Source organism: Streptomyces goshikiensis (assembly GCF_014650555.1).
GTDB lineage: Bacteria > Actinomycetota > Actinomycetes > Streptomycetales > Streptomycetaceae > Streptomyces > Streptomyces goshikiensis.
In genome coordinates this window covers 1-57,400 of sequence record NZ_BMVE01000002.1, presented here as the reverse complement: position 1 = coordinate 57,400, position 57,400 = coordinate 1, and the positions used below count along the sequence as shown (strand labels likewise).

General features: G+C 72.7%; 47 protein-coding genes and 1 tRNA gene (1 of these 48 cut by a window edge). 21 read left to right on the top strand and 27 right to left on the bottom strand.

What is annotated here, in order from left to right; genetic code table 11:
- The 5 genes from IE248_RS05765 to miaA form a co-directional block, all read right to left on the bottom strand.
- Positions 1-949: the 5' portion of a M1 family metallopeptidase gene (locus tag IE248_RS05765; RefSeq protein WP_008742940.1), read on the bottom strand. 497 nt of this gene lie to the left of the window's left edge; only the first 949 of its 1,446 coding nucleotides appear in the window; it begins with the start codon at positions 947-949; its stop codon lies beyond the left edge, outside the window.
- Between the two features lie 182 nt (positions 950-1,131).
- On the bottom strand, positions 1,132-3,270 hold the full coding sequence (locus IE248_RS05760; RefSeq protein ID WP_190030100.1) for a RelA/SpoT family protein: 2,139 nt from the start codon (positions 3,268-3,270) through the stop codon (positions 1,132-1,134).
- A 140-nt stretch (positions 3,271-3,410) separates the two neighbouring features.
- Complete coding sequence (dapF, locus tag IE248_RS05755) at positions 3,411-4,286, bottom strand: diaminopimelate epimerase (RefSeq protein ID WP_073796344.1); 876 nt, start codon at positions 4,284-4,286, stop codon at positions 3,411-3,413.
- 78 nt (positions 4,287-4,364) lie between these two features.
- Positions 4,365-4,916 (bottom strand): hypothetical protein, encoded by a 552-nt coding sequence (locus tag IE248_RS05750; RefSeq protein WP_190030457.1) that lies wholly within the window; start codon positions 4,914-4,916, stop codon positions 4,365-4,367.
- Positions 4,917-5,027: 111 nt separating this feature from the next.
- Positions 5,028-5,966 carry a tRNA (adenosine(37)-N6)-dimethylallyltransferase MiaA gene (gene miaA, locus IE248_RS05745; protein WP_073796342.1) on the bottom strand — a complete coding sequence of 313 codons (939 nt, stop codon included), beginning with the start codon at positions 5,964-5,966 and terminating at the stop codon, positions 5,028-5,030.
- Positions 5,967-6,174: 208 nt separating this feature from the next.
- Between miaA and IE248_RS05740 the strand changes: the two genes are divergently transcribed.
- Positions 6,175-6,381: a hypothetical protein gene (locus IE248_RS05740; RefSeq protein WP_073796341.1), complete on the top strand. Its 207-nt coding sequence runs from the start codon at positions 6,175-6,177 to the stop codon at positions 6,379-6,381.
- Between the two features lie 23 nt (positions 6,382-6,404).
- Positions 6,405-6,650 (top strand): antitoxin, encoded by a 246-nt coding sequence (locus IE248_RS05735; protein WP_008742934.1) that lies wholly within the window; start codon positions 6,405-6,407, stop codon positions 6,648-6,650.
- A gap of 121 nt (positions 6,651-6,771) precedes the next feature.
- On the opposite strand, the gene IE248_RS05730 is transcribed toward IE248_RS05735, so the two are convergent.
- The gene (locus IE248_RS05730; RefSeq protein ID WP_190030099.1) at positions 6,772-7,479 is read right to left on the bottom strand and encodes a class III extradiol dioxygenase subunit B-like domain-containing protein; all 708 of its coding nucleotides are present in this window, start codon (positions 7,477-7,479) and stop codon (positions 6,772-6,774) included.
- 224 nt (positions 7,480-7,703) lie between these two features.
- Positions 7,704-9,224 carry a tRNA (N6-isopentenyl adenosine(37)-C2)-methylthiotransferase MiaB gene (gene miaB, locus IE248_RS05725; RefSeq protein ID WP_190030098.1) on the bottom strand — a complete coding sequence of 507 codons (1,521 nt, stop codon included), beginning with the start codon at positions 9,222-9,224 and terminating at the stop codon, positions 7,704-7,706.
- Between the two features lie 82 nt (positions 9,225-9,306).
- On the opposite strand from miaB, the gene IE248_RS05720 reads away from it, so the two are divergent.
- Positions 9,307-10,305, top strand: a complete 999-nt coding sequence (locus IE248_RS05720; RefSeq protein ID WP_008742932.1) for a TAXI family TRAP transporter solute-binding subunit — start codon at positions 9,307-9,309, stop codon at positions 10,303-10,305.
- Between the two features lie 43 nt (positions 10,306-10,348).
- Here IE248_RS05720 and IE248_RS05715 read toward each other — a convergent pair whose 3' ends face one another.
- Positions 10,349-11,335 carry an ROK family protein gene (locus tag IE248_RS05715; RefSeq protein WP_229895143.1) on the bottom strand — a complete coding sequence of 329 codons (987 nt, stop codon included), beginning with the start codon at positions 11,333-11,335 and terminating at the stop codon, positions 10,349-10,351.
- Positions 11,336-11,362: 27 nt separating this feature from the next.
- A complete protein-coding gene (locus IE248_RS05710; protein ID WP_190030097.1) occupies positions 11,363-12,391 on the bottom strand; it encodes a LacI family DNA-binding transcriptional regulator in 1,029 nt (342 codons plus the stop codon).
- A gap of 384 nt (positions 12,392-12,775) precedes the next feature.
- Here IE248_RS05710 and IE248_RS05705 point away from each other — a divergent pair, with 384 nt between their 5' ends.
- A complete protein-coding gene (locus tag IE248_RS05705) occupies positions 12,776-14,041 on the top strand; it encodes a glycoside hydrolase 5 family protein (protein ID WP_190030096.1) in 1,266 nt (421 codons plus the stop codon).
- 81 nt (positions 14,042-14,122) lie between these two features.
- The gene (locus IE248_RS05700) at positions 14,123-16,273 is read left to right on the top strand and encodes an endo-beta-N-acetylglucosaminidase (protein ID WP_190030455.1); all 2,151 of its coding nucleotides are present in this window, start codon (positions 14,123-14,125) and stop codon (positions 16,271-16,273) included.
- A gap of 33 nt (positions 16,274-16,306) precedes the next feature.
- Here the strand turns inward: IE248_RS05700 and IE248_RS05695 are convergent, their stop codons facing one another.
- Both IE248_RS05695 and IE248_RS05690 read right to left on the bottom strand, forming a co-directional pair.
- Positions 16,307-17,719, bottom strand: a complete 1,413-nt coding sequence (locus IE248_RS05695; protein WP_037798240.1) for a sensor histidine kinase — start codon at positions 17,717-17,719, stop codon at positions 16,307-16,309.
- An 11-nt stretch (positions 17,720-17,730) separates the two neighbouring features.
- Entirely contained in the window at positions 17,731-18,453 is a 723-nt protein-coding gene (locus tag IE248_RS05690; RefSeq protein ID WP_073796336.1) for a response regulator transcription factor, read from the bottom strand.
- A gap of 340 nt (positions 18,454-18,793) precedes the next feature.
- Here IE248_RS05690 and IE248_RS05685 point away from each other — a divergent pair, with 340 nt between their 5' ends.
- The 8 genes from IE248_RS05685 (at position 18,794) to IE248_RS05655 (ending at position 25,146) form a co-directional block, all read left to right on the top strand.
- Entirely contained in the window at positions 18,794-19,579 is a 786-nt protein-coding gene (locus IE248_RS05685; protein ID WP_100583310.1) for an amino acid ABC transporter ATP-binding protein, read from the top strand.
- Between the two features lie 118 nt (positions 19,580-19,697).
- Positions 19,698-20,549 (top strand): glutamate ABC transporter substrate-binding protein, encoded by an 852-nt coding sequence (locus IE248_RS05680; RefSeq protein WP_100583309.1) that lies wholly within the window; start codon positions 19,698-19,700, stop codon positions 20,547-20,549.
- 83 nt (positions 20,550-20,632) lie between these two features.
- Entirely contained in the window at positions 20,633-21,307 is a 675-nt protein-coding gene (locus IE248_RS05675; RefSeq protein ID WP_073777271.1) for an amino acid ABC transporter permease, read from the top strand.
- Complete coding sequence (locus tag IE248_RS05670; RefSeq protein ID WP_100583308.1) at positions 21,304-22,197, top strand: amino acid ABC transporter permease; 894 nt, start codon at positions 21,304-21,306, stop codon at positions 22,195-22,197. Before IE248_RS05675 ends, IE248_RS05670 begins: the two co-directional genes overlap by 4 nt.
- Positions 22,198-22,361: 164 nt before the next feature.
- Positions 22,362-24,011, top strand: a complete 1,650-nt coding sequence (locus IE248_RS05665; protein ID WP_190030095.1) for an FAD-dependent oxidoreductase — start codon at positions 22,362-22,364, stop codon at positions 24,009-24,011.
- A gap of 40 nt (positions 24,012-24,051) precedes the next feature.
- A complete protein-coding gene (locus IE248_RS38540; RefSeq protein WP_311318651.1) occupies positions 24,052-24,138 on the top strand; it encodes a putative leader peptide in 87 nt (28 codons plus the stop codon).
- A gap of 88 nt (positions 24,139-24,226) precedes the next feature.
- Positions 24,227-24,754 carry a cupin domain-containing protein gene (locus IE248_RS05660; protein WP_124290164.1) on the top strand — a complete coding sequence of 176 codons (528 nt, stop codon included), beginning with the start codon at positions 24,227-24,229 and terminating at the stop codon, positions 24,752-24,754.
- Entirely contained in the window at positions 24,751-25,146 is a 396-nt protein-coding gene (locus tag IE248_RS05655) for a rhodanese-like domain-containing protein (RefSeq protein WP_107419462.1), read from the top strand. Before IE248_RS05660 ends, IE248_RS05655 begins: the two co-directional genes overlap by 4 nt.
- Before the next feature lie 42 nt (positions 25,147-25,188).
- Here IE248_RS05655 and recX read toward each other — a convergent pair whose 3' ends face one another.
- The gene (recX, locus tag IE248_RS05650; RefSeq protein ID WP_100583304.1) at positions 25,189-25,800 is read right to left on the bottom strand and encodes a recombination regulator RecX; all 612 of its coding nucleotides are present in this window, start codon (positions 25,798-25,800) and stop codon (positions 25,189-25,191) included.
- Positions 25,801-25,803: 3 nt separating this feature from the next.
- Entirely contained in the window at positions 25,804-26,913 is a 1,110-nt protein-coding gene (recA, locus tag IE248_RS05645) for a recombinase RecA (RefSeq protein WP_037798238.1), read from the bottom strand.
- A 261-nt stretch (positions 26,914-27,174) separates the two neighbouring features.
- Here recA and IE248_RS05640 point away from each other — a divergent pair, with 261 nt between their 5' ends.
- Positions 27,175-27,936, top strand: coding sequence for a Clp protease N-terminal domain-containing protein (locus tag IE248_RS05640; protein WP_037798237.1), 762 nt, complete (start codon positions 27,175-27,177; stop codon positions 27,934-27,936).
- Here the strand turns inward: IE248_RS05640 and IE248_RS05635 are convergent.
- A complete protein-coding gene (locus IE248_RS05635) occupies positions 27,887-28,987 on the bottom strand; it encodes an AI-2E family transporter (protein ID WP_100583360.1) in 1,101 nt (366 codons plus the stop codon). The two genes, IE248_RS05640 and IE248_RS05635, sit on opposite strands and share 50 nt — an antisense overlap.
- A 234-nt stretch (positions 28,988-29,221) precedes the next feature.
- Positions 29,222-29,416 (bottom strand): DUF3046 domain-containing protein, encoded by a 195-nt coding sequence (locus tag IE248_RS05630; RefSeq protein WP_033217375.1) that lies wholly within the window; start codon positions 29,414-29,416, stop codon positions 29,222-29,224.
- Between the two features lie 81 nt (positions 29,417-29,497).
- On the opposite strand from IE248_RS05630, the gene IE248_RS05625 reads away from it, so the two are divergent.
- On the top strand, positions 29,498-30,451 hold the full coding sequence (locus IE248_RS05625) for a hypothetical protein (RefSeq protein ID WP_047960717.1): 954 nt from the start codon (positions 29,498-29,500) through the stop codon (positions 30,449-30,451).
- Here the strand turns inward: IE248_RS05625 and IE248_RS05620 are convergent.
- The 3 genes from IE248_RS05620 to IE248_RS05610 form a co-directional block, all read right to left on the bottom strand.
- Positions 30,420-30,728 carry an AzlD domain-containing protein gene (locus IE248_RS05620; RefSeq protein WP_100583303.1) on the bottom strand — a complete coding sequence of 103 codons (309 nt, stop codon included), beginning with the start codon at positions 30,726-30,728 and terminating at the stop codon, positions 30,420-30,422. The genes IE248_RS05625 and IE248_RS05620 overlap by 32 nt on opposite strands.
- On the bottom strand, positions 30,725-31,423 hold the full coding sequence (locus IE248_RS05615) for an AzlC family ABC transporter permease (RefSeq protein ID WP_079196050.1): 699 nt from the start codon (positions 31,421-31,423) through the stop codon (positions 30,725-30,727). The genes IE248_RS05620 and IE248_RS05615 overlap by 4 nt, the downstream gene beginning before the upstream one ends.
- Before the next feature lie 105 nt (positions 31,424-31,528).
- Positions 31,529-32,362 (bottom strand): AraC family transcriptional regulator, encoded by an 834-nt coding sequence (locus IE248_RS05610; protein WP_190030094.1) that lies wholly within the window; start codon positions 32,360-32,362, stop codon positions 31,529-31,531.
- Positions 32,363-32,442: 80 nt separating this feature from the next.
- On the opposite strand from IE248_RS05610, the gene IE248_RS05605 reads away from it, so the two are divergent.
- The 4 genes from IE248_RS05605 (at position 32,443) to IE248_RS05590 (ending at position 39,650) form a co-directional block, all read left to right on the top strand.
- A complete protein-coding gene (locus IE248_RS05605; protein ID WP_100583301.1) occupies positions 32,443-37,032 on the top strand; it encodes an ATP-dependent helicase in 4,590 nt (1,529 codons plus the stop codon).
- A gap of 180 nt (positions 37,033-37,212) precedes the next feature.
- Positions 37,213-37,911 carry a hypothetical protein gene (locus IE248_RS05600; RefSeq protein ID WP_190030093.1) on the top strand — a complete coding sequence of 233 codons (699 nt, stop codon included), beginning with the start codon at positions 37,213-37,215 and terminating at the stop codon, positions 37,909-37,911.
- A gap of 120 nt (positions 37,912-38,031) precedes the next feature.
- Complete coding sequence (locus IE248_RS05595; RefSeq protein WP_073796322.1) at positions 38,032-38,817, top strand: DNA-formamidopyrimidine glycosylase family protein; 786 nt, start codon at positions 38,032-38,034, stop codon at positions 38,815-38,817.
- 68 nt (positions 38,818-38,885) lie between these two features.
- Positions 38,886-39,650, top strand: a complete 765-nt coding sequence (locus IE248_RS05590; RefSeq protein ID WP_190030092.1) for an SDR family NAD(P)-dependent oxidoreductase — start codon at positions 38,886-38,888, stop codon at positions 39,648-39,650.
- 346 nt (positions 39,651-39,996) lie between these two features.
- Here IE248_RS05590 and IE248_RS05585 read toward each other — a convergent pair whose 3' ends face one another.
- The 8 genes from IE248_RS05585 to IE248_RS05550 all read right to left on the bottom strand — a co-directional run bounded on the left by IE248_RS05585 (position 39,997) and on the right by IE248_RS05550 (position 53,878).
- A complete protein-coding gene (locus IE248_RS05585; RefSeq protein WP_037791103.1) occupies positions 39,997-40,380 on the bottom strand; it encodes a helix-turn-helix domain-containing protein in 384 nt (127 codons plus the stop codon).
- Positions 40,381-40,489: 109 nt separating this feature from the next.
- The gene (locus tag IE248_RS05580; protein WP_190030091.1) at positions 40,490-40,990 is read right to left on the bottom strand and encodes a CinA family protein; all 501 of its coding nucleotides are present in this window, start codon (positions 40,988-40,990) and stop codon (positions 40,490-40,492) included.
- A gap of 65 nt (positions 40,991-41,055) precedes the next feature.
- Complete coding sequence (gene pgsA / locus IE248_RS05575; RefSeq protein WP_008737758.1) at positions 41,056-41,712, bottom strand: CDP-diacylglycerol--glycerol-3-phosphate 3-phosphatidyltransferase; 657 nt, start codon at positions 41,710-41,712, stop codon at positions 41,056-41,058.
- Positions 41,709-43,196, bottom strand: coding sequence for a 30S ribosomal protein S12 methylthiotransferase RimO (rimO, locus tag IE248_RS05570; RefSeq protein WP_073777297.1), 1,488 nt, complete (start codon positions 43,194-43,196; stop codon positions 41,709-41,711). The genes pgsA and rimO overlap by 4 nt, the downstream gene beginning before the upstream one ends.
- Positions 43,197-43,322: 126 nt before the next feature.
- Positions 43,323-44,213 (bottom strand): helix-turn-helix domain-containing protein, encoded by an 891-nt coding sequence (locus IE248_RS05565; protein ID WP_073796319.1) that lies wholly within the window; start codon positions 44,211-44,213, stop codon positions 43,323-43,325.
- A 217-nt stretch (positions 44,214-44,430) separates the two neighbouring features.
- The gene (locus IE248_RS05560) at positions 44,431-47,274 is read right to left on the bottom strand and encodes an FtsK/SpoIIIE family DNA translocase (protein ID WP_190030090.1); all 2,844 of its coding nucleotides are present in this window, start codon (positions 47,272-47,274) and stop codon (positions 44,431-44,433) included.
- 111 nt (positions 47,275-47,385) lie between these two features.
- Positions 47,386-48,069, bottom strand: coding sequence for a response regulator (locus IE248_RS05555; RefSeq protein ID WP_037791097.1), 684 nt, complete (start codon positions 48,067-48,069; stop codon positions 47,386-47,388).
- A 274-nt stretch (positions 48,070-48,343) separates the two neighbouring features.
- A complete protein-coding gene (locus tag IE248_RS05550) occupies positions 48,344-53,878 on the bottom strand; it encodes a HAMP domain-containing hybrid sensor histidine kinase/response regulator (RefSeq protein ID WP_190030089.1) in 5,535 nt (1,844 codons plus the stop codon).
- 224 nt (positions 53,879-54,102) lie between these two features.
- On the opposite strand from IE248_RS05550, the gene IE248_RS05545 reads away from it, so the two are divergent.
- Positions 54,103-56,658: a SpoIIE family protein phosphatase gene (locus IE248_RS05545; protein ID WP_063781032.1), complete on the top strand. Its 2,556-nt coding sequence runs from the start codon at positions 54,103-54,105 to the stop codon at positions 56,656-56,658.
- A gap of 51 nt (positions 56,659-56,709) precedes the next feature.
- On the top strand, positions 56,710-57,222 hold the full coding sequence (locus IE248_RS05540) for a DinB family protein (protein WP_073796317.1): 513 nt from the start codon (positions 56,710-56,712) through the stop codon (positions 57,220-57,222).
- Between the two features lie 43 nt (positions 57,223-57,265).
- Here the strand turns inward: IE248_RS05540 and IE248_RS05535 are convergent.
- A tRNA-Thr gene (locus IE248_RS05535) sits at positions 57,266-57,341 on the bottom strand.
- Between the last annotated feature and the right edge of the window lie 59 nt (positions 57,342-57,400).

The following is a 57,400-nucleotide window of genomic DNA, read 5'->3' as shown; positions in this document are numbered from 1 at the left end:
CCATGACGGACTCCACGTACCACTCCGGATAGCCCTCCTCCGTGAACAGTCCGTGTTCGAAGAGGGAGAGGGTCTGCGTCTCCAGCTCGAAGCCCGTCTTGGCCCGGGCGATCAGCACCCCGTAGTTCTCGAAGGGGTACCGGCCGACCCGCTGCTCCATCCACTCGATGTGCCCCGGGGTCTTCTTCAGCCAGCGCTCCAGCTTCTGTCGGTCGGCGGCCGGCACCACGTCACGCAGCGGCAGCCCGTGCGGTCCGGTGCCCCGCACCACGGCCGAGTCGCCGACGGAGACCTGTGCCAGCTCGGTGGCCATCGGGTGCACGGTCCGGTACGTCCAGGTCGTGGGGGCCGCCGCGCGGCGGGCGGGGAGGGCGCCCGGCACCCCGTTGGCGACGGCCGTGAGCCCGGCGGGGGCAGTGATCCGGAAGGTGAAGTACGCCTTGTCGGAGGGGTGGTCGTTGCAGGGGAACACCCGGTGCGCGGCGTCCGCCTGGTTGGCCATGGCCAGGCCGTCGTCGGTGACCACCCAGCCGCCGTCGCTGCGGCCCCGCGGATCGCTCGTGTGCCGGATCACGATGTGGAGCGGCATGTGCGCCGCCACCGGCCGGGCCGGCGTCAGTACGAGGTCCTCCGCCACGCTCTCGAACCGCGCGGGCTCCCCGTTGACCTCGGCCTCCGCGACCGTCCCGTTCGTGAAGTCCAGGTTGATCCGCTCCAGCGGCTCCTGGGCGCGGGCGTCGATGACGGTGACGGCGTCGAGCGGGCTCCGGTTGTCCTTGTACGTGAAGGAGAGGTCGTACGCGAGCACGTCGTACCCGGGGTTCCCGAGCTCCGGGAAGAGCGGGTCGCCGATGCCGAGCGCCTTCGGCGGGGGCAGCACCGCGGCGACGAGGGTGAGGGAGGCCGCGGCGAGCAGGGCGGCGCGCAGGCGTGGGGAGGTGAGCTGCATCCACCACGGGTTACCAGCGCCCGTGGCGCGGCCGCACACGACGCGCGACGAGTCCACCCGAACGGGATCCTCCGGCAGGGCCGCGGGCCCGACAGCGCGCGTGGAGGGGCCTTGCCCGGCGCCACGGCTCCCCACCGCGCGGCGGCCCCCCGCCACCCCCTGTCACCCCCGTCACGGCACCCTCAGGCGCGGCTCACGTCGTAGACCCCCGGGACGTCCCGCATGGCCCGCATCAGCGCCGGCAGGCCGGTCGCGTCGGGCAGCTGGAGCGTGTAGGAGTGCCGGACCCGCTGCTCGACCGGCGGTTCGACGGTCGCGGAGACGACCTCGACGCCCTCGCGGGCGATCGCCTCGGTCAGGTCGGCCAGCAGGTGCGGGCGGCCGAACGATTCGGCGAGCAGTGTGACGCGGCAGTCGGCGGTGGCCCGCCAGTGCACGGCGACGGAGGTGCGGCCCAGGGAGCGCATCTGCGCGACGGCCGCGCACTGGACCCGGTGCACGGTGACGGCCCCGCCCCGTACGACGAATCCCGCGACCGCGTCCGGCGGCACCGGGGTGCAGCAGCCCGCCAGCCGTACGGTCGCGTCCGGCAGGTCGGCGACCGCGTTGCCGCCGCCGCCTCGGGCCCCGACGACCGACAGCGGCGCCCGCGCGGCCGTGGTGGTGGCGGCGGCGCCGTCCGGGTGGGCCTTGAGCCAGCTGCTGATGGCGATCCGGGCGGCCGGGGTGTGCGCGTGCTCCAGCCAGTCGGCGGACGGCCCGGAGGACGCGTCGTGGGCGAGCAGCAGCTGGACGGTGTCCCCGTCGGAGAGCCGGGAGGTCAGGGAGGTGAGGCGCCCGTTGACCCGGGCGCCGATACAGCCGTGGGCCGCCTCGCCGTACTGCGCGTAGGCGGCGTCGATACAGCTGGCCCCGCCCGGCAGGCTGATCGTGGCGGGGGCCCCGCCGTCCGCCCGGAACACGGTGATCTCCCGGTCCTGGGCCAGCTCGGCGCGCAGCACGCTCCAGAAGGTGTCGGGGTCGGGCGCGGACTGCTGCCAGTCGAGCAGGCGCGAGAGCCAGCCGGGCCGCGTGGGGTCCACCCGCTCCTCGTACGGGTCCGCGCAGGCCTCGGCGGACCCGGCCGTGCCGCCCGAGGCGGCGGCCGCGGTTGCTGCGGTGGCCGCCGCCGTGGCGTACGGATTGCCGAGCGCGACGACCCCGGCCTCCGCGACCCGGTGCATCTGCCGGGTCCGGACGATGACCTCGGCCACGTGCCCGTCGGAGGTGGCGAAGGCGGTGTGCAGCGACTGGTAGAGGTTGAACTTCGGGACGGCGATGAAGTCCTTGAACTCCGAGACCACCGGGGTGAAGCAGGTGTGCAGCTCCCCCAGTACGCCGTAGCAGTCGGCGTTCTCCCCGACCAGGATCAGCAGCCGACCGAAGTCGGAGCCGCGCAGCTCCCCGCGCTTGCGGGAGATCCGGTGGACGGAGACGAAGTGCCGGGGGCGTACGAGGACTTCGGCGTGGATGCCGGCCTCGCGCAGGACGACCCGGACGGACTCCGCGATGGCGGGCAGCGGGTCGCGCTCGCCGGCGTGGGCGGCGATCAGCGCGCGGGTGTGCTCGTACTCCTCGGGGTGCAGGATCGCGAAGACGAGGTCTTCCAGCTCGGTCTTGAGCGCCTGGACGCCGAGGCGTTCGGCGAGCGGGATGAGGACGTCACGGGTGACCTTGGCGATGCGCGCCTGTTTGTCGGGGCGCATGACGCCGAGGGTGCGCATGTTGTGGAGGCGGTCGGCGAGCTTGATGGACATGACGCGGACGTCGTTGCCGGTGGCGACGAGCATCTTGCGGAAGGTCTCGGGCTCGGCGGCGGCGCCGTAGTCGATCTTCTCGACCTTGGTGACGCCGTCGACGATGAAGCAGACCTCGTCGCCGAACTCCTCGCGGACCTGATCGAGGGTCACCTCGGTGTCCTCGACCGTGTCGTGGAGCAGAGAGGCCGTCAGGGTCGTTGTCTCGGCGCCGAGTTCGGCCAGGATCAGGGTCACGGCGAGCGGATGTGTGATGTACGGCTCACCACTTTTTCGCATCTGGCCGCGGTGGGAGGACTCCGCGAGCACGTACGCGCGCCTCAGGATGGACAGGTCGGCGTCCGGATGGTGGGCGCGGTGCGCCTCCGCGACGTGCCCGATGGCATCGGGCAGCCGGTCGCGGGATGTCGGCCCGAGCAGGGCCGCTCGCCCGAGTCGTCGCAGATCAAGCCTGGTGCGGCCACGTCTGCGGAGCTCGGGGCGTGCTTCGGAACGTGCTTCGGGGTTCGTGGCCTCTGCACTCATGGGCACCTCCGGCGGCTTCGACCGGCGGTGGCGGGCATGGGGTGCGCCCTCAGGGCCGGTGCCTGATGCTACCGACCCCACCACGTGGCGCAGTCCACCTCTCGCTCAGCGTGAAACGGATCACCCATTAGAGGGAAGCTTCAGACGAAGGCCGTTTCGGCGAGCCAGGTCGCGTCGAACTCGCCCGAGCCGACGATGACGGCGGGTCCGGTCATGTCGATCCGGCCGTCGGGGTACTCCGTGATGACCAGGGTTCCGCCGGGCAGATCGACGGTGTAGGTGACCTGTTCGCCGGTCTCGGCGGGGTCCACGCCGTCGCGCCGGATGGCGGCCACGGCGACGGCGCAGGCGCCGGTGCCGCAGGAGCGGGTCTCGCCGGAGCCGCGCTCGTGGACGCGCATGGCGACGTGCCGCGGGCCTCGGTCGGCGACGAACTCGACGTTGACACCTGCCGGGTAGGCGGAGGCCGGGCTGAACGGGGGCGCGTCGTACAGGGTTCCGGCATCGTCCAGGCTGTCAACGAACGCCACCGCGTGCGGGTTCCCCATGTTGACGTTCCGCGCGGGCCAGGACCGGTCGCCGACGGAGACGGTCACCTCGCCCTCGGGGAACTCGGCGCGGCCCATGGAGACCGTCACGTCGCCGCGCTTGTCGAGGTGGACGCGCTTGACGCCGCCCCGGGTGGCGATGGCGAGGTCACCGGGCTCGACGTGCCCGGCGTACTGGAGGTAGCGGGCGAAGACGCGGACGCCGTTGCCGCACATCTCGGCGATGGAACCGTCGCTGTTGCGGTAGTCCATGAACCATTCGGCCTCGCCGGCCATGGCCTTCGCCTCGGGGTGCGCGGCGGAGCGCACGACGTGCAGCACGCCGTCGCCGCCGATGCCGGCCCGCCGGTCGCACAGCTTCGCGACGGCGGTCGCGGGCAGCTCGATGGCGTTGTCCGGGTCCGGGACGATCACGAAGTCGTTCTCGGTGCCGTGGCCCTTGAGGAAGGAGAGGCTGGTCTGCGTCACGCGCCCATCGTACCGAGACGCGGCCGACGGGCCCTGCGTGGTCCGAGGGCCGGACGGGGTACGGGTGGCAGCCGGCGGCTAGCGCAGCCGCGCCACGCGGTACACCGCGAGCGCTACGACGGCCAGCGCGGCCAGCGCGTACAGCGCGGCCATGCGCCAGTCGGGGCGGCGCCCCGATCCCCTGGGCGGCAGCCCGGGCCAGCTGTAGCCCACCCGGCGGGCGGCCATCATGCCCCAGCCGCCCGCGCAGGAGCTGATGAGGAAGCCCAGCATGGCGACCACCGCGCCGCCGTCGCCGAATTCGAAGGCGAGCGGGAACGCGAACATCAGCGAGCCGGCCAGGGCCAGCAGCACGATGGGGGCGATCTGCCAGATGCGCAGGCGGCGCTGCGGGCGCAGCTCCACCTCGAACTCGGGGCCGGACGCGGCCTCCACCTCGGCGGGGTCCGGCGCGTCCGGCCCGTCGGGGCTCAGCCGCGCGGGCTCGGCGGGCAGCCCGAGGGTGTCGGGCCCGGCCAGGGCCCCGACGGCTCCGTCGGGCTCGACGGGGCCCTCGGACCCGTCGAGTCGCACCGGGTCGGTTTCCCGCCGGGTCTCGTCCTGCCCAGTGTTTCGAGGGCCGGCCTCCATAGCCACGCGCCCTCCCCACTCGGACTTCGTACGCCGCTGTTCAGAAGTTTGATGATGGCACGCTCCCGGGGCGCCGACTGGCGCACGGGGCGTCCCGATGCCATCACGTGATCAGGCTGTAACCGCTCGTTCGACCAACGACTGCGCGAGCCCGGGGAGTTCCCCGCGGTCCACGACGGCTCCGCTGAGCCAGTGCACGCGCGGGTCGCGGCGGAACCAGGAGTCCTGACGCCGGGCGAACCGCTTGGTGGCGCGGACGGTCTCGGCCTTGGCTTCCTCCTCGGTGCATTCACCCGCGAGAGCGGACAGCACCTGCTGGTAGCCGAGGGCGCGGGAGGCGGTGATTCCGTCACGCAGCCCCCGGGCCTCCAGGGCGCGGACCTCGTCGACCAGCCCGTCCTCCCACATCCGGTCGACGCGCCGCGCGATCCGCTCGTCGAGTTCGGGCCGGCCGACGTCCACGCCGATCTGGACGGTGTCGTAGACCGACTCGTGACCGGGCAGGTTCGCGGTGAACGGCCGCCCTGTGATCTCGATGACCTCCAGGGCGCGGACGATCCGGCGGCCGTTGCTGGGCAGGATGGCCGCCGCGGCGGCGGGATCGGCGGCGGCGAGCCGCGCGTGCAGGGCGCCGGGGCCGCGCAGGGTGACCTCTTCCTCCAGCCGGGCCCGGACCTCTGGATCGGTGCCGGGGAACTCCATGGCGTCGAGGGCGCCGCGGACGTACAGCCCGGATCCGCCGACGAGCACCGGCGTGCGGCCCTCGGCGAGGAGCTTGTCGATCTCGACGCGGGCCAGCCGCTGGTACTCGGCGACGTTGGCGGTCTCGGTCACCTCCCAGACGTCGAGGAGGTGGTGCGGGACTCCGCCGCGCTCCTCGACCGTCAGCTTGGCGGTGCCGATGTCCATCCCCCGGTACAGCTGCATGGAGTCGGCGTTGACGACCTCGCCGTCGAAATGGCGGGCCAGGGCGACGCCCAGGTCGGACTTTCCGGCCGCGGTGGGACCGACGACGGCGATGACCCGCGGTGCGGGGGCTGCTTTCCTCACCGCCCCAGTCTCGCAAACCCCTCGCGAAGCCCTGGCCAGATACCGGCGTGTACCCGATCGAGTTACGTGACGGGGCCCGGGCGGGGTCGTTGCCCTGGCGTGGTTCCGTCCGGGCGAGCGTCCGGCGCGGGCCCGGCGCGAGCACGGGCGCAAGCCGGTTCGAACCGGGCGGAACTTCACTCACACGAGCAGCGTTATAGGAGCAGACATGGGCGTTTTTGGCCGGTTTTTTGGCCGTAAGAACCAGGCTTCGACCGAGGAGGTCGCGGCCGGGGATCTGACGGCCGCGTCCGAGGGGGCAGAGGCCGGGACGGCTGAGGAGGGGGCTCCTGCGGCGGAAGCCGTGGAGATTCCGAAGCAGCAGTCGGCGGAGGCCGCAGCGGACAGCGAGACCGGCGAGGGCGCCCGCACGTAGCCACCGCCACTGGAAGGTGACCCATGGGTCTGCTGGACAATCTGAAGGCCAAGCTCGCGCCGGCGAAGGACAAGGTCGGAGACCTCGCGCAGCAGCACGAGGGCAGGATCGGCCAGAATCTGGACAAGGTGGCCCAGGTCGTGGACTCCAAGACCAAGGGCAAGTACCACGGCCGGATCGAGACCGGCACGAGCAAGGCGAAGGACGCCCTGGGCAAGATCGCGCACAAGGACGGCCCCGGCGGGCAGACGCCGCCGGCGGCTTCCTGACGCGGTCCCGGAAGGGGCGCGGGGGCAGGGTGCCCTCGCGCCCCTTCCGTGTGCCCGGAGGCGCTCTGACGGCCCTCAGGGGCGTCCAGCGGCGGCGTTCAGCGACGGCCCGGGCGAGGTTTCAGGACCAGGTGGCGACGAAGTAGCCGACCCCGTACGGGGCCTCGTCGTACAGCAGCCGGCCGTCGAGGCCCGCGCCCTCGGCGGCGCCCGCGAGCACCTGCCAGGGGGCCCGTCCGGCGGCCTTGAGCTCCCGGGCGAGCCCGGGGTCGAGGGCCGCGAGGGCGGCGGTGTCGGCCGCGCCGAGGGCGCGGGCCGCCTCGGCGTCGAAGGCGGTGGCGCGCTCGTCGAGGTACCCGGGGGCCTTCACGGTGCGGCAGGCGCTGCCGTCGCCCATGACGAGGAGGGCGACGCGGTCGTCGGTGACTGCGAGTTCCCGGCCGGTGCGCAGGCAGGCGTCGGCCTCCAGGGGCTCGGCGACACCGAGGCCCTCGACGGGGGCCGCGCCCCAGCGCGCGCGGGCGAGCAGCCAGGCGGCGACGGCGAGCGAGGTGGGCAGCACACGCGGGCCCTCCTCGCCTTCGCCGAGCCGTACGTCGGCGGCCACCCCGAAGCCGCGGAAGCTGCCGCGGGAGCCCTGGGGGTAGGGGCCGGTGTGGTCCGCCCCGGCGGCGCCGACCACGACCAGGCGGTCGGGGCGGGCGGCGGCGAGGACGGCGAGCGCGTCGGAGCAGGCGGTACGGGCGTCCGCGAGCTCGGCGGCGGCCCCGGCGGCGACCTCCGGTACGAGCAGCGGCGGGGCGGGGCAGACGGCGGCGGCTACGAGCATGATCCGCAGCCTAGCCGTCGCCGGCCGGAGCGGGGTGGCGGAGGGCCTCCCGCCCGGCCTCGACACCGTGCCGCCGCGCGGCCCCGCCGCCCTTCCGCCGCCGCCGTTTCCCGGGCGCTGCCCGGAGCCCGGTCCCACGGCACCGGGCGGGCTGGTGGGGCCTGGGGCTCTGCCCGGACCCACGCCTGGAACGCCGGGTGGGGCGGGGCAGGGCCGGGCAGGCGTCAGGAGGAGACGGCGCAGCCCGAGGTGGTCGGGGGCAGGGGGGCCGGGACGCCGAGGGTGGGGATGCCGAGCATGACGCCCGCCGGCTGCGGCGGAGCGGCGTTGCGCTTCTCCCACGCGTCGCCCGCGCGGGTACGGCGTACGGACCGCGTCGGGCCCTCGGCCAGCAGGTGGTGCGGGGCCGCGTAGGTGATGTCGACGGTGACCACGTCGCCCGGGCGGACCTCCTCGTCCGGCTTGGTGAAGTGCACGAGGCGGTTGTCCGGGGCGCGCCCCGAGAGGCGGTCCGTGGCGCCGTCCTTGCGGCCCTCGCCCTCCGCGACCATGACCTCCAGGGTCCGGCCGACCTGCTTCTTGTTCTCCTCCCAGGAGATCTCCTCCTGGAGCGCGACCAGCCGCATGTAGCGGTCCTGGACGACCTCCTTCGGGATCTGCCCCTCCATGTCCGCGGCCGGGGTGCCGGGGCGCTTGGAGTACTGGAAGGTGAACGCGTTCGCGAAGCGCGCCTCGCGCACCGTGTGCATCGTCTGCTGGAAGTCCTCCTCCGTCTCACCGGGGAAGCCCACGATGATGTCGGTGGAGATCGCGGCGTGCGGAATCGCGGCGCGGACCTTCTCGATGATGCCGAGGAAGCGCTCCTGCCGGTACGAGCGGCGCATCGCGCGCAGGATGGGGTCCGATCCCGACTGGAGCGGCATGTGCAGCTGCGGCATCACGTTCGGGGTCTCGGCCATCGCCGCGATCACGTCGTCCGTGAAGTCGCGCGGGTGCGGGGAGGTGAAGCGGACCCGCTCCAGGCCCTCGATCCCGCCGCAGGCGCGCAGCAGCTTCGAGAAGGCCTCGCGGTCGCCCAGGTCGGAGCCGTACGCGTTCACGTTCTGGCCGAGCAGGGTGATCTCGGAGACGCCCTCGGCGACCAGGGCCTCCACCTCGGCGAGGATGTCGCCGGGACGGCGGTCCTCCTCCTTGCCGCGCAGCGCCGGGACGATGCAGAAGGTGCACGTGTTGTTGCAGCCGACGGAGATCGAGACCCAGGCGGCGTAGGCGGACTCGCGGCGGGTCGGGAGCGTGGAGGGGAAGGCTTCCAGCGACTCGGCGATCTCGACCTGCGCCTCCTCCTGGACGCGGGCGCGCTCCAGCAGGACCGGCAGCTTGCCGATGTTGTGCGTGCCGAAGACGACGTCGACCCAGGGGGCCCGCTTCACGATCGTGTCGCGGTCCTTCTGCGCGAGGCAGCCGCCGACGGCGATCTGCATGCCGGGGCGCTTGGTCTTCATCGGGGCGAGGCGGCCGAGGTTGCCGTACAGCTTGTTGTCGGCGTTCTCACGGACGGCGCAGGTGTTGAACACCACCACGTCGGCGTCGCCGTCGGAGCCCTCGGGCGCGCGCGTGTAGCCCGCGCCCTCCAGCAGACCGGACAGCCGCTCGGAGTCGTGCACGTTCATCTGGCACCCGTAGGTGCGCACCTCGTAAGTTCCCTTGACGTCCACTGCCGTGCTCCGGTCGCTGCTGCTGGTCATGCGACAAGGGTAGGCGGTACCGGGAGCGGCGGGTCCCGGGCCCGTCGTGACAGGACGGCGGGGGGCTGGCAGGATCGCGGGCATGCACCTCCTCACGCCCCGGCGGATCAGCAGGCGCCGCGCCCTCCAGGGGCTGGGCGTCGTGCTGGCGCTGCTCGGGCTGCTGCTGTGGTGGCTGAAGCCCTTCGCGGAGCCGGAGCCGAGCGGCGATCTCACCTTCAGCACGGGGGTCCGTTCCGGCGTCTACCACCTCTACGGCGAGCTGCTCAAGCAGGCGCTCGCGACGGACATGCCCGGGGTGAAGGTCCGGCTGGAGACGAGCGAGGGCTCGCAGCAGAACCTCCAGCGGGTGTCCGCCGGGCAGGCTGACTTCACGGTGGCGACGGCGGACGCGGTCGCCAAGTACCGGGCCGACGGCAAGCCGGGCGCGGAGTCGCTGCGCGGCTGCGCGCGGCTCTACGACGACTACGTGCAGCTGGTGGTCCCGGCGGGATCGCCGGTGCAGTCGACGCGGGACCTCAAGGGCAAGCGGGTCGCGGTCGGCCAGAACGGCTCCGGGGTGCGCCTCATAGCGGACCGGCTGCTGGCGGCGGCGAAGCTGAACCCGGTGCGGGACATCACCCCGGTGTCCATAGGGATCGACACGATGCCCGCGGAGCTGGAAGCGGGCCGGATCGACGCGTTCTTCTGGTCCGGCGGGCTTCCGACGAACGCGGTGAAGGAGCTGTCGGAGCGGTTCGACATCCGGCTCGTGCAGCTGGGCGACCTGGTGGAGCCCTTGCAGGCCGGGGGCAGCCCGGCCCGGTACTACCGGGCGGCGGTGATGCCGCAGGACGCGTACGCGCGGGCGCGCAACACGTCCCCGGTGTCCACGCTGGCCGTGCCGAACCTGCTGGTCACCACGGCCAGGACGGATCCGAGGCTGACGGAGCAGTTCACCCGTACGGTGATCGCGAGCCGGGACGGCATCGGGCACGAGGTGCACGCGGCGCAGCTGGTGGACCTGCGGACGGCGATCTACACGGACCCGCTGGACCTGCACGAGGGCGCCGGGCGGTACTACCGATCCGTCAAGCCGTAGGGACGGCCGGGCCGAGAGCGACGGCCATGCCGAGAGCCGAGGCCTAGCCCGGCAGCAGGCTCAGGGCGGCGGCGGCCGCGCCGATCAGCCCCGCGTGGGTGCCGAGCAGGGCCGGTACGACCTGGACGTCGCGCACGAAGGACAGCGTGGCGTACGAGGCCAGGTGCGCCCGGATCGGACCGAACAGGGTGTCCCCCGAGGCGGCGACCCCGCCCCCGATGACGGCGATGTCCGTTTCGACCAGGGTCGCGGTGGCCGCGATGGCGGCGGCCAGCGCGCGCCCCGCGCGGTCGAAGGCGGCCAGCGCGACCGGGTCCCCGGCGGCGGCGGCCGCGGCGACGCCCGCCGCCGTGGGGTCCCCGGCGGGGGTCCAGCCCTGGGCGAGGGCCCAGCGGGCGATGGCGGTGCCCGAGGCGAGGGATTCGACGCAGCCGATTCCGCCGCAGACGCACCGCTCCCCGTCGAAGGCGACGCTGATGTGGCCGATGTGGCCCGCGTTGCCGGTGGGGCCGGGGTGGAGCTGGTTGTTCAGGATCAGTCCGCCGCCGACGCCGGTGGAGACCACCATGCACAGGGCGTTCGCGTGGCCCCGGGCCGCGCCGAGCCAGTGCTCGGCCGCGGTCATCGCCACGCCGTCGCCGGCCAGGACCGTCGGGACGGCGGCGCCGTGCCGGGCCAGTTCCGCCGCGATCCGCTCCTGCACCGGGAAGTCCCGCCAGGCGCCGATGTTGACGGGGCTGACCGTGCCGCGCGAGGTGTCCACGGGCCCGGCGCTGCCGGCCCCGCAGCGGACCACCGAGGGCCACAGCGGCGAGCGCGCCAGCTCCGCGACGACCTCCGCGACGGCGGCGAAGACCCCGTCCGCGTCCGCGTCCCGGGGAGTGGGGCGGCGGGTGGTGGCGGTCATCGTGCCGTCGGGGTGCACCAGCGCGCCCGCGACCTTCGTACCGCCGATGTCGATCGCCGCCGTCAGGCCCGCGGTCGCGGCGGGGCCGCGGGAGCCGGGGACGGCGGAGGTGGGAGTGGTCACGGTGGCGCTCCAGGGAGGGGTCGGGACTCAGTATGCGGCCGTCGGCGGCGCCGTACTCTCGCGGGGTTCCAGCCGGGGCCGCTCGGCCTCCCGGAGCCGGGGCGGGCCCCCGGCGAGGACGGCGAGCAGTTCCTCGGCGGCGAGCCGGCCGAACGCGGCGGTGTCCCGGACGAGGGCGGTGAGCCGGGGGTGGGTGACCCGGCAGAGCGCGGAGTCGTCCCAGGCCACGATGGAGAGCCGGTCCGGCACGGGGATGGCCAGTTCGGCGGCGACGGCGCTGCCGGCCACCGCCATCACGTCGTTGTCGTAGACCAGGGCGGTGGGCGGCTCGGGCTCGGCGAGGACCCGGCGGGTGGCCGCGGCGCCCTCCGCGTCGGAGTAGTCGGTGACGACCGAGCGCACCCGGTCGGGGCCGAGGCCGAGGCGCGCGGCCTCGGTGCGCAGCGAGGCCATCCGGCGGGCGGTGTGGGCGAGGCCGGGCAGGCCGGCGATGTGGGTGATCCGGCGGTGGCCCAGCACGTGGAGGTGTTCGAGGATCCGGGTCATGGCCCGGGCGTCGTCGGCCCAGACCGAGGAGTGCGCGCCGCCGCCCGCCCCTCCGACCAGTACGGCGGGCAGCGCCAGTTGTTCGAGCAGCGCCGGGCGCGGGTCCCGCGTGCGCGGGTCGACGACGAGGACCCCGTCCACGCGGCGTTCGGCCCACCAGCGCCGGTAGACCGCGCATTCGGCGTCGATGTCCTCCACCACCTGGAAGAGGAGGGCGATCCGGCCGGCCGCGAGCACCTCCTGTATGCCGGAGACGAGCTGGAGGAAGAAGGACTCGACGCCGAGGGTGTGCGCGGGCCGGGCGAGGACGAGGCCGACCGCGCCGGAGCGTTCGCCGGACAGGGCGCGGGCGGCGCTGTTGGGCTGCCAGCCGAGTTCCTCGGCGACCCGGCGGATCCGGGCGCGGGTGTCCGTGGAGACGCCCGGGCGGTCGTTGAGCGCGAAGGAGACGGCGCTCTGCGACACTCCGGCCTGCCGGGCGATGTCCTTGATGGTGGGTCTGCGGGCCATGCCTGCCTCATCCCTCGGTGACGCGGACTGCGATGGCGGGACCGTACGCGATCCCGCCATCGCGGACCGCCTCGACCGCCGTCGGGTCATTCCCCGGAGGGGTGTTGGGGCGGGGAGGAATCCCGCCACGGCCGGCGCGACGGCGGGCCCGGGCGGCCGGGGCCACATACCGCTGTCGACTCCGGACGCTTTCTCGCTCCGGAGAAACTAAACCGCATTAGCTCGCTCAGCTTGAGAGGGCCGGAGCCCTTCTGTCAACGGCACTGAAGCGCATAAGTACCGCCGCTGGAGGCCCTGTTGACGTGACCCCGTGGCACCCGGCAGGTTGTGCGTCACCCGGCGAATTCCCCAGAGTCCCAGAACTCCAGAACTCCAGGACGCCACATGCTCGACGAAGGCTCCCCTCGTCCGCTCCGCTTCGGCGCCAACTACACCCCGACCCGCGGCTGGTTCCACCACTGGCTCGACTTCGACCTCGACGAGGTGCGGGCCGATCTCGACTCGGTCGCCGCGCTCGGCCTGGACCACGTCCGGGTCTTCCCGCTGTGGCCGCTGTTCCAGCCGAACCGCACGCTGATCCGGCCGCGCGCCGTCGAGCAGCTCGTGGCGCTGGCCGACGCCGCCGCCGAACGCGGCCTCGACGTCGCCGTGGACGGACTCCAGGGGCACCTGTCGAGCTTCGACTTCCTGCCCGCCTGGACCACGACCTGGCACCGCCGGAACATCTTCGGCGACCCGGAGGTGATCGCGGGCCAGGAGGAGTACCTGCGCACGCTCGCCGCCGCCCTCGCGGACCGGCCGAACTTCCTCGGCATGACGGTCGGCAACGAGGTCAACCAGTTCTCCGACGCCCCGCACCCCTCCCCCGACCGGATCACCCGCGCCCAGGCCGGCCGGTGGCTCGAACGGATGCTCGCCGCCTGCGAGAAGGGCGCCCCGGGGCGGTTCCACCTGCACGCCGCGTACGACGCCGCCTGGTACCAGGACGGCCACCCGTTCACCGCCGCCCAGGCGGCCCGGCTCGGCGCCGCGACCGCCGTGCACTCCTGGGTGTTCAACGGCACCGCCCAGCGCCACGGCCGCGCCGGGACCGCGACCGAGCACCACGCCGCGTACCTGATCGAGCTCTCCAAGGCCTGGGCGCGCGACCCGCACCGCCCGGTGTGGCTCCAGGAGGTCGGGGCGCCCGCGCCGCTGATCCCGGCGGAACACGCCGCCGAGTTCACCCGGGCCACCCTGGCCGGCGCCCTGGACTGCCCGGACCTGTGGGGCGTGACCTGGTGGTGCTCGCACGACGTGTCGCGGGAGCTCGCGGACTTCCCCGAGCTGGAGTACGGGCTCGGCCTGCTCACCAACGACCGCGCGGTCAAGCCGGCCGGCGCGGCCGTCGCCCGCGTCGCCGGGCAGTGGCGCGGCCGGGAGCACCGCCCCGCCGTACGGTCCACCGCGCTCGCCGTCGACGTCGGCGGGGCGGACGCGGCGCCCCGGCGCTCGGTGTGCGCCCCGGGCGGGGCGTTCTTCGAGGCCTGGGCGGCGCTGACCGCCCAGGGGCTCCGGCCTGCGGTGGTGCTGGCCGGACTCGCCGGGGACCCCGCGCACCTGTCCGCGCGCGGCATCACCGAGGTGCTGCGCGTGCCCGACGTCATCTGACCCCGCACTCCCGCCACCCCTCACCGAGGAGCCCGCATGTCCGAGACCGGCCACGGCGCCGACCCTCGCACCGCCCGCTCGATGCGCCCGCCCCGCGCGACGGCTCCGGCTCCCGCCGCGGCCGTGACCCCGCCGACCCGGCGCGGGGTGCTCGCCGCCGGGGCCGGGGCGGGGGCCGCCGCGCTGCTCGGCGCGACCGGAGCCGCCACGGCGGCCCCGGCGCCGGTCCCTGCGGCGGTCCCGGCCGCCGCGGACCCGGGGGCCGCCGTGCCCACCCCGGCCGACCTGGCCCCGTACGCCTCCTACTGGTTCCCCGGCTCCCTCCCGAGCGGTACTCCCGACCCGGGCATCGTGTGGCGCTCCCTGCTGGACTGGAGCCCGGAGTCCGACCCCGACCTCGCCCACAACACCGCCACCGTCCCCCTCGCGCCGCGCTTCACGCCCGTCCCGGCGCATCCCGGCGCCCGCGCCGGGCAGGCCAGGATCTCCTCGCTCGTCTCCTTCGCGCCGACCGCGGGGAACCCCTCCCAGGGCTCCCCGACCGCCGACTACTACGCGCTCACGCACTGGGCGTACCTCGACGAGCTGGTGTTCTGGGGCGGCTCCGCCGGCGAGGGCATCGTGCTCGCCCCGAACGCCCCCGTGGTGGACGCCGCGCACCGCAACGGGGTCCCGGTGCTCGGCAACGTCTTCCTGCCGCCCGTCGCCTACGGCGGGGACCTGCGCTGGACCCGGGACCTGGTCCAGCGGGACGCGCTGGGCCGGTTCCCGGTCGCCGAGAAACTCGTACAGGTGGCGCGGACGTACGGGTTCGACGGCTGGTTCGTCAACGCCGAGACGGACGGCGGGGACAGCGTGCTCGCCACCCGGATGCGGGAGTTCCTGCGCGCCCTGCGGGCGGCCGGCGCCCCGCACGGGCTGCGCATCACCTGGTACGACGCGATGAACAGCACCGGCCGGGTCGGCTGGCAGGGCGCGCTGAACTCGCTGAACCAGGAGTTCTTCGAGGACCGGGCGGGCCGGGTCGCGGACAGCGTCTTCGTGGACTTCCGCTGGACCGCGCAGTCGCTGGCCGCCTCCGGCGCGCTCGCCGGGCGCCTCGGCCGGAGCCGGTACGAGCTGTGGGCGGCCGTGGACACCGAGTCCAACGGCTGGGACTCCGCGGTCCGTTGGGACGCCATCGTTCCGCGCGACCGCGACCACGTCGTCAGTTACGGCTTCTACCGCCCCGAGTGGACCCGCAACCACCTCACCGACCGCTCCCCGGGCGCCTTCCACCGCGCCGACGACCGGTTCTGGACGGGCGAGTCCCTGGACCCGGCGCGCCCGGCGCCCGGGGCGCTCTGGCGGGCGCCCGCGACCGTCGTCGCCGACCGCTCGACCGTCACCGCGCTGCCGTTCGCCTGCGCGTTCAACACCGGGCACGGCGAGCGCTGGTACGAGGGCGGGGAGGTCACCTCCGAGGCGCCGTGGAACCACCTCGGGCTCCAGGACCGGCTGCCGGGCCGCCGCTGGGCGGTGGACACGGCCGGGGAGCGCCCCGCCGTCACCCTGGACTTCGCGCGGGCCTGGCGCGGCGGCTCCAGCCTGCTGGTGGCGGGCCGGCTCACCGCCCCGGCCGTCGTCGGGCTGCACGGCACCCGGATCCCGCTGCCGGCGACCACCGTCCTGGAGCTGGTCCACGCGAGCGAGGCGGGCACCGTGGGCGTGGAGGTCGGCGTCGCCACCCGCGAGCCGTCCGCCCCGGGCGGGCCGGTCCCGTACACCTGGCGGAAGGCGGAGACCACCGGCGGCGCGGGCTGGCGGACCTCCCGGATCCGGATCTCCTCCCCGCCGGGCACGACCGCGTACGGGCTGGCCGTACGGATCACCCCGGGCGGGAACACACCGGTGTCGTGGCGGCTCGGAGCCCTGTCGCTGCACGACACGACCGCGCGGCGGCGACCGGCCTCGCCGGGTGTCCTGACGGTGACCGCCTCGGCCCAGGCGAACGGCAGGGCCTCGCTGCGACTGGCCTGGCAGCGCTCACCCGGGGCCGTCCGCCACTACGAGGTGTCCCGCGTGCTGCCCGACGGCACCCGCCGCTTCCTCGGCGGCACCTGCGGCGCGGCGCTCCACCTGCCCGCCGTGGAACGCGCCGCCGGGGAGCGGGCGGCCGTCTTCGAGGTCCGCGCGGTGGACGAGCTGTACGCGCTGTCCGGCCCCTCCGCCACCACCCTCGCCTGGACCTGACGGCCCCGGGACCCGACGGGGCTCAGGCGGGGCTCAGGCGGAGTGCGGGTCGGTCCGCGGCACCGAGACCGTCACCCGCAGCCCGTGCGGCGGGTTCTTCTCGTACGAGAGGGATCCGCCGCCCGCGGCGAGCAGCGCGCGGGAGATGGACAGGCCGAGTCCGGAACCCTTGATGTTCTGGTGGCGGCCGCTGCGCCAGAAGCGGTCGCCGACGCGCTGGAGCTCCTCCTCGGTCAGGCCGGGCCCCCGGTCGGCGACGACGACGAGGACGGAGGGTCCTTCGCCGGAGACCGACACCTCGACCTCCTCGCCTCCGGGGGTGAACTTCAGGGCGTTGTCGATGACGGCGTCGAGCGCGCTGGACAGCGCGATGGGGTCGGCCCAGCCGGTGACGGCGGCCCGGCCCGTCCCGGTGAGCCGTACGCCCTTCTCCTCGGCGAACGGCCGCCAGGCGGCGACCCGCTCGGTGGTCAGGGCCCCGATGTCGGTGAGGCTGATCTCGGCGGAGGCGTGCTCGGCCAGCGCCAGGCCGAGCAGGTCGTCGAGGACCTGGGCCAGGCGCTTGCCCTCCGTACGCACGGAGGCGATCTCCTCGTTGCCCTCGGGGAGTTCGAGGGCGAGCAGCTCGATGCGCAGGAGCAGCGCGGCGAGCGGGTTGCGCAGCTGGTGGGAGGCGTCGGCGACGAACGCCCGCTGCTGCTCCAGCACCTCTTCGACGTTGTCGGCCATCTCGTTGAACGAGCGGGCCAGGCTCCGGAGTTCCGGCGGCCCGCCGGCGGCCGCGACGCGGGAGTTCATCCGCCCGGTGGCGATGCCGTGGGCGGCGGCGTCCAGGGTCTGGACGGGCTTGAGGACCCAGGTGGTGAGCCGCAGGGCCGCGCCGAAGGCGAGGAGCATCGCGGCGGCGAGTCCCGCGGCGATGAGCAGCCAGCCCCGCAGGATGCGGCCGCGCATCTGATCGGTGGGTGATTCGGTGGCGACGACGGCGACCACGTCCCCGTCGAGGACGACCGGGGAGGCGACGAGGAGCTTGCCGTGCGCGTCCCAGGGCCACACCTGGGCGGGGTCGTGGCTGCGGCGTCCGGCCAGGGCCGCCTGGAAGGCGTCCCGGCCCTCCCCGGAGGAGGGCAGCTCCCACCAGCCGGGGGACCGGGCCATGGCGTTGTCGTCGCGGTAGAAGATGCCCACCCGGATCCCGTACAGCTCCTGGTAGCGGGCGAGTTCGAGCTGGAGGGTCTGGCGGCGCCCGTCGGCCCCGGAGGAGCCGGAGCTCTCGGCGTCGATGACGAACTGGGCGAGCGCGGCGAAGCGGGCGCTGTCGTCGATCCGGTCGACGACGACGCGCTGCTGCTGGCCGGCGGCGAGCGCGACGGCGAGCGGGAACCCGAGCGCGAGCAGGACGCCCGCCATCAGGATGACGAGCAGGGGCAGCAGCCGGGCGCGCACGGCGGGGCCCGCTAGGAGGCGGCGGGGGTGACGAGCCGGTAGCCCACCCCGCGGACGGTCTCGATGAGCGCCGGCATGCGCAGCTTGGAGCGCAGCGAGGCGACGTGGACCTCCAGGGTCCGGCCGGTGCCTTCCCAGCTGGTGCGCCACACCTCGCTGATGATCTGCTCGCGGCGGAAGACCACGCCGGGGCGCTGCGCGAGCAGGGCCAGCAGGTCGAATTCCTTGCGGGTCAGGGGCACGTCCGCCCCGTCCACGCTGACGCGGCGGGTGGGCAGCTCGATACTGACGGGGCCGAGGCGGACCACGCCGCCTTCGCCGCCGGTCCCGGCGGGGCCGGGGGTGGCGGCGGCGGTGTTCTCGGAGCCGCCGGTGCGCCGGGCGACGGCGTGGATCCGGGCGAGGAGCTCACCGGTGTCGTAGGGCTTGACCACGTAGTCGTCGGCGCCCATGTTCAGGCCGTGGATCCGGGAGCGCACGTCGGCCCGGGCGGTGACCATGATGACCGGAGTGCTGGTGCGCTTGCGGATCTTGCCGCACACCTCGTAGCCGTCCTGGTCGGGCAGGCCGAGGTCCAGGAGGACGACCCCGAAGGGCGGCGCGTCGGCGGGCAGCAGGGCCTGGAGCGCTTCCTCGCCGTTGCGGGCGTGGGTCACCCGGAAGCCGTGCCGGGCGAGGATCGCGGACAGGGCGGCGGCGACGTGGTCGTCGTCCTCGACGAGCAGCAGTCTCACTGCGGCACCCTTCCGTGGTCTTCTTCGAGTCTTCTTCGAGGTCCGCGGATCTTCGAGGTCTTTCGGGATCCGCGAGTGCGTCGTTCCGGCCCGTTTACGTTCCGTTCACAGGCCACCCTGCATCCACGCCGATGGAGAGTCCCACGTCAAGGGGGTTCAGCTCCGGCGCGCCTTCCGTTACGCACCCGGTACGACCCGGGCGGCTCCGCGGCGGGCCCGCCCACGGAGCGTATCCGGGCGAGGCCGTATCGTTATGCTCAATTCTCCCTCAGATGTGATGACGCTGTGCTCGCCCTCTCACTACTGTCCTCCCAACCGAGGAGGACGGAGCAAGAAGCCGATGAGCGGAGTATCAGTGACCAAGGACGTGCAGGACGCGGCCGGTGCCGCGGACGACCTGGTCGTGCTGAGCAACGTCAACAAGCACTTCGGCGCGCTGCACGTGCTTCAGGACATCGATCTGAGCATTGCCCGCGGTGAGGTCGTCGTGGTGATCGGTCCCTCGGGATCGGGCAAGTCCACACTGTGCCGGACCATCAACCGGCTGGAGACCATCGATTCGGGGACCATCACGGTCGACGGCAAGGAACTGCCCTCCGAGGGCAGGGAATTGGCCCGGCTGCGTGCCGATGTCGGCATGGTCTTCCAGTCGTTCAACCTGTTCGCGCACAAGACGGTGCTCCAGAACGTCATGCTGGGCCAGCTGAAGGTCCGCAAGACGGACCAGGCCGCCGCCCACGCGAAGGCGCAGGCACTGCTGGACCGGGTGGGCGTCGGCTCGCAGGCCGAGAAGTACCCGGCGCAGCTCTCGGGCGGCCAGCAGCAGCGCGTGGCGATCGCCCGCGCGCTGGCCATGGACCCGAAGGTAATGCTCTTCGACGAGCCGACTTCGGCGCTCGACCCCGAGATGATCAACGAGGTGCTGGAGGTCATGCAGCAGCTCGCCCGGGAGGGCATGACGATGGTGGTCGTCACACACGAGATGGGCTTCGCCCGCTCGGCGGCCAACCGGGTCGTCTTCATGGCCGACGGAAAGATCGTCGAAGAGGCCACGCCCGAGCAGTTCTTCAGCAACCCGCGCAGTGACCGCGCCAAGGACTTCCTGTCGAAGATCCTGCACCACTGACGATTTCGTCTGGTAGTGAGTCCGTTGGCGGATCACTGCCGAAACGACGCGGTCGGCGGCGCACTCGTCGCACTTGCCGCTCAGCCTTCAACTACGTCTCATCCGAGGGAAGTTCACCATGAAGCTTTTCAAGGCCGGTGCGGCCGCGGCCGTGTCCGTCGTCCTCGCCCTGACGGCCACCGCGTGCGGCGGCAGCAGCGACAAGGCCAGTGACAGCGGCGCTTCCGGTGGTGCCAAGAAGGACAAGATCGTCATCGGCATCAAGTTCGACCAGCCGGGCCTGGGCCTGAAGAACCCGGACGGCAAGTTCACGGGCTTCGACGTCGACGTGGCGACGTACGTGGCCAAGGAGCTCGGCTACCAGCCCAACCAGATCGAGTTCAAGCAGGCCGTCAGCGCCGAGCGCGAGAACCTGATCGCGAACGGTGACGTGAAGCTGGTCGTCGCGACCTACACGATCAACGACAAGCGCAAGGCGAAGGTCGACTTCGCCGGCCCGTACTTCGTGGCCCACCAGGACCTGCTGGTCCGCGCCGACGACAGCTCGATCACCAAGGCCGAGGACCTCAACAAGAAGAAGCTCTGCTCGGTCACCGGCTCCACCTCCGCGCAGAACGTCAAGACCAAGCTGGCCCCCGAGGCCGACCTCCAGCAGCTTCCGGGCTACTCCGAGTGCCTCACCGGCCTGGAGAACAAGTCCCTCGACGCGCTGACCACGGACAACTCGATCCTCGCCGGCTTCGCCGCGCAGGAGAAGAACAAGGGCAAGTTCAAGCTGGTCGGCCTGAACCTGAGCGACGAGCCCTACGGCATCGGCCTGAAGAAGGGCGACAAGGACCTCCAGACCAAGGTCAACGCCGCGCTGAAGAAGATGGTCTCGGACGGTTCCTGGCAGAAGGCCGTGGACACGAACTTCGGCCCCGCGAACTACAAGGCGGAGCCGGCCCCGCAGATCACCGAAGGCAGCTGATTCTTCGGTGAGGTGCGCCGCCACCCGCCTGTCGCGGGCGACGGCGCACCTCACCGGCCATCCTGGGGAGAGCGCAGGGCATCGTGTTCGATTTTCTTAATTCCGGGCAGTACGACGTGCTCGGAGCCTTCTGGGTGACGGTTCAGCTCACCCTCTACTCGGCGGTCGGCTCCCTCGTCTGGGGCACGGTCCTGGCCGGGATGCGGGTCGGCCCCGTTCCGCTGATGCGGGGCTTCGCCACCGCGTACGTCAACCTCGTACGCAACATTCCGCTGACCGTGCTGATCATCGGCTGCTCGCTGGGCCTGAACCAGACCTTGGGCATCACGCTCGGCGGCAGCAACTTCAAGGAGATCGGCTTCCGCCTCGCGGTGCTCGGCTTCATCGCGTACACCGGCACCTTCGTCTGTGAGGCACTGCGCTCGGGCATCAACACGGTGCCCGTCGGTCAGGCCGAAGCCGCCCGCGCGCTCGGGCTGAGCTTCTTCCAGGTGCTCCGGCTGATCGTGCTCCCCCAGGCCTTCCGGGCGGTCATCGCACCGCTCGCGAACGTACTGATCGCCCTCACCAAGAACACCACGGTGGCGGCGACCATCGGCGTGGCCGAAGCGGCCCTGCTGATGAAGGAAATGATCGAGAACGAGGCGGACGCGCTCTTCGCCGTCTTCGGGGTCTTCGCCCTCGGCTTCGTCGTGCTGACCCTGCCCACCGGCCTCCTGCTGGGCTGGGTGTCCAAGCGAGTGGCGGTGAAGCGATGAGTTCCGTTCTGTACGACACTCCCGGCCCCAAGGCCAAGGCCCGCAACTGGGTCTACTCGGGCGTCTTCGTCGTGGTGTTCGGCTTGGCCCTGTGGTGGGTGCTGAGCATCATGGCCGACAAGAACCAGCTCGACGCCGACAAGTGGAGCCCGTTCGTCACCGACAGCCAGGTCTGGACGACGTTCCTCCTCCCGGGCCTCGGCGAGACCCTCAAGGCCGGCCTGATCGCCATGGTGATCGCGCTGCCGCTGGGCGCGCTCCTCGGCATCGCCCGGCTGTCCGACCACGCCTGGATACGCGTCCCCGTCGGTGCGGTCGTCGAGTTCTTCCGCGCCATCCCGGTCCTGATGCTGATGCTGTTCAGCTACGCGCTGTACGTGCAGTTCTCGGCCGTCAGCTCCGAGCTGCGCCCGCTGTACGCCGTCGTCACCGGCCTGGTCCTCTACAACGCGGCGGTCATCGCGGAAATCGTCCGGGCCGGCATCCTGACGCTGCCGCGCGGCCAGACCGACGCGGCCAAGGCGATCGGCATGCGCAAGGGCCAGGTCATGACGTACGTCCTGCTCCCGCAGGCCGTCACGGCGATGCTGCCGGCGCTGGTGAGCCAGCTCGTGGTGATCCTCAAGGACACCGCGATCGGTGGCGCGCTCCTGGGCTTCGGCGAGCTGCTGTCGATGAACCGGCAGATCTCGGCCAACTACAGCAACACCATCCCGACCCTCATCGTGATCGCGCTGATCTACATCGCGGTGAACTTCGCGCTCACCACCTTCGCGTCCTGGCTGGAGCGGACCCTGCGCGGCTCCAAGAAGGGCACCGGCGCGGTCGTCGGGGGCGACGTGGCCGAAGTCGACGCGGGCGGCGCGGCCGGCGTGGGCAAGGCACCCTGACAAGTTCCTGACACTCGGTCAGTACACTGGTGTGGCACGTGTGGTGCGGCGGAACTCTTCCGCCGCACCACACGGCGTTGTCGCGACCGGCGTCACTTGACGCAGGCACCTCCAGTGGGTTGCATACCACCTGTGATCACATACCGGACATCGGGAGCCGCGTCATGGACCCGGTGATCGTCGTCGGCGCGGGGCCCGTCGGACTCTCCCTGTCCCTGGCCCTGGCCGGCTCGGGCGTGCCCTGCGTCGTGCTCGACGAAGGGCCCGGCAAGGAGGAGTCCCGGCCCGCCCGGACCGTCGTCCTGCACTCCGACACCGCGGCCATGGCCCACCGGCTGGGCTGTACGACGCTGCGCGACGAGGGCGCGTACTACGCGGCCTGGCGCACCCTGCGGCGCGGCCGCGACTCCCAGCGCGTCACCTTCGAGGACCACCCGGCGCCGCTGCACCTTCCGCAGCACGCCCTCACGCGCGGGCTGCGGGACGCCGCCGCCGCGCACCCGCTCGTCCAGCTGGTCACCGACAGCAAGCTGGACTCCCTGGAGCAGGACGGCCGGGGGGTCACCGCGCACACCAAGGGCGCCGCGACGACCTGGTGGCGCGGGAGCTACCTGGTCGGCTGCGACGGCGCCCGCTCCACCGTGCGCAAGCTGATCGGCATCCGCTTCCCCGGCCGCACCGCCGTGGAACGCCACGCCGTGGCCGCGCTGCGCACCGAACTGCCCTGGCCCGGCGAGGCGCTGCTGTACCGCCGCGCCCCCGACGAGGTCACCGCTCGGCCGCTGCCCGACGGGGTGTGGCGGCTGGACTGGCTGCTTCCGCCGCGCGGGGAGCTCGTCACCCCCGGCGCGCTGGTCACCCTCATCCGCGACACCCTGGGGGCGTGGTGCGGGGGCACGACTCCCCCGTACGACCTGATCGACACCGGGGTCCACACCCTGCACCACCGGCTCGCCCGGCGCTGGCGCGACCGCCGGGCCTTCCTCGCCGGCGACGCGGCGCACCTGCTGGGCGCGCTCGGCACCCAGGGCGTCGAGGAGGGGCTGCGGGACGCCGAGAACCTGGCCTGGAGGCTGGCGGTGGCCTGGCACCAGGGCGCCTCGGAGGCCCTGCTCGACGGGTACGAGGACGAGCGCCGCAGGGCGGTCGCGGCCCGGCTGCGCGCCGCCGACCAGGCGATGCCGGCCCTGCGCAGCGGCAGCGGGCTGCGGACCTACCTCCCCGGGGCCGCGCGCTCCGCGGAGTCCCTGCTCACCGACGGGCACTTGGGGCGCGGCCCGCTGGGCGCGGCTCCGACGTACGGCCCGCCGGTCGCGGTGCGCGAGGTGCCGACGGCCACCGAGCCGGGCGGCCCCGTGGAGAACGTCGCGGTGACCGCGCCCGACGGGGCCACGGTGCCGCTGCGCGATCTGCTGGGGCGGGGCCGGCTGCTGGTGCTCCTCGTCGCCCCGGGCACCGGGGTCTGGGACCGGCGGCACTGGCTGGGCGCCGGGCTGATGCCGCGGCTGGCGGCGGCGGTCAGCGCGCTTCCGGTCCGCGCGGAGCTGCTGGTCGCGGACAGCTACCCGGGGGCTCCCGCCCACACGGTGCTCCTCGTACGGCCGGACGGGCACCTGGCGGCCACCTTCGCGGGGGTACGGCCGGCGGAGCTCTACGAGGCGGCGGACAGCGTCCGCGCGGGCGCCCCGGATTCCGACGCGCCCCGGACTCCCGCCCTCGCGCCGGCCGCTCCTTCGCCCACGCCCCCGACCACTCCTTCGGGCGCCCCTTCGGGCACTCCTTCGAGTACTCCTTCGGGCAGGCCCACCACTTGATCGATTGACCCGTTCCGCGTCTCGTGCTTCACTCGCGGACATGACCGGCAACGACGTGCGCCTGTGGCGGAGGGTCCACATGGACCTGCTCCGCTACGCGGGCTGCGTGTGTCGCCCTTCCTGCTGATTCGCCTTCTCCTCCGCGCGCCCCGTGCCCTGCTCTGCTCCCTGCCGGGCCCGCGCGCATGTTCGCGAACCCCCAGGACGGTCATTCCATGTCTGTTGTCCCCGCGCCCACCCGTGTCTCGGCGGGCCCCACTGCCGCCGAACTCCTCTCCTTCGCCCTGCGCACCGCCGCCGACCCCGAGATCGTGGACTCGCTGCCCCTCGACCCGGAGGGCCGTACGTGGATGCGGCTCGACGGGCCGGGCGGGAGCGAGGCCTGGCTGATCGGCTGGCCGCCGGGCACCGGCACCGGCTGGCACGACCACGCCGAATCGCGGGGCGCGTTCGCCACCGCCCGGGGGCGGCTCACCGAGCACTCGCTGACCGTACGACTGCCCGCGGAGGGCTGGCGGAGCCTGGTGCTCGCCGCCGACGTGGACCGGGAGCGGGCGCTGCCGGAGGGCACGGGCCGCGCGTTCGCCGAGCACCACGTACACGAGGTGCTCAACGAGTCCCCGGCCGAGCACGCCGTCTCCGTGCACGCCTACTACCCGCCGCTCCCGCTCATCCGCCGCTTCAGCCGCAGCGGCCCCGTGCTCACCCTGGAGCACGTCGAGCGTCCGGCGGACTGGCAGTGAGCGCCGCCCCGACCGGCATCGACGCCCTCGTCGAGCGGGTCCGTGAAACGTACGCCCGCGTCGACGCGCGGGCCGCGTACGCCGCCTCGCTGGACGGTGCGCTGCTGGTGGACATCCGCTACCAGGCGCTGCGCGAGCGGGACGGCCTGATCCCGGGTGCGCTGGTGATCGAGCGCAACGAACTCGAATGGCGACTGGATCCCCAGGGCTCCCACCGCGTCCCGCAGGCCACGGGCCACGACCTGCGGGTGATCGTCATCTGCAACGAGGGCTACGCCTCCACCCTGGCGGCGGCGTCCCTCCACGCGCTGGGCCTGCGCCACGCGACGGACCTGGAGGGCGGCTTCCAGTCCTGGAAGTCCGCCGGTCTCCCGGTGGCGCCCCCGCCCTGACACGGCCCCCGCCCCGGCCGGGGCGGGGCGCCCGGCCTTCCCTCAGAAGCCCGGGTACCCCAGCTCGTCGGCGTCCTCGCCCTCCTCCTCCAGCGCGCGCCGGACCACCCGCAGGGCCATGCCCTCCGGGTATCCCTTGCGCGCGAGCATCCCGGCGAGGCGCCGCAGCCTCTTGTCCCGCTCCAGGCCCCGGGTCGAGCGGAGCTTGCGCTCCACGAGTTCCCGGGCGGTCTCTTCCTCCTGCTCGGAGTCCAGCTGTTCCAGCGCCTCCTGTACGAGGGTGGCGTGCACCCCCTTGGTGCGCAGCTCCTGCGCGAGCGCCCGGCGCGCGAGGCCCCTGCCACGGTGCCGGGACTCGACCCAGGCCCCGGCGAAGGCGGCGTCGTCGATCAGGCCGACCTCCTCGTAGCGGGAGAGGACGGCCTGTGACACCTCCTCGGGGATGCCCCGCTTCTCCAGGGCGTCCGCGAGCTGCCGCCGGGTACGCGGCATCCCCGTGAGCAGGCGCAGGCAGATCGCCCGCGCCTGCTCCTCGGGAGTCTGGGGCGGCAGCTCCTGGCGGCCCTCGCGGCCGCCTTCGCGACGGTCCTCACGGTCGCCGCCTTGGCGACGGCCCCGACGGCCGCCGGCGCCGCCCCTTTCCTGCTCCCGCACGGGTCAGCTCTTGGCCACGGCGGCCTTGGCCGTCGTCTTGGCCTTCGTCGCCGGGGCGGGCACGGCCGCGGCATCGGCCGGCGCGGTGGCGCCCGCCTCGTCGGCGGCGGCGTCCTTGCGGACACCCACGCCCAGCTTCTCCTTGATCTTCCGCTCGATCTCGTTGGCGAGGTCGGGGTTGTCCTTGAGGAAGTTGCGGGCGTTCTCCTTGCCCTGGCCGAGCTGGTCGCCCTCGTACGTGTACCAGGCGCCGGCCTTGCGCACGAAGCCGTGCTCCACGCCCATGTCGATCAGGCCGCCCTCGCGGCTGATGCCCTGGCCGTAGAGGATGTCGAACTCGGCCTGCTTGAACGGCGGCGCGACCTTGTTCTTGACGACCTTGACCCGGGTGCGGTTGCCGACCGCGTCCGTACCGTCCTTGAGGGTCTCGATGCGGCGGATGTCCAGGCGCACGGAGGCGTAGAACTTCAGCGCGCGGCCACCGGTCGTGGTCTCCGGCGAGCCGAACATCACGCCGATCTTCTCGCGGAGCTGGTTGATGAAGATCGCGGTGGTCTTGGACTGGTTGAGCGCACCGGTGATCTTGCGGAGCGCCTGGCTCATCAGCCGGGCCTGGAGGCCGACGTGCGAGTCGCCCATCTCGCCCTCGATCTCCGCGCGCGGCACGAGCGCCGCGACGGAGTCGATGACGATCAGGTCGAGCGCGCCGGAGCGGACGAGCATGTCCACGATCTCCAGCGCCTGCTCGCCGGTGTCCGGCTGCGACAGGATGAGGTTGTCGGTGTCGACGCCGAGGGCCTTCGCGTACTCGGGGTCGAGCGCGTGCTCGGCATCCACGAAGGCGACGGTGCCGCCGGCCTTCTGCGCGTTGGCCACGGCGTGCAGGGTCAGGGTCGTCTTACCGGAGGACTCCGGGCCGTACACCTCGATCACACGGCCGCGGGGCAGCCCGCCGACGCCGAGGGCGATGTCCAGCGCGGTCGACCCGGTGGGGATGACCTCGATGGGGTCGTTCGGCTTGTCGCCGAGGCGCATGACCGCACCCTTGCCGAATTGCCGTTCAATCTGTGCGAGAGCGGCGTCGAGAGCCTTCTCACGGTCGGTGCCTGCCATGGGTTCCACCCGATTTGCTTGAGTCGATCGCTTCACGCCATTGACGCTAACGCCTGCCACTGACAATGCGCTTCCACGCCCGCTTCGGCTGTGGATAACTCATGAGAATAGATGTTCGATTTCCCTGTCAAGCGCACCACGTCAGGCCCCACGCCGGACGCCACGCCAGGCCCCGCGTCTAACCCCGCATCGAGCCGACATCCCACCCGACTGACAACCCAGGGTTGACACTCCTTCGACTGTCAACCTACGGTTGCACCCATGACGAACCCTTCGGTGGAACCCGTTCGCATGACCAACCCGGTACGCCTCGACGACCTGATCGAGGCCATCAAGAAGATCCACACCGACACCCTGGAGCAGCTCAGCGGCGCCGTCGTCGTCGCCGAGTCCCTCGGCGACGTGGCCGACCACCTCATCGGCCACTTCGTCGACCAGGCCCGCCGCTCCGGCGCCTCCTGGACCGACATCGGCCGCAGCATGGGCGTCACCCGCCAGGCCGCCCAGAAGCGCTTCGTCCCCAAGGCCGACAAGGAGGGCGAGGGCGGCATGGACGCGAGCCAGGGCTTCGGCCGCTTCACCCCCCGCGCCCGCAACGTCGTCGTCACCGCGCAGAACGAGGCCCGCGCCGGCCGCAGCACCGAGATCCGCACCGAGCACCTCGTCCTCGGCCTGCTCGCCGAGCCGGAGGGCCTCGCCGCGCTCGCCCTGCGGGCCCAGCAGGTCTCGGAGGACGACGTGCGCGCCGTCGCGACCGCCGCCCTGCCCCCGGCCTCCGAGGAGGAGCTTCCCGCCCTCGTCCCCTTCGACGCCTCCGCCAAGAAGGCCCTGGAGCTCACCTTCCGCGAGGCCCTGCGCCTCGGCCACAACTACGTCGGCACCGAGCACATCCTGCTCGCCCTCCTCGAACTGGAGAACGGCGAGGGCGTCTTCAGCGGCCTCGGCGTGGACAAGGCCGCCGTGGAGGCGACCGTCACCGAGGCCCTGGCAGCCTTCCTCGCCGAAACCGACCGGCAGGAGTAGCCGGCGGGGCCCCGGCCGCCCCTTCCGTCAGCTCGTACCGCTTCACGTACGCGCCGAGGAACGCCTGCAAAGTGGCGACGGCCGGGATCGCGATCAGCGCCCCGACCGCGCCCAGCAGGGCGGTGCCCGCGATGACGGACCCGAACGCCACCGCCGGGTGGATGTCGACCGTCCTCGCGGTCAGCTTCGGCTGCAGCACGTAGTTCTCGAACTGCTGGTAGACCACCACGAAGCCGAGCACGTACAGCGCGTACCAGGGCGAGTGCGGGAACGCGATCAGCATCGGGAGCGCGCCCGCCAGGTAGGTGCCGATGGTGGGGATGAACTGGGAGACCAGCCCCACCCACACCGCGAGCGCGGGCGCGTACGGCACCTTGAGGATGACGAACACCACGTAGTGCGCGATGCCGGAGATCAGCGCCATCAGCCCGCGCGAGTAGAGGTACCCGCCCGTCTTGGTGACGGCGATCTCCCAGGCGCGCAGCACCTCAGACTGCTTCGCGGGAGGCAGGACGGAGCACAGCGCGCGCCGCAGCCGCGGCCCGTCGGCGGCGAAGTAGAAGGCGAAGAGGCCGATCGTCAGCAGCTTGAAGAGCCCGCCGAGCACGGTGGCGGACACGTCGAGCACGCCGGTGGCGCTGTTCTGCACGTACTTCTGCAGCCAGTCCGAGTGCAGCAGGCTGTCCTGGATCTCCAGCCGGGACAGCTTGGTGTGGAGGGTCTCGTTGATCCATCTGATCACCGAGTCGAGATAGCCGGGGAAGCCCCCCACCATGTCGACGATCTGCCCGGCGAGCATCGAGCCGAGCAGGAAGACGAAACCGGCGCTCGCGGCGAACACCCCGAGGAACACCACGAAGGTGGCGAGCCCGCGCCGCATGCCGCGGGCCGCCATCCTGGCCACGGCCGGCTCGATCGCGAGGGCGAGGAAGAACGCGATCAGTATGTTGATCAGCAGCCCGATGAGCTGGTGGAACGCCCAGCTGCCGAGCTGGAAGCAGGCGTAGAGGGCCAGGACGAGGATCACCGCGCGCGGCAGCCAGCGCGGCATCCGGGCCGCGACCTGGGCGCCGCTCCGGTCGGGCGGTTCCGGGGGCCCGAGGACCCCCGCGGGTTCGGGCGCCCCGGCGGTCTCCTGGCGGGGCGGGCCCACCCGGGTTCCCCCGCCCGCCCCCGCCGCGTCGTCTGCCTGGTCGGTCGTGTCTTCAGTCGCTGCCACGCACCCCAGTCTGTCCCACCCGCCGGCCGCCACCCGCCAACCGCCCGAGTGGTTCGGTACGGGCCGTCAGCGCAGCGAGGCCGGCACGTCCATCGCGGAGCACACCGCGCGCCAGACGTCCTTGGTCTCCCAGCCCGCGTCCAGCGCCTGGTGCACGGTCCGTCCGCCGAGTTCCGTCATGACGTGGTCGCGCGCGAAGGAATCCGCGTAGCCCGCGCCGAAGTGCTCGGCCATCCGTTCCCAGAAAATCGTCAACCGCATGCCCCCAGTATCCCGCTCCGGAGAGTGCACCGGCCCCGTTCCCACCACCTGGCCGCGCCCCGGCGTCCTACGGTTTCCCGCATGCCTGGAGACGAAGCTTCCGCGCCGAGCCCGCCGACCGCCGGGGCCGTGCTGGCCCGCGCCGAGCAGTTCATCTGGCTCACGGCCCGTGTGCTGGAGCAGCGGCGGTTCGCGTTCCATTTCCTCGGCGGGGACGCCGATCCGGTGGACGCGGCCCTCGGTGCCTACCTGGGCGGCGACGGCGGGTACGGGCACGCGCTCGATCCGGACCTGCGCGGTCCGCTGAGCCGGCCCCTGCACACCGCGCACGCCTTACGGGTCCTCGACAGCCTCGGCCGCTGCGCCGGGCAGCGGATCGAGCGGCTCTGCGGTCATCTGACCCGCGTCTCGGCCCCGGACGGGGCGCTCCCGGTGGTCTTCCCGGCCCCGCACGCCCCGGTGGGGGACGCCCCGCCGGGCGAGCTGCTGGCCACGGGCCCGGTCGTCGGGGTGCTGCACCGCAACCGGGTCTGGCACGCGTGGCTGTTCCGGGCCACGGAATTCTGCTGGGACCGGGTCGAGGGCCTGCGCCACTCGCATCCGTACGAGGTCCAGAGCGCGGTGGCCTTCCTCGACGGCGCCCCCGACCGGGCCCGCGCCGCGGCGGCCGCGGACCGGCTGGGGCGGCTGGTGCGCGAGCGCGGCCTCGCGGTGCTGGACCCGGGACGGCGCGCGCGGTACCCGGTGTTCCCCGGGTACGCGCCGGGCGAGCAGCTGTTCCCGTACGACTTCGCGCGCCGGCCGGAGTCGCTGGCCCGCGGCTGGTTCACCGACGAGGAGATGGCCCGGGCGCTGGCCTTCCTGGCCGCGCAGCAGCGCCCGGACGGCGGCTGGCCGGTGCCGCGCAGGGACCGGGCGCCGGGCAGCTCGCTGGAGCGCCGGCCGATCGCCACGCTGGAGGCCCTGCTGACCCTGCGGGCGTACGGGTGCCTGCCGGCCGGGGCTAACCGCCCAGCGCCCTTACCCCCGCGGTGACGACGACGGCGGCCCCGACGACGACGAGGAAGGGGGCCCGCAGCAGCAGCGCCACCGCGGCGGCGGCCAGCCCGGCGGCGCGGGCGTCGATCACGAGCGCGTCCCCGGTGCTGAAGGTCTGCTGCGCGGTGAGCGCGGCGAGCAGTGCGACGGGCAGCAGCGCGGCGAGCTTCTGCACCGTCGGCCGCTCCAGGGCCCCGGCGGGCACGAGCAGCCCGGCGAGCTTGACGGCGTAGCAGCCGACGACGGTGATCCCGATGGCGATCCAGACGTTCACGGTCGGCGTCCCTTCATCCAGAGCACCGCGGGGGCGGCGAGCGCGGCGACGAGCACGGGCACCCCGGCGGGCAGCACCGGCAGCAGACCCAGTCCGAGGACCAGGGCGAGCCCGGCGACGGCCCGCTCGGTGGAGGTCTTCAGCATCGGCGCGAGCAGCGCGAGGAAGACGGCGGGTCCGGCGGCGTCGAGGCCCCAGGCGCCGGTGTCCCCGATGGCTTCGGCGCCGAGCGCCCCGAGCAGGGTGGTGAGGTTCCACAGGACGTAGAGGGTCAGCCCGGTCACGGTGAAGCCGAGGCGGGCCGACTTCCGGTCGGGCTGGGCCAGGGCGACGGCGGTGGTCTCGTCGATGACCCAGTGCGCGGCGAGGGGCCGCACGGCCCGGGGCAGCGCGAGCAACTGGGACAGCCGCAGCCCGTAGAAGGCGTTGCGGGTGCCGAGGAAGAAGGCGCCGGCGGCCGCGGTGAACGGGTTGCCGCCCGCGGCCAGTGCCCCGACCAGCGCGAACTGCGAGGCTCCGGTGAACACCAGCAGGCTCAGCACACAGGCCTGCAGCGTGCTGATCCCGGCCCCGGCGGCGGTCACGCCGAACGCGAACCCGGACAGCCCGACGGCCACCCCGACCCCGAGCGCGTCCCGTACGACGGCGGCGCGGGGCCGCCCGACGGCCCCCTCGGGCCTCTCCTGCATCACCATCTGATGTTCTCCCACCCCGCGAACGTACGCGGGGCGGGCCGGGCCGGTCTTGTACGTTCTTGCGCACACGGGCCGGCGCGATCCGGCTCCGGCCGCGGCCGCGGGTCAGCAGGCCCGGCCCCGCCGGTAGGCACCCGGCGGCACGCCCACGATCCGGGTGAAGTGCCGGTTCAGGTGGGGCTGGTCGGTGAACCCGACGGCGACGGCGGCCTCGGCGGGCGGGGTCCCCGCATCGAGCAGCCGGCGCGCCTGGCGGACCCGGGCGTCGGTGAGCCAGGTGTGCGGCGGCATCCCGTACCGCTCGCGGAAGGCGCGCAGCAGCGCGAACGGGCTGGTGCCGAGCTCCGCCGCGAGCTGTTCCAGGGAGGGCGGGTCGCTCATCCGGCCGGCCAGGACGGCCCGGGCCCGTTCGGCGTCGGCGGCGCCCGCGCGGCGCACCGTACGGACCGGCAGCGGGCCCGCGTGCCGGCTGAGCATCCGCGCGACCGCGCCGCGCAGCAGGGTGTCGGCGGCCAGCGCGTTCCCGGCCTCGGCGGCCCGGTGCACCTCGGTGATCACCTGGGAGGTCTGCGGGTCGGTGACCATGTCGGTGGTGAATCCGGGGGTGCCGCGCAGGGTGCCGATCTCGGCGGCGACCTCGGTGATCAGCGCCCGGGAGGGGTAGAGGGTGGCGTACGCCCAACCCTCGGGCACCCCGGCACGGGCGCTGTGGGGCACCTCTGGGTTGATCAGGACCACGCTGCCGGGCCCGGCGCGCAGGGTGCCGCCGGGCAGGCCGATCTGCTCGATGCCTCCCGTGACGGCCGCGATGACGTACCCGTCGTGCGCGTGGCGGGGGAAGGTGTGGCGTACGTAGTGGGCCCGCAGCAGGTCCAGCCCGGGCAGTTCCGCGTACTGCCAGTGGCGCGCCCACTCCTTGCGGCCCTCCTCCTCACCCATCCCCCCATTCTGCGCCCCGGTCCGGGGGCGTGTTCGCGCAGGTCCGGCCCGGTGTCAGTGGCCGGGTGCACGATGGGGGCATGGCCACTGCCGCGCTCGATTCGTTCTCCCCCGCGACCCGCTCGTGGTTCACGGGGGCTTTCCGTACGCCCACCTCCGCGCAGGAGGGTGCCTGGCGGGCCATCGGGGAGGGGTCGGACGTGCTGGTGGTCGCGCCCACCGGTTCCGGCAAGACCCTGGCGGCGTTCCTCGCCGCCCTGGACCGGCTGGCGTCGGTCCCGCCGCCGGCCGATCCGAGGAAGCGCTGCCGGGTGCTGTACGTGTCGCCGCTGAAGGCCCTCGCCGTCGACGTGGAGCGGAACCTGCGCAGCCCGCTGACCGGGATCCGTCAGGAGTCCGTGCGGCTGGGGCTGCCCGAGCCGGAGATCCGGGTCGGGATCCGGTCGGGGGACACCCCGCCGGCCGAGCGGCGGGCGCTGTCGACGCGGCCGCCGGACATCCTGATCACCACGCCGGAGTCGCTGTTCCTGATGCTGACCTCGGCCGCGCGCGAGGCGCTGGCCGGGATCGAGACGGTGATCCTGGACGAGGTGCACGCGGTCGCGGGGACGAAGCGCGGGGCGCACCTGGCGCTGTCGCTGGAGCGGCTGGACGAGCTGCTGCCGCGCCCGGCACGGCGGATCGGCCTGTCGGCGACGGTCCGGCCGGTCGAGGAGGTGGCCCGGTACCTCGCGCCGCGCGGCAAGGTGGAGATCGTCCAGCCGCCGTCGACGAAGGAGTTCGACCTGTCGGTGGTCGTCCCGGTCGAGGACATGGGCGAGTTGGGCGGCTCGCCCGCGACCGAGGGCCGGGAGGGCGGGGACAAGCCGTCGATCTGGCCGCATGTGGAGGAGCGGATCGCCGATCTGGTGCAGGCCCACCGCTCGACGATCGTGTTCGCCAACTCGCGGCGGCTCGCGGAGCGGCTGTGCAACCGGCTCAACGAGATCGCGTACGAGCGGGCGATGGGCGAGAAGCTGCCGGAGGGGTCCTCGCCGGCCGAGATCATGGCCCAGTCGGGCGCCTCGCAGGGTGCCCCGCCGCTTCTGGCCCGTGCGCACCACGGTTCGGTGTCCAAGGAGCAGCGGGCGCTGGTGGAGGAGGACCTGAAGGCGGGCCGGCTGCCCGCGGTGGTGGCCACCTCCAGCCTGGAGCTGGGCATCGACATGGGCGCCGTGGACCTGGTGGTGCAGGTGGAGTCGCCGCCCTCGGTGGCTTCGGGGCTGCAGCGCGTCGGCCGGGCGGGGCACCAGGTCGGCGCGGTGTCCACGGGGGTGGTGTTCCCCAAGTACCGGGGTGACCTGGTGCAGGCCGCGGTGGTCACGGAGCGGATGCGGACGGGGTCGATCGAGTCCCTGCGCGTCCCCTCCAACCCGCTGGACGTGCTGGCCCAGCAGCTGGTGGCGATGACGGCGATGGACACCTGGCAGCTGGACGACCTGCTGGCTCTGGTGCGGCGGGCGGCGCCCTTCGCGGCGCTGCCCGATTCGGCGTTCACGGCGGTGCTGGACATGCTGGCCGGCCGCTATCCGTCGGACGCGTTCGCGGAGCTCAGACCGCGCGTGGTGTGGGACCGGGTGGCCGGTACGGTGACGGGCCGGCCGGGGGCCCAGCGGCTCGCGGTGACCTCCGGCGGCACCATCCCGGACCGCGGGCTGTTCGGGGTGTTCCTGGCCGGCGCGGATCCGAAGAAGGGCGGCGGCCGGGTCGGCGAGCTCGACGAGGAGATGGTCTACGAGTCCCGCGTCGGGGACGTGTTCACCCTGGGCACCACCTCCTGGCGGATCGAGGACATCACCCGGGACCGCGTGCTGGTCTCCCCCGCGCCCGGCGTCCCGGGGCGGCTGCCGTTCTGGAAGGGCGACCAGCTGGGCCGCCCGCTCGAACTGGGGCGCGCGGTCGGAGCGTTCCTGCGCGAGCTCGGCGGCCTCACCGACGAGGACGCCCGGCTGCGGCTTCTGGCGGCCGGGCTGGACGCCTGGGCCGCGGAGAACGTGCTGGCGTACCTGGCGGAGCAGCGCGAGGCGTGCGGGCACGTCCCGGACGACCGGACCATCGTGGTCGAGCGGTTCCGTGACGAGCTGGGCGACTGGCGGGTCGTGGTCCACTCCCCCTTCGGCGCGCAGGTGCACGCACCGTGGGCGCTGGCCCTCGGCGCCCGCCTCGCCGAGCGGTACGGGATGGACGCCCAGGTGATGCACGCCGATGACGGGATCGTGCTGCGCCTGCCGGACGCGGACCTGCTGAGCATGGACCTCCTCGACCACGACCCCGCGCACACCGGGGGGTTCGAGTTCGATGACGAGCAGGCTCCGCTGGGCGCGGCGGACGTCGCCTTCGAGCAGGGCGAGATCGACCGGATCGTCACCGACCAGGTGGGCGGCTCGGCCCTGTTCGCCTCCCGGTTCCGCGAGTGCGCGGCCCGCGCCCTGCTGCTGCCGCGCCGCAGCCCCGGCAAGCGCACCCCGCTGTGGCAGCAGCGCCAGCGGGCGTCCCAGCTGCTCCAGGTGGCGTCGGAGTTCGGTTCGTTCCCGATCGTGCTGGAGGCCGTACGGGAATGCCTCCAGGACGTCTTCGACGTGCCCGGGCTGACCGAGCTGATGGGGGACGTCGAGGCGCGCCGGGTCCGGCTGGTCGAGGTGACCACCGCCGAGCCCTCCCCCTTCGCCCGCTCGCTCCTGTTCGGGTACGTCGCCCAGTTCCTCTACGAGGGCGACTCGCCGCTCGCCGAGCGCAGGGCGGCCGCGCTGTCGCTGGACTCCCGGCTGCTGGCCGAGCTGCTCGGCCAGGCGGAGCTGCGCGAGCTGCTGGACGCGCAGGTGCTGGAGGAGCTGGAGCGGGAGCTCCAGTGGCTGACCGAGGACCGGCGGGCCAAGGACCCCGAGTCGGTGGCGGACCTGCTGCGCCTGCTGGGCCCGTTGACGGAGGCCGAGCTGACCGCGCGCGGGGCGGAGCCGGCCTGGGCCGCCGAGCTGTCGGCGGCCCGCCGGGCGATCGGCGTCCGGATCGGCGGCGTGGAGCACTGGGCGGCGATCGAGGACGCGGGCCGGCTGCGCGACGCGCTGGGCACCGCGCTCCCGGTCGGGGTCCCGGAGGCGTTCACCGAGCCGGTCAAGGACCCCCTCGGCGATCTGCTGGCCCGCTACGCCAGGACGCACGGGCCGTTCACCACGGCCGTCGTGGCGGCCCGCTTCGGGCTGGGCGGGGCGGTCACCGAGGGCGCCCTGCACCGGCTGGCGGCGGCCGGCCGCGTGGTCCAGGGCGAGTTCCACCCGGCGGGCATCGGCCAGGAGTGGTGTGACGCGACGGTGCTGCGCCGGCTGCGGCGGCGCTCGCTGGCCGCGCTGCGGCAGGAGCTGGAGCCGGTCCCGCCGGCTTCCCTGGCGACCTTCCTCCCGCAGTGGCAGCACCTGGGCGGCGCCCTGCGCGGGATCGACGGGCTGGCCCGGGCCATCGAGCAGCTCCAGGGCGCCCCGGTGCCGGCCTCGGCGCTGGAGCGGCTGATCCTCCCGTCCCGGGTCGCGGGGTACTCCCCGGCCCTGCTGGACGAGCTCACCACCACCGGCGAGGTCGTCTGGGCCGGCGCGGGGGCCCTGCCGGGCAAGGACGGCTGGATCTCCCTCTATCTGGCGGAGGCGGCCCCGCTGCTGCTGCCTCCGCCGCACCCGCTGGAGCTGACCGAGCTCCACCAGACCGTCCTCGACACCCTCTCCGGGGGGTACGGGCTGTTCTTCCGCCAGCTCGTCGAGGCGGCCCGCGCCCGCCATCCGGAGGCCACCGATCCGGAGCTGGCCTCGGCCGTCTGGGACCTGGCCTGGTCGGGGCGGCTGACGAACGACACGCTGGCCCCGCTCCGTTCCCTGCTGGGCTCCGGCCGTACGGCGGGGGCGACCGCCCACCGGGCCCGGCGGACGATCCCGCGCGGCCGGTACGGCACGCTCAGCGCGACGGTCTCCCGGACCGGGCCGCCGACGGTGACCGGGCGCTGGTCCCTGCTCCCCGCCCATGCCCCGGATCCGACGCACCGGGCGCACGCGCTGGCCCGTACGCTCCTGGACCGGCACGGGGTGGTCACCCGGGGCGCGGTCGCGGCGGAGGGTGTCGAGGGCGGTTTCAGCGCGGTGTACCGGGTGCTGTCGGCCTTCGAGGACAGCGGCCAGGCCCGGCGCGGCTATGTCGTCGAGGGCCTGGGCGCCGCGCAGTTCGCGATGGACGGCGCGGTGGACCGGCTCCGGGCGGCCGAGCGGAACCCGCCCCCGCTGGCGGCCGTGGTCCTGGCGGCCGCCGATCCGGCGAACGCGTACGGCGCGGCGCTGCCCTGGCCGGAGCCGCCGACGGGCGCGACCCACAAGCCGGGCCGCAAGGCGGGCTCCCTGGTGGTGCTGGTCGACGGTGAGCTGACGCTCTATCTGGAGCGCGGCGGCAAGACCCTGTTGGCGTGGCCCCCGGCGGAGGATCCGCGTCTGGCCGCGGCCATGGCGGCGCTGGTCTCGGCCTCCCGTGCGGGCACCCTCCCGGACCTGACGGTGGAGCGGGTCAACGCCGCGCCGGCGCTGACCTCGCCGCTGGGGCGGGCCCTGGAATCGGCGGGTTTCCACGCGACGCCCCGGGGGCTGCGGATGCGTTCCTGACGGCCGCCCGCCCCGCGCAGCGGACCGGTGCCGACTGTTCCACTTACGTTGCGCTTATGTACTGAGCGCGTCACGAAGGACCGCGTGACCCCATCCGACCTGGCCGGACCCCCCAGTTGTGGACTATCAAGTTCCACGCAGGCATTGAATTTGACGATGCACATTCATGGGGGAGAGATAGTGAGCACCATCCGTATGAAGCGCACCACGCTCGGCGTCATCGGCCTGACGGCGGCGGCCGCCCTGTCCCTGACGGGCTGCAAGAACGGCAACGAGGAGGCGGGCCCGGCACAGAGCGGCTCCCCGGCCGCGCAGCCGTCCCAGCCCTCGGAGCAGCCCGGCACCCCGGCCGCCCCGAGCGCGGGTACGAGCGGCGGCGCGGACGGCGCGGCCCCCGGCGGTGCGCCGGCCGGAGCGGCGAAGCCGGGCCAGACCTTCAAGATCGGCGAGGCCGCCACGGTCCCGTTCACCTACGGCTCGGACACCAAGGGCACCATCGCCCTCACCGTCACCGCGGTCGAGCAGGGTCAGGCCGCCGACCTGGATGCGCTCAAGCTCGGCGACAAGGTGAAGGGGATGGTCCCCTACTACATCCGCTACACGGTCAAGAACGTCGGCACGACGAACCTGGAGTTCGCCTCCGTCGGCCACATCAAGGGCCTGCTCCCCGACGGCAGCGAGGCGCAGGGCGTCTCGGTCATCGGCAAGTTCGAGAAGTGCAAGGACGACTCGCTGCCGAGCGGCTTCACGGGCGGCAAGACGCAGACCAACTGCGCGATCACCCTGGCCCCGTCGGCGCAGACCAAGGTCGTCGGCGCCGAGTACTGGGGCGACCCGTACAACAACCTGAACGACAGCAAGAGCCTCTACTGGAAGTAAGGCAAGCGGCGGGAAGCGGCGGGCGGGCCCACCGGCCCGACGCCGCTCCCGCTGACCGGGCCCCTGTGACGGCACACCGTCGCGGGGGCCCGCGCCGTTCCCCGGGGTCACAATGGGTCCATGCCCGAAGGTGACAGCATCTGGCGCGCGGCCGCCCGCCTGCACGCCGCCCTGGCGGGCCGGGAACTGCTGCGCAGCGACCTGCGCGTCCCCCGGCTCGCCACCGTCGACCTCACCGGCCGCACCACCCTCGACGTCACCCCCCGGGGCAAACACCTCCTCGCCCGCATCGAGGGCGGTCTCACCCTGCACAGCCACCTCCGGATGGACGGCGCCTGGCACGTCTTCGCCGCCGGGGAGAAGTGGCGCGGCGGTCCCGACTACGAGATCCGCGCCGTGCTGGGCACCGCCACCCACACCGCCGTCGGCTACCGCCTCCCGGTCCTCGAACTCCTGCGCACCCGGGACGAGGACCGCGTCGTCGGCCACCTCGGCCCCGACCTCCTCGGCCCGGACTGGGACCCGGCCCTGGCCACCGCCCGCCTGCTGGCCGCTCCGGAGCGGCCGCTCGGCGAGGCCCTCCTGGACCAGCGCAACCTGGCCGGCATCGGCAACATCTACAAGTCCGAGCTCTGCTTCCTGGCCCAGGTGACCCCCTGGACCCCCGTCGGCGCGCTCCCCGAGTCCGACGTCCCCCGGCTGGCCGGGGCCGCGCACCGGCTGCTCGCCGCCAACAAGGACCGCCGGCGCAACACCACCGGCATCCACCGCCCCGGCCAGGACCTGTTCGTCTACGGGCGTGCCCGCCGCCCCTGCCTGCGCTGCGGAACCCCGGTGCGCGAGGCCCCGCAGGAGGACCGCCCGACGTACTGGTGCCCCCGCTGCCAGCCGGGCCCCACACCGTAAGCCGGGTCCCCCGGGCGGTCCCCGCCCGATAGTTGACGCTCCGTCAGCTCCGGTCGTACCGTCCCGGCATGCCCATACCCGCGTACGACCTCACCGGCCGCACCGCCCTGGTCACCGGCGCCGCCAGCGGCATCGGCCGCGCCACCGCCCTGCTCCTCGCCGAGGCGGGCGCGGCCGTGCACTGCGCGGACCGCGACGAGCGGGGCCTCGCCGAGACGGCGGCCCTCATCGCCAAGGCCGGCGGCAGCGCCACCGCCCATCCCCTCGACGTCACCGACCGCACCGCGATCCGGGCCGCCGTCCGGGCCGCCGGCCCCCTCGACATCGCCGCCGCCATCGCCGGCGTCATGCACACCAGCACCGTCCTGGAGACCACCGACGAGGACCTCGACCGGATCCTCGACATCAACTTCAAAGGGGTCCTGCGCACCTGCCAGGAAGCGGCCCGCGCCATGATCGCCGCCGGCCGCCCCGGCGCGATCGTCACGATGGCGTCCGGCGCCGTGGACGCCGCCCAGCCCGGCCTGCTCTGCTACAGCGCCGCGAAGGCGGCCGTGGTCCAGCTGACCAAGACCCTCGCCACCGAGACCGGCCCGTACGGCATCCGCGTCAACGCCGTCGCCCCCGGCTGGATCCGCACCCCGATGACCGGCCGGCACTCCCCCGAGGTCCGGGAGCAGACCGAGGCCGCGATGGTCCGGATGTCCCCGCTGCGCCGCGTCGGCGAGCCCGAGGACATCGCGCAGGCCGTCCTCTATCTCGCCTCGGACGCCTCGTCCTTCATGACCGGACAGATTCTTCGCCCGAACGGAGGAGTGTCGATGCCCTGGTAGCCGCCTCCCGCCGGGCCCGGCGGACCGGACCGGGCACGCAGTGAACCGGCAGCAGCCCCAGGCCCCAGCCGCCCACGGCCACCGCGCCCTCCACGGGGCCGGCATCCGCCGGCGCGAACGCCAGCCGCAGCACGGCCCACCACCAGAGCGCGCCCACGGCCACCGCGAAGGCCGAAGCCGCAGGTATGCGTAATGACCGCCGCACGGCAGCCTCCCAGGAGCGGGGACCCGGACGGCCCCATCCTCCCGCACCCCCCGCGCGCCCGCACCCGAAACGGCCGGGAGCCCCGGCCGGTGCTTCACGCACCGACCGGGGCTCCGGCCACACCTCAGCGCACACTCACGCTCACGCGGCTACGACATTCACCGCTTCCACGGGCGCCTTGATGGTCACCCGTTCCGGCGGTCCACCCGTGACCGAAGTCACGGAGACCGAATTGAGCATCGGGCGGACCGGCGCCGGGACCGGTTCGCTCGCCGCGGCCGACTGTGCCAGCTCGGCCAGCGACAGCTCGTCGCTGACTTCGCGCATCAGCTCGGACATCCGTACGTCCAACGCGTCGCAGATCGCGGAGAGCAGCTCGGAGGATGCCTCCTTCTGCCCCCGCTCCACCTCGGAGAGATAGCCGAGCGAAACTCGGGCGGACGAGGAGACTTCGCGCAGAGTACGGCCCTGGCGCTGGCGCTGCCGACGCAGCACGTCACCCAGCAGGCGACGGAGCAGAATCATCGGTGGCTCCCTCCTCTGACCGTGTAGCCGTAACCTTCACGCCCCACCGTACCGCCTCGCGCCGCGGCCGTGCGGGGAGCGATGTCGTGTTCACTCAGGGCTGCAAACATCAAATCCCCCCGTTCTGTTCCGTATCCTGCCCCCGCAGATTCTCGCGGAGTTCGCTCGACAGGAGTTCCAGCACTGTCCGTGCACTCTCCCTACGAATTTCCGCACGGGAGCCGTTCAACCGCAGCCGGGCCGTTTTCCTGCCCCCCGGACCGGCGACGGCGATGAAAACCGTGCCCACCGGCTGCCCGTCCTGCGGGTCCGGACCGGCCACTCCGGTGGTGGCGATCCCCCACGTGGCTCCCAGCGCGCGCCGCACCCCGGCCGCCATCTCCTCGGCCACCTGCGCGTTCACCGCGCCGTGCGCCGCCAGCAGCTCGGCGTCCACGCCGAGGACCCGGTCCTTGAGCTCCGTCGCGTACGCCGTGACGGAGCCGCGGAAGGAGCGGGAGGCTCCGGGCACCTCGGTGAGCTCGGCGGCCACCAGGCCGCCGGTCAGCGACTCCGCGACGGCGAGGGTCTGGTCACTCTCCGCGAGCAGGCGCAGCACGTCCGCGGCCACTCCCGCGCGACCGGCCCCCGCGGCACCGCCCGTTTCACCGGCCGGCGGATCCCCCGCCCCCCGCGTCACCGCGCGGCCCGCTCCGCGGCGATGCCTTGGCGGCGCAGGACGACGGCCTGGCGGATGTAATCCAAACCGGTGACCACGGTCAGCACGACGGCGACCGCCATCACCCAGAAGCGCATGGTCGCCAGCGCCCCGGTCAGGGCCAGGACGTACATGCCCACCGCCGTGCCCTGGGCCAGGGTCTTCATCTTGCCGCCCCGGCTGGCCGGAATCACGCCGTACCGGATGACCCAGAAACGCATCAGCGTGATCCCGAGTTCCCGTCCGAGGATCACCCCGGTGACCCACCAGGGCAGGTCCCCGAGCCAGGAGAGAACGATCAAAGCCGACCCCATGATCGCCTTGTCGGCGATGGGGTCGGCGATTTTGCCGAAGTCCGTGACCAGGTTGTACGTCCGGGCGAGGTGCCCGTCGAAGATGTCCGTGATCATGGCGACGGCGAACGCCGCCCACGCCCACGCCCGCCAGACGGGGTCATAGCCCCCGTTGGCGAGCAGCAGCAGGACGAATCCCGGCACGAGCACGAGCCGGACCATCGTCAGGATGTTGGCGATGTTCCACAGGCTGGCCTGATTGACGGCCGCAGCCCCGAGCTTCGCGCCGGGCACGGGCCGGCGGCCGGTCCCGCCCGCCGCAGATGCCGGGACTCCGGTCATCCGGCCGCCTCCTCAAGATCCGCGCCCAGGGGCTCGGCCACCAGGTCCACACCCAGCGTGCCGACCACCTTCGCCGTGACGATACGCCCGGGGACCAGGCCCGTGCTGTCGGTGAAGACGACCTGGCCGTCGGTCTCGGGAGCCTGGTGGGCGGCGCGCCCGTAGGCACCCTCGCTGTCCTCGTCCACGGATTCCACCGACTCGACGAGGACCTCCAGAGTCTCCCCGATCCGCTCCTCCGCGCGCTGCGAGGTGAGCTCCTCGGCGAGGCGCTGCATGTGCGCCAGGCGCTCGGCGATGGTGTCCTCGTCCAGCTTGCCCTCGTAGGTGACGGCCTCGGTGCCGTCCTCGTCCGAGTAGCCGAAGACGCCGATGGCGTCGAGGCGGGCGTGGGTGAGGAAGCGCTCCAGCTCCTTGAAGTCCGACTCCTTCTCGCCGGGGAAGCCGACGATGAAGTTGGACCGGACGCCGGCCTGCGGGGCCTTGCCGCGGATGGTGTCCAGCAGCTCCAGGAAGCGGTCCGTGTCACCGAAGCGGCGCATGGCGCGCAGCACGTCGGGCGCGGAGTGCTGGAAGGACAGGTCGAAGTACGGGACGACCTTGGGGGTCGAGGTGAGTACGTCGATCAGGCCGGGCCGCATCTCGGCCGGCTGGAGGTAGCTGACGCGGACGCGCTCAATGCCGTCCACCTCGGCCAGCTCGGGCAGCAGGGTCTCCAGCAGACGGATGTCGCCGAGGTCCTTGCCGTACGAGGTGTTGTTCTCGGAGACCAGCATGATCTCCTTGACGCCCTGCTCGGCAAGCCAGCGCGTCTCGCCCAGCACGTCGCTGGGGCGGCGCGAGATGAACGAGCCGCGGAAGGACGGGATGGCGCAGAAGGAGCAGCGCCGGTCGCAGCCGGAGGCGAGCTTGACCGAGGCGACCGGGCTCTTGTCCAGGCGGCGGCGCAGCGGCGCGCGCGGCCCGGAGGCGGGCGCGAGGCCCTCGGGGAGGTCGGCGGGGGCGGCCTCGGGCTCCTGCGCGTGGCCGGGCAGGGCCACCTCGGCGTCCTGACGGGCGGCCGGGCTGATCGGCAGCAGCTTGCGCCGGTCGCGCGGGGTGTGGGAGGCGTGGATGCCGCCGTTGAGGATGGTCTGCAGGCGGTCGGAGATGTCGGCGTAGTCGTCGAAGCCGAGCACGCCGTCGGCCTCGGGGAGCGCTTCGGCGAGTTCCTTGCCGTAGCGCTCGGCCATACAGCCGACGGCCACCACGGCCTGGGTCTTGCCGTGATCCTTGAGATCGTTGGCTTCCAGGAGGGCGTCTACGGAGTCCTTCTTGGCGGCTTCGACGAAGCCACAGGTGTTGACGACGGCTACGTCCGCGTCGGCGGCGTCCTCGACGAGCTCCCAGCCATCCGCCGCCAAGCGGCCTGCGAGCTCCTCCGAGTCCACCTCGTTACGGGCGCAGCCAAGAGTGACAAGGGCGACGGTACGGCGTTCGGGCATGGACTCAAGACTACTTCGTCCCGGCGCGGGCCCCCGCCGCACGTCCCCCCACAGCAAGATCTCCGGGGTGCGGCGCCGCACCCCGGAGATCCGGAATTTCCCGTTCAGCCCTTGGCCGGGGCGTCGTCAGCCCGCCTGGGCCTGTCCCTGCCGCGGATCGTCCTTGGTGTATGTGAGGCGTTCCACCTGGCCCGGCCGGAAATCGTCCTTGATCTCCTTGCCGTTCACGAACAGGTTGACGGCGCCCGCGTCACCGAGGACGAGGTCGATGGACTCCTTGTCGGTGAAGGTCTTCGACTCACCCACCTGGAGGGTGCCGTCGAACAGCAGTCGGCCGCTGTGGTCCTTCGCGGAGATCCAGCTCTCGCCGTCGTGGGCCGTCAGGACGACCGTGACGAGGTCCTTGGGCGCGGCCGCGATGGCGCTGTCCGAGGGCTCCGGCTTGGGCGCCTGCGGGACCTGGGGCTGCGCGGCGGGCTTGCCCGCGGTCTGCTTGGGCGCCGGCTTGGGAGAGGCGGAACCTTCCGCCACCGGCCGCTTGCCGGTGTCGCCGCCGTTGAAGGCGGTGAAGCCGACGAAGCCGATCACGGCGACGATGGCGGCGACCATGGCCGCGGTCCAGTTGGGCCGCTGCCGTTCGGGCCGGATCCGCTCGGCTTCGAACATCGGTGCGGCGGGCGTGGGCGCCGGCCGGCCGCCGTGGGCCGCGTCGTAGCTGTCGATCAGGGGGGCCGGATCGAGGTGGACGGCGCGGGCGAGGGTGCGGATGTGGCCGCGGGCGTAGACGTCGCCGCCGCACCGCGTGAAGTCGTCCTCTTCGATCGCGTGCACGATCGGGATGCGCACGCGGGTGGTGGAACTGACCTCGTCGACGGTGAGCCCGGCGGCGATGCGGGCCTTCTTGAGGGCCGTCCCGATGGACGGGCCTTCGACGGAAGGTTCGACGGTGCGGTCCTCGGACCGGTCGTCGGTCGAAGGCCGCTCTTCTTCGGGGGAGTTGGCATTGCCGATGGACACGACGGCGCCTTTCGAGCGTGTAGCCACCTGCTGGAAGTCCAGTCTAGGGGGGTGACGAAAGGGTGGAGCAACCGGAGGGTGGACTTCCTACGCCATTCGAATGGTGATCCGAACAGCGGGGGAAGTCCGGGAGCTGCGGCGGCCCGGCACCGCGCACGGCGGCGCCACCTTCCTCAACTTGACGCGGGCCCAAGGGAAACGGTTGCCCGCCCGCGAATTACGGTTGGGTCTCTCCCCGGATGACCGCGAGCACCCCGTCCAGCTCGTCCGGTTTCACCAGTACGTCACGCGCTTTCGAACCCTCGCTCGGGCCGACGATGGCGCGCGACTCCATCAGGTCCATCAGCCGGCCGGCCTTGGCGAAGCCGACGCGCAGCTTGCGCTGGAGCATCGAGGTGGAGCCGAACTGGGTGGTGACCACCAGCTCCGCCGCCTGGCACAGCAGGTCCAGGTCGTCGCCGATCTCCTCGTCGATCTCCTTCTTCTGCTTCTGCCCGACGGTGACGTCGTCCCGGAAGACGGGCGCCATCTGGTCCTTGCAGTGCTGGACGATCCCGGCGATCTCGTCCTCGGTGACGAAGGCGCCCTGGAGGCGGACCGGCTTGTTCGCCCCCATCGGCAGGAACAGGCCGTCGCCCTTGCCGATGAGCTTCTCGGCGCCGGGCTGGTCGAGGATGACCCGGCTGTCGGCGAGCGAGGAGGTCGCGAACGCGAGCCGCGAGGGCACGTTCGCCTTGATCAGTCCGGTCACCACGTCCACCGAGGGCCGCTGGGTGGCGAGCACCAGGTGGATGCCGGCCGCCCGGGCCAGCTGGGTGATCCGGACGATCGAGTCCTCGACGTCGCGCGGGGCCACCATCATCAGGTCGGCGAGCTCGTCGACGATCACCAGCAGGTACGGGTACGGGCTCAGCTCCCGCTCGCTGCCCGGCGGCAGTTTGATCTTGCCGTCCCGGATCGCCTGGTTGAAGTCGTCGATGTGCCGGTAGCCGAAGGCCGCCAGGTCGTCGTAGCGCAGGTCCATCTCGCGCACGACCCACTGGAGCGCCTCGGCGGCCCGCTTGGGGTTGGTGATGATCGGGGTGATCAGGTGCGGGATGCCCTCGTACGCGGTCAGCTCGACGCGCTTGGGGTCCACCAGCACCATCCGGACGTCCTCCGGGGTGGCCCGCACCATCACCGAGGTGATCAGGCAGTTGATGCAGGAGGACTTGCCGGAGCCGGTGGCGCCGGCGACGAGCACGTGCGGCATCTTCGCGAGGTTGGCCATCACGTAGCCGCCCTCGACGTCCTTGCCGAGCGCGACCAGCATCGGGTGGTCGTCCTCGGCGGCGTCGGCGAGGCGCAGCACGTCCCCCAGGTTGACCATCTCGCGGTCGGTGTTCGGGATCTCGATGCCGACCGCCGACTTGCCCGGGATGGGGCTGATGATCCGGACGTCCGGGGAGGCCACGGCGTAGGCGATGTTCTTCGCGAGCGCCGTGATCCGCTCGACCTTCACCGCAGCACCGAGGGTGACCTCGTAACGGGTGACCGTCGGGCCCCGGGTGAAGCCGGTGACCTGCGCGTCGACCTTGAACTCGGTGAACACGTTGGTCAGCGAGCTCACCACCGCGTCGTTGGCGGCGCTGCGGGTCTTGCCGGGGCCGCCGCGCTCCAGCAGGTCCAGCGAGGGCAGGGAGTACGTGATGTCCCCGCGCAGCTGGAGCTGCTCGGCGCGCGGCGGCAGGGACTCGCTGCGCTGCGGGGCCTTGGTCAGGTCCGGCACGGCCAGCGTCCCGGAGGCCGCGGCGGTGCTGTCGTGCGGCGGCGCCGCGGCCTCGGCGGCCGGGGAGGCCTCCGCGGCGGCAGCAGCAGCGGCCGCCGGGGCCGGGGCCTCGCGCGCGGGCGGCACCACAGTGGTCGGCTCCGCACCCTCGTGCTCGGCGGCGGAGATCCCCTGGGTGAGGTCGGCGACCAGCGCGGAGGGCGGCATTCCGCCGTACACCGCCCCGTCCAGCGCGGCGGCGGCCGCGGCGGCCACGTCGACCGCGTCCATCTCCCGGCCCAGCGCGGGGCTGCCGGCGCCGCGCCGGGGGCGCCGGCGCCGGGCGAGCGCCTCCTGCTCGGCGGCGTCGACGGGATCGGCCGGATCCCCGGCCGCGCCCCCGGCGGCCCCGGAGCGGGCCCGCCACTGCTCGGGGTCGTGGCGGCCCGGCCGGACCCGGCGCCCCGGACCGCCCTCGGCCGCCGCGCCCTCCTCGTCGTCCGCGTCGTAGGCGTCGTACTCGTTCGGCGCGATCACACCCAGCCGGATGCCGAGCCCCCGCAGCCGCTGCGGAATGGCGTTGACCGGGGTGGCGGTGACCACCAGCAGCCCGAAGACCGTGAGCAGCACCAGCATCGGCACGGCCAGCGGCGCGCCCATCGTGAAGATCAGCGGCTTCGAGGCGCCCCAGCCGATGAGCCCGCCCGCGTTCTGCATGGCGGTGGTGCCCTCGTCCCGGCCGGGCGCCCCGCAGGCGATGTGGACGAGACCGAGGACGCCGATGGCGAGCGCGGACAGGCCGATGCCGATGCGCCCGTTGGCGTCGGTCTGCTCGGGGTGGCGGATGAAACGGACCGCCATGACGCCGAGCAGGATCGGGACGAGCAGGTCCAGCCGCCCGAAGGCGCCGGTGATCAGCATCGTGACCAGATCGCCCACGGGCCCGTTCAGGTTCGACCAGGTTCCGGCGGCGACGATCAGCGCGAGCGCGAGCAGCAGCAGCGCGACGCCGTCCTTGCGGTGGGCGGGGTCCAGGTTCCTGGCACCGTTGCCGATCCCGCGGAACACCGCTCCGACCGCGTGCGCGAGCCCGAGCCAGCAGGCCCGCACCAGCCGTACGACTCCCCCGGTCGGGGACGGCGCGGGCTTGGCCGCGACCTTCTTGACCGGGGCGCGCCTGGCGGCCGCCGCCTTCTTCGCGGGGGGCTTGCGCGCCGGAGCCGCCTTCTTCGCCGGCGCCGTCGTACGGCCGGTGCGGCCCTTCGCGGTACCCGCGGTGCTCTGGGAACCCTTGCCGGACGTACTTGAGGCCATGGGCCCGAGATTACCGGTGTCCACGCCGGTGGACACGCGTGCCCACCCCTTCACCCGTTCGTGTCGCCGTACTGGCGGCCTCTTTGACGGACCGCCAGACGGGCGGGACGCTCAGCCCTGCGCAGGCAGGACCGGAGCGCCCCCGCCGGTCCCGGGCTCCAGCGCGTCGAGCGCCCGCCGCAGTCCGGTCAGCTTGCGCTCCAGATGGGCGGCGGTCGCCACCACCGCCGCATCGGCCGACTCCTCGCCGAGCTGCTTGGTCAGCGCCTCGGCCTGCTCCTCGACCGCCGCGAGCCGCGCGGAGAGCTCGGCCAGTAGCCCGGCCGTCTCCTTGCTGCCCTCGACACCGCTGGAACCGCCGCCCTCCAGTTGCAGCCGCAGCAGCGCGGCCTGCTCGCGCAGTTGGCAGTTCTTCGTGTACAGCTCGACGAACACCGAGACCTTCGCCCGCAGCACCCACGGATCGAAGGGCTTGGAGATGTAGTCCACCGCGCCCGCCGCGTAACCGCGGAAGGTGTGGTGGGGACCGTGGTTGATCGCGGTGAGGAAGATGATCGGGATGTCCCGGGTCCGCTCCCGCCGCTTGATGTGCGCGGCGGTCTCGAACCCGTCCATTCCCGGCATCTGCACATCCAGCAGGATGACCGCGAAATCGTCCGTCAGCAGCGCCTTGAGCGCTTCCTCCCCTGACGACGCCCGGACCAGTGTCTGATCGAGCGCGGAGAGGATGGCCTCCAGCGCCAGCAGATTCTCCGGCCGGTCGTCGACCAGGAGGATCTTGGCCTTCTGCACCATGCCCTGTCCTCCTCGCCCCGGCATGGGGCCTCCCCGGCTCCTGGCTCCGGCCTGTACGCCGGGCCCCGCCCCAGAGGACGGCATCCTTGCGCCGTCCGTCCTTGTGCCGGTCATCGTAGCCCCAGTCCCGAGATCGCCACACCCTGTCACCAGGATGTCACTGTGCACGAAACGGAAACGGTGTGGGGGTGCAGAAGGTTCCCCGAATCCAGCACTCCCACACCGCCCCCGCCACACTGCGTCAGCGAATGACACCCACGCCGACGCCCGATGATCACTTTCCGCGCATCCACTGCTCCATCACCGACAGCAGATAATCGGGTTCGACCGGCTTGGTGACGTAGTCGGAGGCACCGGAATCGATGGCCTTCTCCCGGTCCCCCTTCATCGCCTTCGCCGTCAGCGCGATGATCGGCAGCCCCGCGAACTGCGGCATCCGCCGGATCGCCGAGGTCGTCGCGTACCCGTCCATCTCCGGCATCATGATGTCCATCAGCACGACCGTCACATCGTCGTGCTGCTCCAGGACTTCGATGCCCTCCCGGCCGTTCTCCGCGTACAGCACCGCCAGTCCGTGCTGCTCCAGCACGCTGGTCAGCGCGAAGACGTTGCGCACGTCGTCGTCCACGATCAGGACCTTCTCGCCGTGGAAGTCGTACGTCCGCGGCGGCACCGGCAGTTCCTCCTCCGCCCCGCCCCAGCCGTCCTCGGGGCCGTGCGTCATCGACTGCCCCGGCACCGCCGTCCGCGCCTCCGCGTCACCCAGCGACTTGCGCCGCCGCCGGAACAGCGCGGCCGCCCCGCCCAGCCCCTGGCCCACCGGATCGTGGGCCGGCGTCGCGGGCAGCGCCGGCTGGGCCTGCGCGGGCGGTACGGACACCGGTGCCGCCGGGGCGGCCGGCAGCACGGGCCGCGCCTCCTCGGCGGGCCTGCGGTACAGCTCGCCGCGCCCGCCGCCGGGCGTCGGCGGCGCGTACCCCTGCGGAGGCAGCTCGCTCGGGTGCAGCGGGAGGTACAGCGTGAAGGTGGACCCGCGGCCCGGCTCACTGGCCGCGTGGATCTCCCCGCCCAGCAGGCGGGCGATCTCCCGGCTGATCGACAGCCCGAGGCCCGTACCGCCGTACTTGCGGCTGGTGGTCCCGTCGGCCTGCTTGAACGCCTCGAAGATCACCAGCATCTTGCTCGCCGCGATCCCGATGCCGGTGTCGGTCACCGAGAAGGCGATCAGGTCCCCATCCGCCTCGCGCAGCGAACCGGCCTCCAGCAGCTGCTCCCGGATCGCCGGCGGCACGTCCGTACCGGCGGGCCGGATCACCAGCTCCACCGCACCGGTGTCGGTGAACTTCACCGCGTTCGACAGCAGGTTGCGCAGCACCTGGAGCAGCCGCTGCTCGTCGGTGTGCAGGGTCGCCGGGAGCTCCGGGGAGACCCGTACCGAGAAGTCCAGCCCCTTCTCCGCGGTCAGCGGCCGGAAGGTCGCCTCCACGTAGTCCACGAGCTGGACCAGAGCGATCCGGGTCGGCGAGACGTCCATCTTCCCGGCCTCGACCTTCGACAGGTCGAGGATGTCGTTGATCAGCTGGAGCAGGTCCGAGCCGGCGCCGTGGATGGTCTCGGCGAACTCCACCTGCTTCGGCGACAGGTTCTCGTCGGCGTTGTCGGCGAGCAGCTTGGCCAGGATCAGCAGCGAGTTCAGCGGCGTGCGCAGCTCGTGCGACATGTTCGCCAGGAACTCGGACTTGTAGCGCATCGAGACCGCGAGCTGCTCGGCGCGCTCCTCCAGGACCTGCCGGGCCTCCTCGATCTCGGTGTTCTTCACCTCGATGTCCCGGTTCTGCTGAGCCAGCAGCTCGGCCTTCTCCTCCAGTTCCGCGTTGGCGGCCTGGAGCGCCTTCTGCCGGTTCTCCAGCTCGTCGGAGCGCTCTCGCAGCTGCTCGGTCATCTCCTGCGACTGCTTGAGCAGCAGCTCCGTCCTGGAGTTGACGGAGATGGTGTTGACGCTCGTACCGATCATCTCGGCGATCTGGCTGAGGAAGTCCTTCTGGATCTGGGTGAACGGCGTGAACGACGCCAGCTCGATGACCCCGAGGACGGTGCCCTCGAACAGCACCGGCAGCACGATCACGTGCGCCGGCGGGGCCTCGCCCAGCCCCGAGGAGATCTTCAGGTAGCCGGGCGGGGTGTTCTCGACGAGGATCGTCCGCTTCTCCTCGGCGACCGTCCCGATCAGCCCCTCCCCCGGCCGGAACGACGTGGGCATCTGGGTGCCGGCGTACGCGTAACTGCCGCGCATCCGCAGCTCGTACGAGCCGTCCGCGCCGCCGTCCGTCCCGATCTCGGGGCTGCCGCCCGCGGGCAGGGCGAGGTAGAAGGCGCCGTGCTGCGCGGAGACCACCGGGGTCAGCTCGCTCATGATCAGCGAGGCCACGTCGTCCAGCTCCCGGCGGCCCTGCATCAGGGCGGAGATCCGGGCCAGGTTGCCCTTGAGCCAGTCCTGCTCCTTGTTGGCCAAGGTGGTGTCGCGCAGGTTGACGATCATCGTGTTGATGTTGTCCTGGAGGACCTGGATCTCGCCCGCGGCGTCCACGTCGACCTTCAGGCTCAGATCGCCCCGGGTCACGGCCGTGGCGACGGCCGCGATGGCCCGCACCTGCCGGGTGAGGTTCCCGGCCATCTCGTTCACGGACTCCGTGAGGTCCCGCCAGGTGCCGTCCACGTCACGGACGCGGGCCTGGCCGCCCAGGATGCCCTCCGTACCCACCTCGCGGGCCACGCGCGTCACCTGGTCGGCGAACGAGGACAGCTGGTCCACCATCGTGTTGATGGTGGTCTTGAGCTCCAGGATCTCGCCGCGGGCGTCGATGTCGATCTTCTTGGTCATGTCGCCCTTGGCGATGGCGGTCGTGACCATGGCGATCTGCCGCACCTGGCCGGTGAGGTTGGAGGCCATGAAGTTCACCGAATCGGTCAGGTCCTTCCACGTCCCCGACACACCCGGCACGTGCGCCTGGCCGCCGAGCCGACCCTCCGTGCCCACCTCGCGGGCCACCCGGGTCACCTCGTCGGCGAACGAGGACAGCGTCTTGACCATCGTGTTGACGGTGTCGGCGAGCTGGGCGACCTCGCCGCGCGCCTCGACGGTGACCTTCTTCGTCAGGTCGCCGTTGGCGACCGCCGCCGAGACCTGCGAGATGTTGCGCACCTGCGACGTCAGGTTGTTGGCCATCAGGTTGACGTTGTCGGTCAGGTCCTTCCAGATGCCGGTCACCCCGCGCACCCGCGCCTGACCGCCGAGGATGCCCTCGGAACCCACCTCGCGGGCCACCCGCGTCACCTGCTCCGCGAACGAAGACAGCTGGTCGACCATCGTGTTGACGGTCGTGACGAGTTCGAGGATCTCGCCCTTGGCATCGACGGTGATCTTCTTCGAGAGGTCGCCCATCGCGACCGCCGTCGTCACCTCGGCGATGTTGCGCACCTGCGAGGTCAGGTTGTTCGCCATGAAGTTGACGGACTGGGTGAGGTCCTTCCAGGTGCCGGAGACACCCTTCACCTCCGCCTGGCCGCCCAGGATGCCCTCGGTGCCCACCTCGCGGGCGACGCGGGTCACCTGCTCCGCGAAGTTCGAGAGCTGGTCGACCATGGTGTTGAGGGTGTTCTTCAGCTCCAGGATCTCGCCGCGCGCGTCCACGTCGATCTTCTGGGACAGGTCACCGCGGGCCACCGCGGTCGCGACCTGAGCGATGTTGCGGACCTGCGAGGTCAGGTTCCCGGCCATGCCGTTCACCGAGTCGGTCAGGTCGCGCCACACCCCGGCCACGCCGGGAACTTGCGCCTGGCCGCCGAGCCGGCCCTCCGTACCCACGTCCCGGGCCACCCGGGTCACCTGCTCGGCGAAGGCGGAGAGCTGGTCGACCATCGTGTTGATGGTGTTCTTCAGCTCCAGGATCTCGCCGCGCGCGTCCACGTCGATCTTCTGGGACAGGTCACCGCGTGCCACCGCCGTGGTCACCTGGGCGATCTGGCGCACCTGGGAGGTCAGGTTGCCGGCCATGAAGTTGACGGAGTCGGTGAGCTCCTTCCAGGTGCCCGAGACCCCCTCCACCCGTGCCTGACCGCCGAGGCGGCCCTCCGTACCCACGTCCCGGGCCATCCGCGTGACCTGGTCCGCGAACGAGGACAGCTGGTCCACCATCGTGTTCACGGTGTTCTTCAGCTGGAGCATCTCGCCGGAGACGTCCACGGTGACCTTCTGCGACAGGTCGCCGTTGGCCACCGCCGTCGTCACCTGGGCGATGTTGCGGACCTGCCCGGTGAGGTTGCGGAAGGCGGTGTTCACCGAGTCGGTGAGGTCCTTCCAGGTACCGGCGGCGCCCGGCACCTGCGCCTGGCCGCCCAGTTCGCCCTCGACGCCGACCTCGCGGGCCACCCGCGTCACCTCGGCGCCGAAGGACTGGAGCTGGTCCACCATCGTGTTGACGGTGTTCTTCAGCTCCAGCATCTCGCCGGCCACATCGACGGTGACCTTCTGCGAGAGGTCCCCGTTGGCCACCGCCGTCGTCACGGTCGCGATGTCCCGCACCTGCGTCGTGAGGTTGCGGAAGACCGTGTTCACCGAGTCGGTGAGGTCCTTCCACGTCCCCGCCGCGCCCGGCACCTGCGCCTGGCCACCGAGGGTTCCCTTGGCCCCGACCTCGCTGGCCACGCGCGTGACCTCGTCCGCGAAGGTCCGCAGGGTCTCGGTCATCTGATTGATCGTTTCGGCCAGTTGCGCCACTTCGCCGCGCGCGCTGACCCGCACCTTCTGCGACAGGTCGCCGTTGGCGACGGCCGTCGTCACCTGGGCGATCCCGCGCACCTGGGCGGTGAGGTTCCCCGCCATGGTGTTGACGGAGTCGGTCAGGTCCTTCCACACGCCCGCGACCCCGGGCACCTTCGCCTGGCCGCCGAGCTCGCCCTCCGTACCCACCTCGCGGGCGACCCTCGTCACCTCGGAGGAGAACGACGACAGCTGGTCCACCATCGTGTTCACGGTGTTCTTCAGCTGGAGCATCTCGCCGGCCACGTGCACCGTGACCTTGCGCGACAGATCGCCCTTCGCGACCGCCGTCGTGACGAGAGCGATGTCACGCACCTGAGCGGTGAGGCGGTACGCCATGGTGTTGACGGAGTCGGTCAGGTCCTTCCAGGAACCCGACATTCCGCGCACCTGGGCCTGACCGCCGAGCTTGCCCTCGGTACCGACCTCCAGTGCGACCCTCGTCACCTCGTCGGTGAACGCGGAAAGCTGGTCGACGAGGTTGTTGACCGTCCGGCCGACCTTGAGGAACTCCCCGCGCAGCGGATGCCCGGCCCCGTCGGCCGTCTGCGTCCGCAGGTCCATCCGCTGGTCCAGGTCGCCCTCGGCCACCGCCGACAGCACGCGGCCCACCTCGGACACCGGCCGGGCCAGATCGTCCACCAGCTGGTTCGAGGCGTCGATCGCGGCCGCCCAGGAGCCCTCGCAGGCCCCCGTCTCCAGCCGCTCGCTCAGCTTGCCCTCGCGGCCCACCATCCGCCGGACCCGGGACAGCTCACCGGTCAAGTGGAGATTGCGGTCGCCGACCTCGTTGTAGACGGCCGCGATCTCCGCCATCACGCCGTCGCCGGACACCGTCAGCCGCTTGCGGAAGTTCCCGTCCCGCATCGACACCAGGGCCGCGAGCAGCCGGTCCAGAGCGGCCGTATCGACTTCCGTCGTGCCGCTCCGCCGGGAACGCCCGCCCTTGGGCCGCGTCCCCGTACGCCGCACCGCTGCGCCAGACTCCACCGTGTCCCTCCCGAAAGGGTCGACCGTTGTTCCACCGGACTTCCGGCCACGAGGACCGGACACCACTCCAAGGCCCGACACTCCACGGCCCGGCACTGCAAGCCTGCCCAGTGTTTCATCCTGGCCGAACCCGGCCATAACACTTCGGCACCATCGCATACCCGTCGTGCCCCTCGGGTGGAATCCCCGACGACCGCACCACGCCGACCGCGAAGGTAAGTAACCTGGCATCCGATGTCCAACCGCATCGAAGGAGATTTGTGATCACGGCTCGGGCGGCTGCCAGTTTCGACCCTCTCGGGCGGTCGGTCGCCGCCGCGCGCGCGTTCGTCCGCGACACCCTCCAGGGATGGGGCTTCGCCGACATCGTCGACGACGCGGTGGTCCTCACGAGCGAGCTGGTCACCAACGCCGTGGTCCACGCCGGAACCCGGGCCGAGGTGCTGTGTCTGCGCGCCGAGGACGGCGTCCGCGTCGAGGTCGCCGACCGGTACCCCGAGCGCGAACTCCCGCTGCGGCACCCCGGCGAGCGCCCGTACGCCGACCCCGACCGGGAGAGCGGCCGGGGCCTGATGCTCTGCGCGGCCCTCGCGACCCGCTGGGGCGTCGAGTACACGGCCACGCACAAACACGTCTGGTTCCGCATCGACCTGCCCGACCGACCGGTCGGTACCCGGTCCGCCGGTCCCGTCGTCCCGGACCGGCTCCTCCCCCTGGCCGACAGCCGCGTCCGCGTCGCCGTCCTCCAGGTCGACGCCGGCGACTGCGTCTCCGCCTGGAACGAGGACGCCGAGCACGTCTTCGGCTACGCCGCCGAGAAGGTCGTCGGCCGGCCCCTCGCCGAACTCGCCGCCTGGCCGCAGACCCCCGGCACCGGCACCGGGATCGCCGAGGCCCTGCGCCTGTCCCGCTGGGAGGGCAGTTACGGCATCCGCGGCGCCGACGGCCGCGTCATCCCCGTCTACGCCTCCCACCTGAGGGTCCGCGACGCCCACGGCGAACCGTCGATCGTCTGCCTCCTCGTCCACGACGACGAGCGCGCCCTCCTCCAGACCCCCGTACGCGTGCCCGTCTCCGACCAGCTCAGCGAGCCCCGCCCCGCGGACCCCTTCGAGGTGTTCATCGGCTCCCCCGCCCCCGACGACCTCGACGGACTGCTCCAGCGCACCGTCGAGCGGGCCCGCGACATGCTCGAAGCCGACGCCGCCTTCCTCCTGCTGGCCACCGACGACGAGACGGAGCTGGAGGTGCGCGCCACCACCGGCCTGCCCTCCACCCGCCAGCGCTTCGCCCGCGTCCCCGTCGAGGCCGGCACGAACCGCTACGGCTCCGCCCGGATGCCCGCCGTCCACGACGACCTCGCCGCCGTCCCCGGAGCCGTACCGCTCCTGGAGTCCACCGGCATGCGCTCCGTCGTCACCGTCCCCCTCAAGGTCGAGGGCCGCCTCACCGGCTCGCTCGGCGTCGCCGCCGAAGTCCCCGGCCGCTACTCCAACGAGGAGGCCCTGCGCCTCCAGTTCGCCGCCGACCGCATCGCCCTCGCCGTCGAATCCGCCCGCCTCGGCGAGCTGGAACGACTGCGCCGCGGCTCCCTCTCCTTCCTCGTCGAGGCCTCCGACCTGCTCGCCGGAACCCTCGACCGGGACCAGACCCTGGCCCTCATGGCCCAGATGACCGTCCCCACCCTCGCGACCTGGTGCGCCGTCTACACGATCGCCGACCAGTCCTCCGACCCCTTCCTCTCCTACGTGCTGCACGAGGACGAGGAGCGCATCGACGGCCTCAAGGAGCTCCTCTCCCGGGTCAGCCCGCCGGAGCCGGTCCGCGAGGCCGGCGCCCGCCCCTGGCACGAGACCGCCCTCGCCGTCGGCGGCGAGACCGTGATCCTGCCCCTGCTGGCCCGCAACCGCGTCATCGGCCTCCTCACCCTCGGCAAGCCCTCCGAGGAGCACTTCCGCCAGGAGATCCTCGAACTCGCCGAGGACCTCTCCCGCCGGGCCGCCCTCGCCCTGGACAACGCCCGCCTCTACTCCGAGCGCACCGCCATCAGCCGCTCCCTCCAGCGCAGCCTCCTCCCGCCCGGCTCCCCCGCCATCCCCGGCATGGAGGTCGAGGTCATCTACCGCGCGGCCGGCGAGGGCAACGAGGTCGGCGGTGACTTCTACGACGTCTTCCCGATCCGCGACGGCGCATACGGCTTCGCCATCGGCGACGTCTGCGGTACGGGCCCCGAGGCGGCCGCCGTCACCGGCCTCGCCCGCCACGCCCTGCGCCTCCTGGCCCGCGAGGGCCTGGGCGGCCCCGCGGTCCTGGAGCGCCTGAACGCGGCCATCCTCGACGAGGGCGCCCGCAGCCGCTTCCTCACTCTCCTGTACGGGGAACTCCACCCCCAGCCGGACGGCAGCGCCCTGATGAAGGTCGTCTGCGCCGGCCACCCGCTCCCGCTGCGCCTGCGCCCGAACGGCGAGGTGGTCCCCGCGGCGGACCCGCAGCCCCTGCTGGGTGTGATCGAGGACCTCGACCTCTACGAGCAGACCGTGACCCTGGACGCGGGCGATGTCCTCCTCTGCGTCACCGACGGGGTGACGGAACGCCGCGAGGGCACCCGCATGCTCGGCGACGACGGCCTCGCCGAGGTCCTCACCACCTGCACCGGCCTCACCGCGGGCGCCGTCGCCGCCCGCGTCCTGCGCGCCGTGGAACGCTTCGCGGCCGAACCGGCCTCGGACGACATGGCCATCCTCGCCCTGCGCGTCCCGCAGCAGCGAGAGGGCGACTGACCCCGAAAACCCGGTGCGGCGGGGCACGTCCCCGAACTAACCTCGGCGTTCATGCCCATACCCCGCAACCGCCCGGACTTCACGGCGGACGAACGTACTCAGCTCATCGGCTGGCTCGACCTCCAGCGGTCGATCATCCAGTGGAAATGCGAGGGGATCTCCGAAGAGGACGCCCACCGGGCCGTCCTCCCCGACTCCCCTCTGATGACCGTCGCCGGGCTCGTCTCCCATATGCGCTGGACGGAACACTGCTGGTTCCAGGTCCTCTTCCTGAACCGGGGAGCCCTGGAGAACCCCCAGTTCGGCGACGAGGAGGACCGCGACTTCAAGGTCGACGGCGTCCCCCTCGCCCGGCTCCTGGAGGAGTACGGCGCCCAGTGCGCGATCTCCAACGAGGTCAGCGCCGCCCACGACCTGGACCGGACCGGCCTCAACCCCGACTTCAAGTCCGGGGCGGCCTCGCTTCGCTGGATCCTGCTCCACATGCTGGAAGAGACCGCCCGGCACGCCGGCCACCTCGACACGATCCGCGAACTCCTCGACGGCGAGACCGGTTACTTCTAGAAACGCAAAAAGGCCCCCGCCTGATGGCGGGGGCCTTCTTTGTTGGAGCCCTTTAACGGAATCGAACCGTTGACCTTCTCCTTACCATGGAGACGCTCTACCGACTGAGCTAAAAGGGCGGGTTGTTCGGCGGCGTCCTACTCTCCCACAGGGTCCCCCCTGCAGTACCATCGGCGCT

What these genes read in the sequence shown, in the direction of transcription:
- IE248_RS05615 (WP_079196050.1), bottom strand. Translation starts at nt 31,423, where the DNA reads ATGGTGATGCAGGAGAGGCCCGAGGGGGCCGTCGGGCGGCCCCGCGCC.
- IE248_RS05665 (WP_190030095.1), top strand. Translation starts at nt 22,362, where the DNA reads ATGGACCCGGTGATCGTCGTCGGCGCGGGGCCCGTCGGACTCTCCCTG.
- IE248_RS05760 (WP_190030100.1), bottom strand. Translation starts at nt 3,270, where the DNA reads ATGAGTGCAGAGGCCACGAACCCCGAAGCACGTTCCGAAGCACGCCCC.
- IE248_RS05555 (WP_037791097.1), bottom strand. Translation starts at nt 48,069, where the DNA reads ATGGTGCAGAAGGCCAAGATCCTCCTGGTCGACGACCGGCCGGAGAAT.
- miaB (WP_190030098.1), bottom strand. Translation starts at nt 9,224, where the DNA reads ATGACCAGCAGCAGCGACCGGAGCACGGCAGTGGACGTCAAGGGAACT.
- IE248_RS05740 (WP_073796341.1), top strand. Translation starts at nt 6,175, where the DNA reads ATGGGCGTTTTTGGCCGGTTTTTTGGCCGTAAGAACCAGGCTTCGACC.
- IE248_RS05540 (WP_073796317.1), top strand. Translation starts at nt 56,710, where the DNA reads ATGCCCATACCCCGCAACCGCCCGGACTTCACGGCGGACGAACGTACT.
- IE248_RS05585 (WP_037791103.1), bottom strand. Translation starts at nt 40,380, where the DNA reads ATGATTCTGCTCCGTCGCCTGCTGGGTGACGTGCTGCGTCGGCAGCGC.
- IE248_RS05685 (WP_100583310.1), top strand. Translation starts at nt 18,794, where the DNA reads ATGAGCGGAGTATCAGTGACCAAGGACGTGCAGGACGCGGCCGGTGCC.
- IE248_RS05560 (WP_190030090.1), bottom strand. Translation starts at nt 47,274, where the DNA reads ATGGCCTCAAGTACGTCCGGCAAGGGTTCCCAGAGCACCGCGGGTACC.
- recA (WP_037798238.1), bottom strand. Translation starts at nt 26,913, where the DNA reads ATGGCAGGCACCGACCGTGAGAAGGCTCTCGACGCCGCTCTCGCACAG.
- IE248_RS05610 (WP_190030094.1), bottom strand. Translation starts at nt 32,362, where the DNA reads ATGGGTGAGGAGGAGGGCCGCAAGGAGTGGGCGCGCCACTGGCAGTAC.
- IE248_RS05735 (WP_008742934.1), top strand. Translation starts at nt 6,405, where the DNA reads ATGGGTCTGCTGGACAATCTGAAGGCCAAGCTCGCGCCGGCGAAGGAC.
- IE248_RS05680 (WP_100583309.1), top strand. Translation starts at nt 19,698, where the DNA reads ATGAAGCTTTTCAAGGCCGGTGCGGCCGCGGCCGTGTCCGTCGTCCTC.
- IE248_RS05625 (WP_047960717.1), top strand. Translation starts at nt 29,498, where the DNA reads ATGCCTGGAGACGAAGCTTCCGCGCCGAGCCCGCCGACCGCCGGGGCC.
- IE248_RS05700 (WP_190030455.1), top strand. Translation starts at nt 14,123, where the DNA reads ATGCGCCCGCCCCGCGCGACGGCTCCGGCTCCCGCCGCGGCCGTGACC.
- IE248_RS05605 (WP_100583301.1), top strand. Translation starts at nt 32,443, where the DNA reads ATGGCCACTGCCGCGCTCGATTCGTTCTCCCCCGCGACCCGCTCGTGG.
- IE248_RS05730 (WP_190030099.1), bottom strand. Translation starts at nt 7,479, where the DNA reads ATGCTCGTAGCCGCCGCCGTCTGCCCCGCCCCGCCGCTGCTCGTACCG.
- IE248_RS05720 (WP_008742932.1), top strand. Translation starts at nt 9,307, where the DNA reads ATGCACCTCCTCACGCCCCGGCGGATCAGCAGGCGCCGCGCCCTCCAG.
- IE248_RS05670 (WP_100583308.1), top strand. Translation starts at nt 21,304, where the DNA reads ATGAGTTCCGTTCTGTACGACACTCCCGGCCCCAAGGCCAAGGCCCGC.
- IE248_RS05595 (WP_073796322.1), top strand. Translation starts at nt 38,032, where the DNA reads ATGCCCGAAGGTGACAGCATCTGGCGCGCGGCCGCCCGCCTGCACGCC.
- IE248_RS05640 (WP_037798237.1), top strand. Translation starts at nt 27,175, where the DNA reads ATGACGAACCCTTCGGTGGAACCCGTTCGCATGACCAACCCGGTACGC.
- IE248_RS05635 (WP_100583360.1), bottom strand. Translation starts at nt 28,987, where the DNA reads ATGCCGCGCTGGCTGCCGCGCGCGGTGATCCTCGTCCTGGCCCTCTAC.
- IE248_RS05710 (WP_190030097.1), bottom strand. Translation starts at nt 12,391, where the DNA reads ATGGCCCGCAGACCCACCATCAAGGACATCGCCCGGCAGGCCGGAGTG.
- IE248_RS05705 (WP_190030096.1), top strand. Translation starts at nt 12,776, where the DNA reads ATGCTCGACGAAGGCTCCCCTCGTCCGCTCCGCTTCGGCGCCAACTAC.
- IE248_RS38540 (WP_311318651.1), top strand. Translation starts at nt 24,052, where the DNA reads ATGACCGGCAACGACGTGCGCCTGTGGCGGAGGGTCCACATGGACCTG.
- rimO (WP_073777297.1), bottom strand. Translation starts at nt 43,196, where the DNA reads ATGCCCGAACGCCGTACCGTCGCCCTTGTCACTCTTGGCTGCGCCCGT.
- IE248_RS05750 (WP_190030457.1), bottom strand. Translation starts at nt 4,916, where the DNA reads ATGGAGGCCGGCCCTCGAAACACTGGGCAGGACGAGACCCGGCGGGAA.
- IE248_RS05590 (WP_190030092.1), top strand. Translation starts at nt 38,886, where the DNA reads ATGCCCATACCCGCGTACGACCTCACCGGCCGCACCGCCCTGGTCACC.
- IE248_RS05660 (WP_124290164.1), top strand. Translation starts at nt 24,227, where the DNA reads ATGTCTGTTGTCCCCGCGCCCACCCGTGTCTCGGCGGGCCCCACTGCC.
- IE248_RS05630 (WP_033217375.1), bottom strand. Translation starts at nt 29,416, where the DNA reads ATGCGGTTGACGATTTTCTGGGAACGGATGGCCGAGCACTTCGGCGCG.
- pgsA (WP_008737758.1), bottom strand. Translation starts at nt 41,712, where the DNA reads ATGACCGGAGTCCCGGCATCTGCGGCGGGCGGGACCGGCCGCCGGCCC.